The 57,468-nt window shown below is 72.3% G+C and carries 50 protein-coding genes and 1 pseudogene; 22 read left to right on the top strand and 29 right to left on the bottom strand.

Annotation, left to right across the window (positions count from 1 at the left end):
• The first annotated feature begins 158 nt into the window (after window positions 1-158).
• Together ABZ434_RS04145 and ABZ434_RS04140 are read left to right on the top strand one after the other, a co-directional pair.
• Window positions 159-1,328: an acetyl-CoA acetyltransferase gene (locus ABZ434_RS04145; protein ID WP_359132211.1), complete on the top strand. Its 1,170-nt coding sequence runs from the start codon at window positions 159-161 to the stop codon at window positions 1,326-1,328.
• Window positions 1,329-1,568: 240 nt separating this feature from the next.
• Window positions 1,569-2,249 (top strand): pyridoxal 5'-phosphate synthase, encoded by a 681-nt coding sequence (locus tag ABZ434_RS04140; protein ID WP_359131955.1) that lies wholly within the window; start codon window positions 1,569-1,571, stop codon window positions 2,247-2,249.
• A 21-nt stretch (window positions 2,250-2,270) separates the two neighbouring features.
• On the opposite strand, the pseudogene ABZ434_RS04135 reads toward ABZ434_RS04140, so the two are convergent.
• Window positions 2,271-2,443, bottom strand: a pseudogene (locus ABZ434_RS04135) (ferredoxin).
• 106 nt (window positions 2,444-2,549) lie between these two features.
• Here ABZ434_RS04135 and htpX point away from each other — a divergent pair.
• From htpX to ABZ434_RS04105, 6 genes are all read left to right on the top strand, one after another.
• Window positions 2,550-3,461, top strand: a complete 912-nt coding sequence (gene htpX, locus ABZ434_RS04130; RefSeq protein WP_359131953.1) for a zinc metalloprotease HtpX — start codon at window positions 2,550-2,552, stop codon at window positions 3,459-3,461.
• Between the two features lie 9 nt (window positions 3,462-3,470).
• Window positions 3,471-4,055 (top strand): hypothetical protein, encoded by a 585-nt coding sequence (locus ABZ434_RS04125; protein WP_359131952.1) that lies wholly within the window; start codon window positions 3,471-3,473, stop codon window positions 4,053-4,055.
• Window positions 4,056-4,532: 477 nt separating this feature from the next.
• Window positions 4,533-5,273, top strand: a complete 741-nt coding sequence (locus ABZ434_RS04120; protein ID WP_359131950.1) for a hypothetical protein — start codon at window positions 4,533-4,535, stop codon at window positions 5,271-5,273.
• A 91-nt stretch (window positions 5,274-5,364) separates the two neighbouring features.
• Window positions 5,365-5,802, top strand: a complete 438-nt coding sequence (locus ABZ434_RS04115; protein WP_359131948.1) for a hypothetical protein — start codon at window positions 5,365-5,367, stop codon at window positions 5,800-5,802.
• Between the two features lie 28 nt (window positions 5,803-5,830).
• Window positions 5,831-6,184, top strand: a complete 354-nt coding sequence (locus ABZ434_RS04110) for a hypothetical protein (protein ID WP_359131946.1) — start codon at window positions 5,831-5,833, stop codon at window positions 6,182-6,184.
• A gap of 96 nt (window positions 6,185-6,280) precedes the next feature.
• Window positions 6,281-8,662 (top strand): tetratricopeptide repeat protein, encoded by a 2,382-nt coding sequence (locus tag ABZ434_RS04105; RefSeq protein ID WP_359131945.1) that lies wholly within the window; start codon window positions 6,281-6,283, stop codon window positions 8,660-8,662.
• An 82-nt stretch (window positions 8,663-8,744) separates the two neighbouring features.
• On the opposite strand, the gene ABZ434_RS04100 is transcribed toward ABZ434_RS04105, so the two are convergent.
• Together ABZ434_RS04100 and ABZ434_RS04095 are read right to left on the bottom strand one after the other, a co-directional pair.
• Window positions 8,745-9,377 (bottom strand): hypothetical protein, encoded by a 633-nt coding sequence (locus ABZ434_RS04100; protein ID WP_359131942.1) that lies wholly within the window; start codon window positions 9,375-9,377, stop codon window positions 8,745-8,747.
• Between the two features lie 48 nt (window positions 9,378-9,425).
• The gene (locus ABZ434_RS04095; RefSeq protein ID WP_359131940.1) at window positions 9,426-10,670 is read right to left on the bottom strand and encodes a DUF4157 domain-containing protein; all 1,245 of its coding nucleotides are present in this window, start codon (window positions 10,668-10,670) and stop codon (window positions 9,426-9,428) included.
• Window positions 10,671-10,974: 304 nt separating this feature from the next.
• On the opposite strand from ABZ434_RS04095, the gene ABZ434_RS04090 reads away from it, so the two are divergent.
• A complete protein-coding gene (locus ABZ434_RS04090; protein WP_359131939.1) occupies window positions 10,975-12,228 on the top strand; it encodes a hypothetical protein in 1,254 nt (417 codons plus the stop codon).
• Between the two features lie 3 nt (window positions 12,229-12,231).
• Here the strand turns inward: ABZ434_RS04090 and ABZ434_RS04085 are convergent, their stop codons facing one another.
• The 14 genes from ABZ434_RS04085 to ABZ434_RS04020 form a co-directional block, all read right to left on the bottom strand.
• Window positions 12,232-13,005: a zinc ribbon domain-containing protein gene (locus ABZ434_RS04085; RefSeq protein WP_359131938.1), complete on the bottom strand. Its 774-nt coding sequence runs from the start codon at window positions 13,003-13,005 to the stop codon at window positions 12,232-12,234.
• Window positions 13,006-13,447: 442 nt separating this feature from the next.
• On the bottom strand, window positions 13,448-14,011 hold the full coding sequence (locus ABZ434_RS04080) for a phage tail protein (protein WP_359131936.1): 564 nt from the start codon (window positions 14,009-14,011) through the stop codon (window positions 13,448-13,450).
• Entirely contained in the window at window positions 14,008-15,969 is a 1,962-nt protein-coding gene (locus ABZ434_RS04075; RefSeq protein ID WP_359131934.1) for a putative baseplate assembly protein, read from the bottom strand. Before ABZ434_RS04075 ends, ABZ434_RS04080 begins: the two co-directional genes overlap by 4 nt.
• Window positions 15,969-16,376, bottom strand: a complete 408-nt coding sequence (locus ABZ434_RS04070) for a GPW/gp25 family protein (protein WP_359131932.1) — start codon at window positions 16,374-16,376, stop codon at window positions 15,969-15,971. Before ABZ434_RS04070 ends, ABZ434_RS04075 begins: the two co-directional genes overlap by 1 nt.
• Window positions 16,373-16,690: a PAAR domain-containing protein gene (locus ABZ434_RS04065; protein ID WP_359078091.1), complete on the bottom strand. Its 318-nt coding sequence runs from the start codon at window positions 16,688-16,690 to the stop codon at window positions 16,373-16,375. The genes ABZ434_RS04070 and ABZ434_RS04065 overlap by 4 nt, the downstream gene beginning before the upstream one ends.
• A 57-nt stretch (window positions 16,691-16,747) precedes the next feature.
• Window positions 16,748-18,517, bottom strand: coding sequence for a VgrG-related protein (locus tag ABZ434_RS04060; protein WP_359131931.1), 1,770 nt, complete (start codon window positions 18,515-18,517; stop codon window positions 16,748-16,750).
• Window positions 18,514-19,236, bottom strand: a complete 723-nt coding sequence (locus ABZ434_RS04055; RefSeq protein WP_359131930.1) for a LysM peptidoglycan-binding domain-containing protein — start codon at window positions 19,234-19,236, stop codon at window positions 18,514-18,516. Before ABZ434_RS04055 ends, ABZ434_RS04060 begins: the two co-directional genes overlap by 4 nt.
• A gap of 94 nt (window positions 19,237-19,330) precedes the next feature.
• Window positions 19,331-19,756: a phage tail protein gene (locus ABZ434_RS04050; RefSeq protein ID WP_359131928.1), complete on the bottom strand. Its 426-nt coding sequence runs from the start codon at window positions 19,754-19,756 to the stop codon at window positions 19,331-19,333.
• A gap of 55 nt (window positions 19,757-19,811) precedes the next feature.
• Window positions 19,812-20,318: a hypothetical protein gene (locus ABZ434_RS04045; protein WP_359131927.1), complete on the bottom strand. Its 507-nt coding sequence runs from the start codon at window positions 20,316-20,318 to the stop codon at window positions 19,812-19,814.
• Window positions 20,319-22,818: 2,500 nt separating this feature from the next.
• Window positions 22,819-22,977, bottom strand: a complete 159-nt coding sequence (locus ABZ434_RS04040; RefSeq protein ID WP_359131925.1) for a DUF6760 family protein — start codon at window positions 22,975-22,977, stop codon at window positions 22,819-22,821.
• Window positions 22,977-23,468 (bottom strand): hypothetical protein, encoded by a 492-nt coding sequence (locus tag ABZ434_RS04035; protein WP_359131924.1) that lies wholly within the window; start codon window positions 23,466-23,468, stop codon window positions 22,977-22,979. The genes ABZ434_RS04040 and ABZ434_RS04035 overlap by 1 nt, the downstream gene beginning before the upstream one ends.
• On the bottom strand, window positions 23,465-23,905 hold the full coding sequence (locus ABZ434_RS04030; protein WP_359131923.1) for a phage tail protein: 441 nt from the start codon (window positions 23,903-23,905) through the stop codon (window positions 23,465-23,467). The genes ABZ434_RS04035 and ABZ434_RS04030 overlap by 4 nt, the downstream gene beginning before the upstream one ends.
• A 59-nt stretch (window positions 23,906-23,964) precedes the next feature.
• On the bottom strand, window positions 23,965-25,491 hold the full coding sequence (locus ABZ434_RS04025) for a phage tail sheath family protein (RefSeq protein WP_359131922.1): 1,527 nt from the start codon (window positions 25,489-25,491) through the stop codon (window positions 23,965-23,967).
• Between the two features lie 567 nt (window positions 25,492-26,058).
• Complete coding sequence (locus ABZ434_RS04020) at window positions 26,059-27,363, bottom strand: hydrolytic protein (RefSeq protein WP_359132209.1); 1,305 nt, start codon at window positions 27,361-27,363, stop codon at window positions 26,059-26,061.
• 226 nt (window positions 27,364-27,589) lie between these two features.
• Here ABZ434_RS04020 and ABZ434_RS04015 point away from each other — a divergent pair, with 226 nt between their 5' ends.
• From ABZ434_RS04015 to ABZ434_RS03995, 5 genes are all read left to right on the top strand, one after another.
• Complete coding sequence (locus ABZ434_RS04015) at window positions 27,590-28,321, top strand: response regulator transcription factor (RefSeq protein ID WP_359131921.1); 732 nt, start codon at window positions 27,590-27,592, stop codon at window positions 28,319-28,321.
• 252 nt (window positions 28,322-28,573) lie between these two features.
• A complete protein-coding gene (locus ABZ434_RS04010; protein WP_359131920.1) occupies window positions 28,574-31,783 on the top strand; it encodes a hypothetical protein in 3,210 nt (1,069 codons plus the stop codon).
• Window positions 31,780-32,487: a DUF4255 domain-containing protein gene (locus ABZ434_RS04005; protein WP_359131919.1), complete on the top strand. Its 708-nt coding sequence runs from the start codon at window positions 31,780-31,782 to the stop codon at window positions 32,485-32,487. Before ABZ434_RS04010 ends, ABZ434_RS04005 begins: the two co-directional genes overlap by 4 nt.
• On the top strand, window positions 32,484-34,616 hold the full coding sequence (locus tag ABZ434_RS04000) for an ATP-binding protein (RefSeq protein WP_359131918.1): 2,133 nt from the start codon (window positions 32,484-32,486) through the stop codon (window positions 34,614-34,616). The genes ABZ434_RS04005 and ABZ434_RS04000 overlap by 4 nt, the downstream gene beginning before the upstream one ends.
• 185 nt (window positions 34,617-34,801) lie before the next feature.
• Complete coding sequence (locus ABZ434_RS03995) at window positions 34,802-35,392, top strand: DUF1707 domain-containing protein (RefSeq protein WP_359131916.1); 591 nt, start codon at window positions 34,802-34,804, stop codon at window positions 35,390-35,392.
• A gap of 236 nt (window positions 35,393-35,628) precedes the next feature.
• On the opposite strand, the gene ABZ434_RS03990 is transcribed toward ABZ434_RS03995, so the two are convergent.
• Both ABZ434_RS03990 and ABZ434_RS03985 read right to left on the bottom strand, forming a co-directional pair.
• A complete protein-coding gene (locus ABZ434_RS03990; protein ID WP_359131915.1) occupies window positions 35,629-36,087 on the bottom strand; it encodes a Zn-ribbon domain-containing OB-fold protein in 459 nt (152 codons plus the stop codon).
• Window positions 36,084-36,536, bottom strand: a complete 453-nt coding sequence (locus ABZ434_RS03985) for a DoxX family membrane protein (RefSeq protein ID WP_359131914.1) — start codon at window positions 36,534-36,536, stop codon at window positions 36,084-36,086. Before ABZ434_RS03985 ends, ABZ434_RS03990 begins: the two co-directional genes overlap by 4 nt.
• A gap of 147 nt (window positions 36,537-36,683) precedes the next feature.
• On the opposite strand from ABZ434_RS03985, the gene ABZ434_RS03980 reads away from it, so the two are divergent.
• The 4 genes from ABZ434_RS03980 to ABZ434_RS03965 all read left to right on the top strand — a co-directional run bounded on the left by ABZ434_RS03980 (window position 36,684) and on the right by ABZ434_RS03965 (window position 42,512).
• A complete protein-coding gene (locus ABZ434_RS03980; protein ID WP_359131913.1) occupies window positions 36,684-37,874 on the top strand; it encodes an NAD(P)/FAD-dependent oxidoreductase in 1,191 nt (396 codons plus the stop codon).
• A gap of 542 nt (window positions 37,875-38,416) precedes the next feature.
• Window positions 38,417-40,645 carry an acetate--CoA ligase family protein gene (locus tag ABZ434_RS03975; RefSeq protein WP_359131912.1) on the top strand — a complete coding sequence of 743 codons (2,229 nt, stop codon included), beginning with the start codon at window positions 38,417-38,419 and terminating at the stop codon, window positions 40,643-40,645.
• A 55-nt stretch (window positions 40,646-40,700) separates the two neighbouring features.
• On the top strand, window positions 40,701-41,540 hold the full coding sequence (locus ABZ434_RS03970; protein WP_359131911.1) for an enoyl-CoA hydratase-related protein: 840 nt from the start codon (window positions 40,701-40,703) through the stop codon (window positions 41,538-41,540).
• Window positions 41,541-41,897: 357 nt separating this feature from the next.
• The gene (locus tag ABZ434_RS03965) at window positions 41,898-42,512 is read left to right on the top strand and encodes a flavin reductase family protein (RefSeq protein WP_359132207.1); all 615 of its coding nucleotides are present in this window, start codon (window positions 41,898-41,900) and stop codon (window positions 42,510-42,512) included.
• A gap of 93 nt (window positions 42,513-42,605) precedes the next feature.
• Here ABZ434_RS03965 and ABZ434_RS03960 read toward each other — a convergent pair whose 3' ends face one another.
• The gene (locus tag ABZ434_RS03960) at window positions 42,606-43,937 is read right to left on the bottom strand and encodes an MFS transporter (protein WP_359131909.1); all 1,332 of its coding nucleotides are present in this window, start codon (window positions 43,935-43,937) and stop codon (window positions 42,606-42,608) included.
• Window positions 43,938-44,129: 192 nt separating this feature from the next.
• Between ABZ434_RS03960 and ABZ434_RS03955 the strand changes: the two genes are divergently transcribed.
• Window positions 44,130-44,462 carry a hypothetical protein gene (locus ABZ434_RS03955; RefSeq protein WP_359131908.1) on the top strand — a complete coding sequence of 111 codons (333 nt, stop codon included), beginning with the start codon at window positions 44,130-44,132 and terminating at the stop codon, window positions 44,460-44,462.
• Here the strand turns inward: ABZ434_RS03955 and ABZ434_RS03950 are convergent.
• Window positions 44,419-44,838 (bottom strand): DUF2809 domain-containing protein, encoded by a 420-nt coding sequence (locus tag ABZ434_RS03950; protein WP_359131907.1) that lies wholly within the window; start codon window positions 44,836-44,838, stop codon window positions 44,419-44,421. The two genes, ABZ434_RS03955 and ABZ434_RS03950, sit on opposite strands and share 44 nt — an antisense overlap.
• Window positions 44,835-46,076 carry an MFS transporter gene (locus ABZ434_RS03945; protein WP_359131905.1) on the bottom strand — a complete coding sequence of 414 codons (1,242 nt, stop codon included), beginning with the start codon at window positions 46,074-46,076 and terminating at the stop codon, window positions 44,835-44,837. The genes ABZ434_RS03950 and ABZ434_RS03945 overlap by 4 nt, the downstream gene beginning before the upstream one ends.
• A gap of 115 nt (window positions 46,077-46,191) precedes the next feature.
• Here ABZ434_RS03945 and ABZ434_RS03940 point away from each other — a divergent pair, with 115 nt between their 5' ends.
• On the top strand, window positions 46,192-47,184 hold the full coding sequence (locus ABZ434_RS03940; protein ID WP_359131903.1) for a helix-turn-helix domain-containing protein: 993 nt from the start codon (window positions 46,192-46,194) through the stop codon (window positions 47,182-47,184).
• Between the two features lie 10 nt (window positions 47,185-47,194).
• Here the strand turns inward: ABZ434_RS03940 and ABZ434_RS03935 are convergent, their stop codons facing one another.
• The 3 genes from ABZ434_RS03935 to ABZ434_RS03925 all read right to left on the bottom strand — a co-directional run bounded on the left by ABZ434_RS03935 (window position 47,195) and on the right by ABZ434_RS03925 (window position 50,198).
• A complete protein-coding gene (locus tag ABZ434_RS03935; RefSeq protein ID WP_359131902.1) occupies window positions 47,195-47,662 on the bottom strand; it encodes a TetR-like C-terminal domain-containing protein in 468 nt (155 codons plus the stop codon).
• A gap of 119 nt (window positions 47,663-47,781) precedes the next feature.
• Entirely contained in the window at window positions 47,782-48,831 is a 1,050-nt protein-coding gene (locus ABZ434_RS03930) for a Zn-dependent alcohol dehydrogenase (protein ID WP_359131900.1), read from the bottom strand.
• 449 nt (window positions 48,832-49,280) lie between these two features.
• Window positions 49,281-50,198, bottom strand: a complete 918-nt coding sequence (locus ABZ434_RS03925) for an SDR family oxidoreductase (RefSeq protein WP_359131898.1) — start codon at window positions 50,196-50,198, stop codon at window positions 49,281-49,283.
• An 83-nt stretch (window positions 50,199-50,281) separates the two neighbouring features.
• Here ABZ434_RS03925 and ABZ434_RS03920 point away from each other — a divergent pair, with 83 nt between their 5' ends.
• A complete protein-coding gene (locus tag ABZ434_RS03920; protein ID WP_359131897.1) occupies window positions 50,282-51,208 on the top strand; it encodes a cyclase family protein in 927 nt (308 codons plus the stop codon).
• 55 nt (window positions 51,209-51,263) lie between these two features.
• On the opposite strand, the gene ABZ434_RS03915 is transcribed toward ABZ434_RS03920, so the two are convergent.
• From ABZ434_RS03915 to ABZ434_RS03900, 4 genes are all read right to left on the bottom strand, one after another.
• Window positions 51,264-51,794 carry an ATP-binding protein gene (locus tag ABZ434_RS03915; RefSeq protein ID WP_359131896.1) on the bottom strand — a complete coding sequence of 177 codons (531 nt, stop codon included), beginning with the start codon at window positions 51,792-51,794 and terminating at the stop codon, window positions 51,264-51,266.
• 485 nt (window positions 51,795-52,279) lie between these two features.
• The gene (locus tag ABZ434_RS03910) at window positions 52,280-53,227 is read right to left on the bottom strand and encodes an acyl-CoA dehydrogenase family protein (RefSeq protein ID WP_359131895.1); all 948 of its coding nucleotides are present in this window, start codon (window positions 53,225-53,227) and stop codon (window positions 52,280-52,282) included.
• Window positions 53,228-53,234: 7 nt separating this feature from the next.
• Entirely contained in the window at window positions 53,235-54,392 is a 1,158-nt protein-coding gene (locus ABZ434_RS03905) for an acyl-CoA dehydrogenase (RefSeq protein WP_359131894.1), read from the bottom strand.
• Window positions 54,393-54,403: 11 nt separating this feature from the next.
• Entirely contained in the window at window positions 54,404-55,597 is a 1,194-nt protein-coding gene (locus ABZ434_RS03900; protein ID WP_359131893.1) for an amidohydrolase family protein, read from the bottom strand.
• A 144-nt stretch (window positions 55,598-55,741) separates the two neighbouring features.
• Between ABZ434_RS03900 and ABZ434_RS03895 the strand changes: the two genes are divergently transcribed.
• On the top strand, window positions 55,742-57,277 hold the full coding sequence (locus ABZ434_RS03895) for an AMP-binding protein (protein WP_359131892.1): 1,536 nt from the start codon (window positions 55,742-55,744) through the stop codon (window positions 57,275-57,277).
• Window positions 57,278-57,468: the final 191 nt, after the last annotated feature.

Genomic DNA, 57,468 nt, shown 5'->3' with positions numbered 1-57,468 from the left:
CTCGGAGGCCGACGGCCTCCGATCTGACGGGTCGTCATGCTAGGGGTGATGCGGCGAGATTCCCAGAGTCGCGCACGGCGACAGGGGCCACAGGATCCCCCCGGCACACGGCGATCCGTCCGCTCGATATCTGATGTAGCGTCAGATTCATGTCTGCCATGCCTTCCTCCCGCCGCAAGGTCGCTGTCGTCGGCATATCCCTCGCCGACTGCGGGCGCGTCGACACGGCCACCCCGTACGCCCTGCACGCCCAGGCCGCCCGCCGGGCGCTCGCCGACTCGGGACTGGAGCGGTCGGTCGTCGACGGCTTCGCCTCCGCCGGCCTCGGCACGCTCGCCCCGGTCGAGGTCGCCGAGTACCTGGGGCTGAAACCCACCTGGGTGGACTCCACCTCGGTCGGCGGATCGACCTGGGAGGTCATGGCGGCCCACGCGGCCGACGCCATCGCGGCGGGCCATGCCGACGCCGTACTGCTGGTGTACGGGTCCACGGCCCGATCGGACATCAAGGCGGGTCGCCGCACGTCGAACCTCTCCTTCGGGGCCCGGGGCCCGCTCCAGTTCGAGGTGCCGTACGGCCACTCACTGATCGCCAAGTACGCGATGGCCGCCCGCCGTCACATGCACGAGTACGGCACCACGCTGGAGCAGCTCGCCGAGGTGGCGGTACAGGCCCGGGCGAACGCGGCGGCCAACCCGGACGCGATGTTCCGCACCCCCGTCACGGTCGACGAGGTCCTGTCGGGCCCGATGATCGCCGACCCGTTCACCAGACTGCACTGCTGCATCCGCAGCGACGGCGGCTGCGCGGTGCTGCTGGCGGCGGAGGAGTACGTACCGGACACGGCGAAGGAACCCGTCTGGATCCTCGGCACCGGGGAGCACGTCTCGCACTCCACGATGTCGGAATGGGACGACTTCACTGTCTCGCCCGCCGCCGTGTCCGGCCGGCTCGCCTTCGAGCGGGCCGGAGTGCGGCCGGCGGACATCGACCTGGCCGAGATCTATGACGCGTTCACCTATATGACGCTGGTGACGCTGGAGGACCTGGGTTTCTGCGCGAAGGGCGAAGGCGGGTCGTTCGTGGAGAAGGGCCGCACGGGCCTCGCCGGCGAGCTCCCGGTGAACACGGACGGCGGCGGCCTGTCCGCCTGCCACCCCGGGATGCGCGGACTGTTCCTGCTGGTGGAGGCGGTGCGCCAGCTGCGCGGCGAGGCGGGGGCCCGCCAGGTCCGCAAGGCGGGCGGCCGGCTGCCGGAGCTGGCCGTGGCCTCGGGGACGGGCGGCTGGTTCTGCTCGTCGGGAACGGTGGTGCTGGGGCGGGGGTGAGGGGCGGGCCGGCTCCCCCGGTCCGGACGGCTCCCCCCGTCCGTCGGCTCCCCGGTCCGTCGGCTCCCCGGTCCGGCCGGCTCCCCCGGTCCGTCGGCTCCCCCGGCCCGTCGGCCCCCCCGGTCGGACGGCTCACCGGATCAGCCCGAGCCGGGCCGCTTCACTCCGCGACGACGGTGAGTACCCCCACTTCGCTCTCAACTCGCCCACCCGCACCGCTGGGCCAGGTCAAATGGCTGCATGAGCGACGCATCCACCTCCGGCGCGCAGCGCGCCTTCCTCGACCTGCTCCACGCCCAGCGCGTCTGGGACGTCGAGCTCCCCGCCTTCGACCCGGCCGCCGCGCCCTCCGCTCCCCTCCCCCTCTTCCACGCCTGGTTCGCCGGGGCGGTCGCCGCCGGGCAGGCCGAGCCGCACACGATGACGCTGGCCACGGTCGACGCGGAGGGGCTGCCCGACGTGCGCACCCTGATGCTGCACGACGCGGACGAGCGCGGCTGGCACCTCGCCACGCACTCCACCAGCGCGAAGGGGCGCGAGCTCGCGGCCCGTCCGTACGCCGCGCTCGGCTTCTACTGGCCGGCTCAGGGACGGCAGGTCCGGGTCCGGGGCCCCGTCACCACGTGCTCCCCCGCCGAGAGCAGCGCCGACCTGCACGCCCGCTCGACAGGGGCCCTGGCCTCGGCCCTGGTGGGGCGGCAGAGCGAGGTGCTGGGCTCGACCGGGGAACTCGACCGGGCCTCGGACGCCGCATGGCAGCGGGCCCAGGACGAGCCGGACGCGGAGGTGGCGTCCTGGACGCGGTACGTGGTCGAGCCGCGCGAGGTCGAGTTCTTCCAGGGCGACGCCCGGCGGCGGCACGTACGGCTGCGCTACCGCCGGGAGGGGGCGGACTGGACGCGGGAGCTGCTCTGGCCCTGAGCGGTCACCCCGCCTGCCGGGTCAGGTGACCGCGATCGCCTGTACGGGGCAGGCGCGGGCGGCCTCGCCGACCGTGGGACCGGGCTCGGCCTCCGCCAGGAGTACGCCGAGCCCGTCGTCGTCCTGGGTGAACACGTTCGTGAGACGAACGTGCACTGCCCGGCCCCGATGCCACCACCAGATGCCCCCGACACCTAACGGAGAGGTGCGGTTCGGGCGGACCCACCGAACGGAGCGACGGCATCCGCTTTCGGCCGCCGAGGAGCACCATGGGAGACAGGCGAGGACTGGAGGTCACCCATGACCAGGACCCGCAGCCGGTACGCCCCCGACCGCGGTCTCACCACCCGCATGGTCACCACCATGTTCCTGATCGGCCTGCTGTACGTGGTTCTGGTCGGCGTGCTGCTTGCCGTACTGCGCGGCGCCTGGCCGGTCATCCTGATCGCCACCGGGGGCATGTTCGTCGCCCAGTTCTGGTTCAGCGACCGCATCGCGGCCTTCAGCATGGGTGCCCGTGAGGTCACACCCGGCCAGGCACCGGAGCTGCACGGCGCGATCGACCGGATCTGTGCGCTCGCCGACATGGCCAAGCCCCGGGTCGCCATCGCCGAGAGCGACGTCCCGAACGCCTTCGCCACCGGCCGCAGCGAGAGGACCGCGCTCGTCTGCGCCACGACGGGACTGCTGCGAAGACTGGAACCGGAGGAACTGGAGGGCGTCCTCGCCCACGAGATGTCGCACGTGGCACACCGCGACGTGGCGGTCATGACGATCGCCTCGTTCCTCGGCGTGCTCGCCGGGATCATCACCCGCGTGGCCCTGTGGGGCGGCTTCTCCCGCAACAGCCGCAGCAACGACCCCATGGGCATCGCGATCATGCTGATCCCGCTGATCAGTGCGGTCGTCTACGCCCTGAGCTTCCTGCTCACCCGGCTGCTGTCGCGCTACCGCGAGCTCTCCGCCGACCGCACGGCCGCACTGCTCACCGGCAAGCCCTCGGCCCTCGCCTCCGCCCTCACCAAGGTCGGCGGCCAGATGGCCCGGATCCCGACGGAGGACCTGCGGAAGGCGGAGCCGTACAACGCCTTCTACTTCGTCCCCGCCTTCTCCTCCAAGGAGAGCCTGAGCCGGCTGCTCTCCTCGCACCCCACCCTGGAACAGCGACTGGACCAGCTGGCCCGCATCTCCGCCGACCTGTCCCGCCCGTAAGGAGTCCCCGTGGGCCTGCTCGACACCATCCTGGGCCGCAGCAAACCGGTCCGCCCCGATCTCGACCAGCTCTTCGCCGTCCCCTCCGCCGCCCTCACCCTCCAGGCGGCCACCGGTTTCGCCCCGACCGGTCTCGGCTCGGTGTGCTTCGCGGGCGTCGAGGGCGGCACGTTCGCCCGTATCCAGCAGGACGTACGGGAGCTGCTCGACGCGGACACCGGGCGCGGCGGCATCCCGGTGGAGTTCAGCCGGGACTCGTACGGCTACACGTGGCTGCTCGCGCGGCAGCCGGCCGAGGACGTCGCCGCACTGGTCAACGACCTGCACGCGGTCAACACGCTGCTCCAGGACGGCGGCTTCGGCCCGCAGCTGCTCTGCTCGCTGATCGCCTTCCGGGACGCGGAGGGCCGGTCGCTGGCGCTGGTCTACCTGTACAAGCGGGGCACGTTCTACCCGTTCGCCCCGGCCCCGGACGGCAGCGAGAAGCGGGACAACCCACTGGAGTTGCAGGTCCGGGCCGCCCTCGGGAACGACCTGCGGGTGGAGAAGGCCCTGGGGCGGTGGTTCCCGGTGTGGGGGGCGCCTGGGTTGTGAGGCCGCCGTCGGCCGACGGCACCGGGCCTGTCCGCCACCACCGGCGTTGAACCGGGCCGAACAGGACGGAGGTGCGGTTACCGCCCTACGTTCAGTGCGGTAACCGGCCGGCTCCAGGGTGCGTACGCACGTCGTCGAGCCGGCTCGTCGTCATATTGCCCGCGCAATCGTTCGAGCGGCGGCAAAAGCCCTGCTCATAGGGGACGTCCGGGCACGCAGTCCGTCGTCTCCGAACATCGGCAATTGTCGCCCCGCGGTCAACGGCACTCCTGCGCAACAGAGTTGCTTTCACGCCCTCCTGCAATGCGTCACCTCGGCGCTATGCTCGGCAGACTCTGAGACCCCACGCAGGAAGTTGGGCGGTCGGTATGGCTGAAACCGTGAAGTGCGGCAAGTGTTTCGCCACGAAGGTCCCTCGTACTCCATGTCAGGGCTGCGGCGACGAGGGCTGAAAGTCCCGGGAGCGGCGGCGGCCCGATGGACGCTTACGAGGAAATGCTCGACCTGGCGCGCCGGACGGTGGGCACGCTCAACGAAAAGGGCGTCAGGCCCCGCCCGTTCACGGCCGACGACGGCACCACGGTCAAAGGGTGGTGCGTCAAGCAGTTGGCGGACCACGCGAAGGACGAATACCGCGGGCTCGACAATTGGGAAGAGTTCCGCTGCACCATCGACCTGGTTCTCGGGGACGACGGGCGCTTCTTCTCGTACACCGAGACCTGGAACAACCATTCCGGCACGGGCGGGAAACCCGTGCACGAGCACTCCCGGGTGCTGCGCCACGAGTCGGCCGCCTACCTCATCGCCGTCGGTCCGGGTAAACCGTTCGCGGCGGTCTCCACGTTGCTGGAGCGACTTCCATGGACCGCCAGTTCCTACTCGCCGCCCCGGGCCCGCCCCGCGCCCGTCACACCTGCCCCATCCGTTCCATCTGTTCCGTCCACGTCAGGGCGCCGAGCCGCCCGGTCCGCGACGGCGCCGCCCGCGCGGCCGCGGAGTGCCGTCGGCGCGGTCCTCGGCTTCGGAGGCGGGCTGCTTTTCGGCTGCGCAGCGGGGGGCGCCGTCGCGATCGTCCTGGGGATCGCACTGAGCATCGGAGGGATGGACGGCGACAGGGTCGGTGTGACGACGTTCGTCACCGCGATGTTCTGCGTGGCGGCGGGTGCGGTGATCGGCGCCGTCAACGGGTGGCGCACCCCTGCCAAGTCGTCGCGTTGACCGTCCTGTGGCCAAACGCCGGGGCGGATGCCCGGACGGGTGACGCGCACCGAGAGTCTCTGCCATCGAATCGCAGTTGGGGGATCACGAAATGTTCAGCCTCGCCATCGACGCGAACGCTCACGGCACGCGCATCGAATCCCTGTACCGGCTGGTCGAATCGGTCGGACTCGTCATCACGGTCCACGGCTCCGGCGATCCGGGCGAGACGACGAGGGCGATCCACGAGGCAGCCCCGCGCCTTTCGGAGGATCACGAAGTCCGGGCCGACGGCATGATCCTGAGCACCATGGCGCAGTACCGCATGTTCTGGGGCGTCGTCGGATATCCCGGTGGCAGTCTGGCGATCCTCACGCCCATGTCCCTGTACGTGGCGCAGAACAGGCGCGACTGGATCAGCCATTTCATGCGTGAGGTCCTCGATCCCGTCAATGCTCTCGCCGGTCGGGGTTACCGCGTGGGCGGGGGCGGTAACGGGACGGTGAGCGACTCCGAGTTCGCGCAGGCTTTCGCAAGGGCGTACGTGTGACAGGTCGGGGCGACAGGAAGGGGCGGGCATGTCGCATACATGGAAGATCGCGGTCATGGCAGTGGCGCTGGCCGGAATCGTTTCGACTCCTTTGATCTGGCTGCTCGACAGTCCCGACTCCGGCCAGCTCGTCGGGGCGTCGGTCCAAGGGGCCGTCGCCATCGCGGCGTTCGTCTGGGCGCTGTTCCAGAACACCGGCGGCCAGGTCGACGACGTCGCTGCGCGAACCGGCGAATCCGTGGCCGCGGACGGGGGCACGGCGGTCACCGGCGTCAAGCGCCCCAAGGGCAGGGGAAGCGGGTCGGCGAAGGTCCGGAACACCGGGAAGGCGAAGGCCACCGGGAAGGGAAGCCGAGCGGTCAGCGGTGTCGACTACGAGTGACCCGGGCCCGGCCGACAGGACGCGGCGAGAGGCCGGCCCGTGGTGAGGCGGCGCAGGCGGGCCGGGCGGCCCCCCGATGCACAGCCCGACGTCTCCGTGACCGATACCGGCGACCCGACGGCCGGGGCCGACGGGAAAGCGGTGACCGGTTACCGCGGACCGGCACGGGCGTCCTCGGGAGCAGCCGCCGCTCCCGTACACGTGTCGGGGACCGGTGACGCGGTCGCCGCAACCGGCGGCCTGGCCAACAGCGGGTACATCCACGAGCTGAACGTCAGCACGCTCACGATGGTGGTGCAGCACGGCCCTCGTGAACCCGCCGCGTGGCCGCACCAGGTCGGCCTGGTCCCCCCGCGGGCGCTCTCCTTCCAGCCCCGGACCGAGCTGGAGCGTCTGAAGGAGGCGGTCGCGGGCGGGGGTACGGCCGTGCTCACCGGCATGGGCGGTGTGGGAAAGACCCAACTCGCCGCCGACTACGCGCACACCACCTGGACGGGCGGCCGTCTGGACGTGCTGGTGTGGATCTCGGCGAGCAGCCGTTCGGCAGTGGTGACGGGATACGCACAGGCCGGCGTCGAACTGTGCCGGGCCGACGCCTCGGACCCAGAGCAAGCCGCGAGGACGTTCCTGGCCTGGCTCAACCCCAAGGGCGGCGCTGCCCCGTGCCGATGGCTCATCGTCCTGGACGACGTGTCCGATCCCGCGGATCTGCGCGGCTTGTGGCCGCCGGCGAGCCCGTACGGCCAGGGCCTCGCCACCACCAGGCGCCGAGAGGCGGCTCTGGTGGGGCACGGCCGCCGCCGGGTCGAAGTCGGCCTGTTCACCGAGGCGGACGCGGTCGCCCACCTCGCCGCGTCACTGGCGGCACACGACCGCCATGAGCCGCCCGACCTGCTCGCCGCGCTGGCCGCGGATCTCGGGCACCTGCCTCTCGCCCTCTCCCAGGCCACGGCCTACCTGGTCGACGCAGGACTCGACTGCGGTACCTACCGCCGCCTGCTGACCGACCGGGCGCGGACACTGACCCAGTTGATGCCCGGGACGGGCGCGCTGCCCGACGACCAGGAGGTCGCACTGTCCGCGTCGTGGTCCCTGTCCATCGAGCGCGCCGACCGGCTCGAACCCGTCGGACTCGCACGCCCCATCCTCCAGCTCGCGGCCGTGCTCGACCCCAACGGCGTGCCGGACGGGGTATTCGGCAGTCTGCCCGCTCTCGCTCATCTCGCGGCACACCGCGCCGACGGGGTCGACGGGCCCGCGCCTCGGATCCGGCCGGAGGACGCGGGCCTCGCGCTCCGGGTCCTGCACAGGCTCAGCCTGATCAAGCACACCCCGGCCACCGCGAACCAAGCGGTGCGCGTCCATCAGCTCATCCAGCGGGCCACCCGCGAGAGCCTGCCCCAGGACCGGCACGACGATCTGGCCCGCACCGCGGGCGACGCCCTGGTCGCCGTCTGGCCCGACGTGGAGCGCGACAGCGCCCACGCACAGGTCCTGCGGGCCAATGCCGACGCCCTCCATGCGTACGCGCCCGACCCGCTCTGGGGGCCCAGGGCGCATCCGGTGCTCTTCCGGGCAGGAAGGAGCCTGGGCGAGGCCGGGCACCTCGACGCCGCCGACGCCCACTGGCGTGCCCTCCACGCCACCGCCCACCACTCGCTGGGACCGGATCATCCGGACACCCTCACCACCCGGCACTACCTGGCGTACTGGAGGGGAGAGGCGGGGGACGCCACCGGGGCGGCCGCCGCCTTCGCCGACCTGCTGGCAGACCGGCAGCGAGTCCTCGGCCCCGATCACCCCGACACCCTCAACGCCCGGGCCAACCTCGCCTATCAGCGCGGCGAGGCGGGGGGTGCCGCAGAGGCCGCCGCCGCCTTCGCCGAGTTGCTGGAGGACCGCCGGCGGGTCCTCGGCCCGGATCACCCCGACACCCTCGTCACGCGGGGCGACGTCGCCGGGTGGCGAGGGATGGCGGGCGATGTCGACGGGGCCGTCACCGCCTTCGCCGCGCTGCTGGACGACCGGCGGCGCGTCCTGGGCCCCGACCACCCCCACACCCTCAACACCCGCGGGAACCTGGCCTACTGGCGGGGTGAGGCGGGGGACGCCGCCGGCGCCCTGAGCGCGTACACCGAACTGCTGGAGGACCGGCTTCGCGTCCTCGGGCCCGACCACCCCCACACCCTCACCAGTCGGCACAACGTCGCCCGGTGGCACGGGGAAACGGGTGACGCCACGCGGGCCACCGAGGAATTCGCCGAGCTGTTGAAGGACCGGCTGCGGATTCTGGGCCCGGACCACCCTCGCACCTTCGGAACCAGGTCGAACCTCGCCCGATGGCAGGGCGAGGCCGGGGACGCGGAGGGCGCCGCCCATGCGTTCGCCGACCTGCTGACCGACGTGCTGCGCGTCCTGGGCTCCGAGCACCCGGAGACCCTCAGGACTCGCTCCTCGCTCGCCCGATGGCAGAGCTGACCGCAAGCCCTCTCTCGCCCGGCCCGGAATCGGGCCGGGGCCGCGCAGAAGGCCGCGCGCTCCTCCCTTCCGTCGCTGTCGCCTATTTCCCTTCCGACCGCGGCTGGAACATCGCGTCGTCGTAATCCGGGAAGATGAGAGGCATGTTCCGGCGGAAGTCGGCGACTTCGGCACTGTCCTCATATCCGGCGCACAGCGTTTTCGGCCAGTACCAGTACCCGCGTGAAGCGATCAGGAGGTCAACGTACTCACCGAAGGTGCGGTTCATGGAGGTCAGCTCTTCGCCGAAGTAGTGATAGCTGAGCTTCTCCTCGAAGACGCCACCGTCTCCCCGCTCGAATGCCACACACGCTTCCGGGGTGAAGAAATCGAAGGGCACCACAGGGCGGAATTCCTGCTCACCCGTCGGGAACCAGGTCACCCCGCTCCAGTCTCCGAGCACTCTGTCGATGGGCAGGATATCGACCACACCGTGATCCGAGCTGTCCCCTTGCTGGATTTCCGGAACGGTGCACCGCCAGTCGAGCCTGAAGGAGCCCACCTGTCGGTAGAACTCCTCCACTCCGTCGGGAAGCCGGCTCCCCGACTCCTCGATGATGCGGGAGATCCGGTCGGACGGAAGGGGCTCGGTCAGTGCGTGATCAAGTAGCTCGACCCGGGGGTTCTCGCGGAGTTCGGCGATCAGCGAGTCGAGTCGGTGCCTTGCGTTGCTCATGTGTGTGTCCTCCGTCGCGTCGCCCGTCGGATCCGCCGGTTGAAGGTGCTACATGTTGTTGTTCTCGATCTCCCACGCGTCCCCGCCCACTTCCTTTCCCTTGGCGTCGTACAAGGTGTATTCCGCCCTGATCATCCCGGGAAGGCCGAATCGATAGATGCTGTCGAACGCTATGGCTTCCGGAGATCCGGGCGTCATTTTCATGTCAGCCGATGTGGGGTGGGAACTGAAGTCCGCCGTCACGTGATAGCGGGCAGTGTAGCCCGACTGGAGAATGGCCCCCTTGAGACCTTTCTCGACCTTCGCGTGGTGCTGGCTGTTGGCCTGCCTGACGAGCGGGGTCAAATTCTCCAGATTCTTTCCTGAGCCACCCAGGTTGTGGTTCAGGAGATGCCCTTGCACCATGTAGTTCTTGAACCAGTCCCCGATCGGGGTCCCACTCGGCGGCCACCAAGCGGGTTGCACCGTGGGCGCCTGTCCCGTGCCGAGCTGGCCCGCGAAGAGCTCCCCCTTCATCTCTATCCCCACGTTGCCCGCCGTGCCGTTGACCGTCACGGAATGGGCACCCTGCGGATAGTCGACCCGCTGGTTGTAGCCCGCAAGCGGGGCACGCTGCACGACCGGCAGTCGTACACGCTGGAGGGTGGCGCCCGGGGACACGGAACGCTGGGCGGTGAGGTCCTCACGCCGGCCAGGTGCGGGTGCCCGCATGACCCGGGTCGCGTTGGCTTCCGCTTCCCGTTCGAACCGGTCGGAGGGGTCGGAGACGCTCAGTCCGGAGCCGTTGTCGGTTCCGGCGACAGGGCCTCGACGCTGCTGGATGACGTGGGTGAGCTCGTGGGCCAGCGTGTGCTTGTCCGCTCCTCCGGCGCCGATGACGACATGGTGGCCGGAGGTGTAGGCGCGGGCACCGACCTCGGCGGCCGAAGCCCTGGCGGCAGCGTCGTTGTGGATGCGGACATCGGAGAAGTCCGCCCCGAGCCGGGACTCCATGTCGGTGCGGACGGCACTGTCCAGCGGCCGGCCGGTCGAGCGCAGCACGTCCCTCACGGCCGAACGCTGCACCGACGGCCGCTCCGCCTCCTCGTGGCCGCAAGCGGCCCCGTGCCTGTGCCGGTCCTGGGCGGGCGGGTGGCCGGCAGCGCGCAGCATCTGGACGACGGCCGCGTTCCCGATCGTCCCCTGCAGGGCGAGCCGCCCGGCGACCGGCCCACCGGCCGCGGCCGCGGGCTTGCGCGCCTGAGCGGAACCGTGAGCCGCACCGGTCTTCTCAGCACCGTCCTGGCTGCGCATGGAGACCTCTTCCTGCTAGGAGAATGACCCTTCCTGCATATCCCGGTGCGCGGCTCCGTTACCAGGCCCCGCAGGGCACAGTTGGTTGGCCCGGGCGCGCGGCTCAGCCGTTCGCGGCGTGGCCCGGGAAGGCGGTCCACGCGGCGGTAAAGGCGAAGGCGCGGCCGTCGCGTGAGCCAGGACTCCGGACCGCCAGGTGCGAAGTGCTTCGGGCCGGCGGCCCGCGGCCGTCGGACGAGCTCCGGTTCCTCACCGGAGCATCCCTGCCGACTAGCCTCGGGGCGACCGAGGGTGGAGGCAGGCATTGGCGGATGACCATTTGATCGAGGCGGTGTGCGCTGGTCGCGCGACCACCGTGCAGCAAGCTCTGTGGGCGGGCGCCGACCCCGAGACGACGGACGCCGATGGCGTGCCCGCGCTGTGCCTGGCCGTCGACGCGTTCGACGAAGCCGTCGCGGTTGCCCTGCTGGACGCCGGTGCCGATCCGCTCCGGTCGCTGCCCGACGGAGGCACACCGTTGCTGCGGGCCGTCGCCTCCGGCAACGCCGAACTGACCGCCGCCATGCTCACTCCCGCCTCGAACCGGCTCACGGCGGAGGAGCGGACGGATCTCCTGGCCTGTGCTCGGCACTGGTACGAGACCGGCGCCGAAGACGGACTCCGCCTCATGACCGGTGCGACGGGTCCGGTCGACAGGCGCAGGGTCTCCGAACTGCACGGCATCAGCGAATACGACGTACTCACGCTCGGTGGGATGAGCGTCTGCGACGCCCATCCGGCCGTGCTCACCCGACTGGAAGCGGCGTTCGGATTGCGTCCGTCGGTCGACGACCTGCTCACCCGGGCACTCGCCGACACCGACGAGAACCACGCCAACTGGGCGCAGGCGACGATCGTGCTCGCCCAGCGATCCGACGCGGAGACCTGGGAGGCAGCCCTGGCGCTGCGCTCCGACCCTGACCCACGGCGCCGGCTGTTCGCTGCGGACCTCGTACGGGACTTCGTCCTCGTCGACCAACACGCCGGCGCCGACTCGGAGGCATGCCCCTGGGAGCGGCGAGCCCTGGACGTCCTCCTGTCGTGGGTCGTCGAGGAGACGGACCCGGCTGTGCTCGCGTCGGTGCTGAGCGGGCTGAACCTCCTCGACGACCCGAGGGTCGAGGAGGTGGGGCTGGCCCACCGCGCGCACCCGGATGCGAGAGTGCGCGTCCAGGTGCCCTCGACGCTGTTCAGAACGCGCAACGCCTTCACGCACCCCGAGGCTTTGCAGGTGCTCGCCGCGCTGGCCCGCGACCCCGACGCCCGCGTCCGCGGGGTCGTGTGCGAGCTCCTCCATCTGTTCGAGGGTCGCGGCCCCGCTGTCCGCGACATCCTGGCGGGATTCCTGGACGAGGACGACCAGTTGGTACGCGTCAAGGCCGTCTATGGACTCGCCGAGGCCGACGACCCCCGCTGCCTGGAGGGCGCCCGCCTGATCGGGCCGGTCGATCGGACGGACGGGGCGGACACCTGGCTACTGGAGGCGGCGTCGCGCTACGAGCAGCGCCACGCCGGCTGAACCTCACGTCCGCTTGAAGTACTCGACCTCCCCGACGGCGATCGGCCCTCCGGCCTCCTGTCCGGCTGCTTCCCGCACGACGAGCCGGACGGAGACGACATCGCTGATGCCCATCCGTACGGACTGCTCGCCGGGCTTGTCCGTGAGCGTCATCGTCTTCTCGTGCTCCGTCCCGTCCTTCGTCCTGATGACGAGGTCGGCCTTGGTCGCCCTCGCACCCGTCCGGAACACCTCGGGCTTCGTCGACACCCCGGTGTACACCGTGACGCCGACCAGCCGGAACGGCGTGTCGAATTCGGCGGTCAACGAGGCGCCGACCTTCGGGGCGCCCCAGTAGCTGTTCGTCACCCCGTCCGTGGCCGACTTCGCCGGGTGGCCGGGGGCGGAGGCGCTCGCCGTGGCGTCGGAGGGGCTGATCTCCCCCGTGCCGCCGAGCTTGTCCCGTACGTCCTCGACGACGTACCGCCCTGCCGGTACGAGCAGGAAGCCCGCGACCAGCAGGCCGGCGATCAGCAGGGCCAGCACGCTCCCCCGCAGCAGCCGCCCCGACCCTGCCCGCACCTTGCGGGCGAAGGGCCAGCGCGTACGCCACCAGGGCAGCGCCTCAGCCCGCTCACCCGGGTCCAGCGGCGCCGCGCAGCTGCGGCAGAACCTGCGGCCCGGCCGGTTGGAGGCCCCGCACTTCGGGCAGGGCGTGCCGTCCGGCTCGTCGACCGCCGCCACCGGCCTGACGACAGGGCGTGCGGCGATCGGTACGCCGGGCTGTACGGCCCCCACGGGCTCGTCCTCCACCGGCCGCACCGGCCGCACCGCGCCGGGCGGTGCCGGGCGTACGGGGGCGGGCGGCGCCGGGCGCACCGGGGCGGGCGGCGCCGGTGGTACGGGGGTGGGCTCGGGCGGGCGCGCGGGCGTGGGCTCGGGCGCGGCCGCGGGCGTCGGAGGGCTCGGCGGGTCCTCCGCGACCGGTGCGGGCGGGGGCGCGGCGACCGGGGCCGGGGGAGGCGGCGGTGTCGGAGCGGGGCGTGGGGCCGGAACCGGGGGCGCGTCGTCGCCGCCGGGCTCCCCCTCCTCCACCCTGGGCGCCGGATCCTCAACCTCCGTTAGAGGTACCGGTGTTCGGGCTCGACGGGAGGACCTGCCGAGGTACGTACCGCAGCTCCCGCAGAAGTCCTCGTCCTCTTCGTTGGCGGCTCCGCACGCCGGGCACGAGCGCGTCACGTCAGTCTCCTGTCTCGTCCGGGGCGGCCGGCAGGATCTCCACCCGGCAGGTGAGGTGTGCGGGGCACGATGCCCGGGCCACGGCCAGGACGCGGGCCGCGTCCAGCGGCCTTCCGGCCGGAGCCCGGACCCGTATCAGCAGTTCTCCGGTCTGTGCGGGAGGGAGCTGTCCTCCCGGCTCCGACGACCAGGCGGCTCCGCCGCCGTCGTGGACGTGGGCCTCCACGCCGAAGCAGAGCCGGAGGTGTTCGGTGAGGCCGCGGCGCGTTCCGCGCCACCGGTGGAGCTCGACGGCGCGGGCGACGACGGCCCGGCGCAGCTCCACCGGCCACGCCGGGTCGACGTCCGCCCCGACCCACGACGACAGCCAGGGCAGGAAGTCGTCCGGGGTCAGTGCCGGGTCGAAGTAGGCCGGGAGGTTGTCGAGGGTGGACAGGACGGGCGCCAGGACGGTGTCGAGGCCCGCGGTGAAGCGCTGGGCGAGGTCGTCGTCCGCGTACAGGGCGGGCAGCAGTCCGCCGATCGGATAGCGGCTGGGGAGCCCGGGAACCGAGGCCCTGGTCATGAGGGATCACCGGCCCCGGCCGCGGTGACGACCACCTGGTGCTGGTGCGAGAAGACGAGGGCGTTCGCGGCGACGTCGATCCGGTCCGCCGCCGCTCCCCGGCGGCCCGTGAGCGGATCGGCGGGGAACAGCCGTACCTCGTCGACCAGGCGGACTCCGCGCACGGCCTGCAGCACGGCGAAGACCTCGCCGTACTGGACCGGCCTGCCGAAGGGCCAGCCGGTCCGGTCCGCGCCGCCCCGCAAGGGGTCGATGTGGCGGAACAGCGCGTCCAGCGCCTCGGCTCGGACGCGGTCCATGTCTCCCTCGGCCGCCACCAGTTCGGCGACCACGGTGACTCCCTGGTAGGCGGGCGGTTCCACGATCAGCCGGGTGCCGACCAGTCGTCGTTCGTCGAGCCGCTCGGCGACCGTCGCCAGCACGGAGTCCGGCGGGATCAGTTGCTCGAACCGCAGCCGGCCTCCCTCGTCGGGCACCGCGTCGGGCACCACGAGGACCCGCACCGCACCGCCCTCGCCCTCGACGGCGGGCAGGCAGCGGACCCGGCGCAGCGAGCGCGCGGCCTCGCGGGCGATGACCTCGTAGTCCTCGGCCGTGACCGCCCGCTCCTGGACGCGGAGGATGTGGGGCGCGCGCACCTTGGCGTTCTCGACGCTCTCGCCGTCGACCCCTCCGCGGGCCGCCTCGCGGTTGTCGACGCCGGCGACGTACGGCACCGAGCTGCGCAGGACACGGATGGCGCCGCGCGCCACGTTCCCGGCGGCCCCGCCGCCCGTCCGGTAGCGGGGGACCCGGAGTTGGGCGCCCTTCGGGGGCACAGCCCCGTAGGCGCGCATCGTGCCGTCCGCCTCGCGTACCTCCGGCGGGAAGGCGAACTCGCCGGTGACGGCGTCGATCCGCACGTGCCGGTCGCCCGGGGACGAGGCGCCGAAGTGCTCCACGGGCGTCCAGACCTGCCAGCCCTCGGCTGAGGACACCTGGACGACGGGCGGGTCCCCGTCCAGCAGGAGCGGCACCTTGCGTACGGAGAACCGCTGTCCGGCGACCCCTTCGGAGGTGCCGAGCGGTACGTCGAGGACGGTCTCCGCGTGTTCGACGCCGGTGGTGCCGCCGACGGTGAACACCTCGGCCTCCCGGATCGTCGGGGACTCCGAGTAGAAGGGCTGTCCCGGTTCGGGTGCGGTGACCCGGCAGCGCAGCCAGCCGGCCCGCACTCCGGCGGTCACCGAGGCCGTGTGCCCGGCGGGCACGAACACGGTGATCTCGCCCGGCTTGTTGAGCCCTCCGGTGCTGTCGGTCCCCGTCAGGCAGGGCACCCAGCGGGCGCCGTCCCATGCCTCCCACACCAGCGGCGGTTGCCGGGGGTCGACGCCGACGCCCTCCACCCGGCTGTCGAGGCGTACGGCGACGATGCACCGGGGTACGGCGGTGGGCAGCCCGAACAGCAGGGCGTCGCCCGGCTCCGGCCGGGGCTGGAAGCAGGGGATGTCCTTGCCCGCGCCGAGCGGCGCGGTGCGGTCCGTCTGGTCGCCGGACATGGGGGCGGTGACCAGCCTGATCAGGGAACTCGGCACGATCGCCAGGTCCTCGGCGGTCGAGAAGACGACCGCCTCCTCCGTCTCGCCGCGTGCGGTGGCGACCTCCGTACCGGCCGGGAGCCGCACGGTGTCCGGCTGGGGGGCGGACAGCCAGAAGTCGACGTCGGCGCGGGCGACGGTCGGCGGGAACAGCCGCACGCCGAGCAGGTCGAGGAAGGCGGAGTAGTTCCGGTCGGGCACGCGGTTCAGCCGGTACAGCAACTGGTCGACCATGTACGCGAACGTCTCGATGAGCGTGACGCCGGGGTCCGACACGTTGTGGTCGGTCCACTCGGGAGAGCGCTGCTGAACGTATCGCTTGGCCTCGTCGACGAGTTGCTGGAAGCGGCGGTCGTCCAGATTGGGGGAGGGCAGGGACATCAGGCGGCCCCCGATTCCGGGATCGTGTAGAAGGGGAAGACGAGGTTGCGCAGGTCGTTGGTGGACCGCACGGTGTAGTGCACGTCGATGTACAGGGTTCCCTCGTCGACGGTGTCGAAGGCGACCACCACGTCCCTCACCTCGATGCGTGGTTCCCAGCGCTCCAGCGACGTACGCACCTCGTGCGCGATGCGGCCGGCGGTGGCGCCGTCGCCGGGCGCGAAGACGTAGTCATGGATGCCGCAGCCGAACTCGGGCCGCATCGGCCGCTCCCCCGGCGCGGTGCCGAGCACCAGGCCGATGGCCTCCTCGATCTCCTGGTCCCGTTCGACCATGCCGATGGCGCCTGTGGCGCCGACCCGCAGCGGGAAGCCCCAGCCGCGTCCGATGAATCCGCTCCCGCTCATACCGGGCCTCCGATCAGGACGTTCGGCGCACCCATGATGATCTTGGCGCCGCAGCTGGTGGTGTCCCCCATACGAGCGGCCGGCAGTCCGCCGATCAGGACCATGCCGCCGACCGCGGCGGCCGGGTTCGGCATGACGACGTTGCCCGGTCCGAGCAGGGCGTGCGGCGGCATGGCGCATACGTGCAGGCTGCCGGTGACCGCGGCCGGCCTGCCGCCGATCAGCACGGTGGCGACGGCCACAGCACCCGGTGGCGGGGTGCCGATGACGCCTCCGTGGACGGTGGGATCGCCTGTGCGGGCTGCGGGGGGCATGACTGCTGTTCTCCTTGCTGCATCGGGGCTTCGGGTGACGACGGGGCGGCGCGGGTGTCAGTTGATCCGGATGAGCCTGGCCTTGAGGACGGCGAGCAGTCCGCCGTCGACGGTGACTCCGGTCTTGCCGTTGATGGTCACCGAGGCCCCCTTCACCTCCACGTTCCCCGTACCGGCGTCGAGCGTGATCCCCGACCGTCCGAGGGAGAGGGAGCTCAGCACCCGGGAAGTGCCGCGGGCGAACACCTTCAGCACGATCTCGCCCTTCCGCTCGTCGAGGGTGACCTCCAGCTGCTTGTCGCCGGTGGCCAGCCGCACACCGGACGGGCCGCGCGGGGCGTCGAGCAGCTCGATCCGGTTGCCCGAACGGGACACGAGGGAGCGTCGGTTGACCTTGCCGCTGGTCGGGTCGACCAGCGGCACATCGTGGGGCGACGGCTTGTCGACGCCGTTGTAGAGGCCGCCCAGCACGTAGGGGCTGTCCAGCAGGCCCTGTTCGAAGCCGACCAGCACCTCGTCGTTGACCTCGGGGCTGAACACCCCGCCCCCGCCCTGGCCGCCCCACTGCACCGTACGGACCCAGTCGGAGACGTACGTGTCGTCGAGCCAGGGGAACTTCAGCCGGACCGAGCCGCGTTCGCCCTTTCCCCGGCCCTCGCGGATGTCGGTGACCACTCCGATCGCGAGGCCCGGTATGCGGGGGCCGTGCGGGGAGGTGCCGCCGCCGGTGAGACCGGAGAGCGAACGGTCGGGGGAGGTGCTGACCAGCACGGTCGTACGGTAGCCGCCGTGCGGGTCGAGGACGTGGTGGGCCGCCGTCGCCGTGTAGCGACCGGCGAACGCCGGGCCGACGTTGCCGAGGGCGACCGGTTCACCGGCCCGCAGCCGGGGATTGCCCTCGGCGACCGCCTCGATCTCCCCGAAGCCCGAGCTGACCTGTGCGGCCACCGCTCCGGCGACCGCTCCGGCCTCGGCCTGGGTCCGGTACGGGGTGTCGGCGACCGTCATCCGGGCGTTCCGGCCGAACGCCCCTGCCGCGGCGGACGGGCTCATCCCGGGGACCACCGTGGTACTGCGGATGGACTGTTCGCGTGCCACCAGCCGGGTCTTGGTCTCCACGTCCCAGCCGCGCACCTCGACGCTGTCCGCCCCGTCCGCGCCGGTCAGTACGGCTCGCAGGGCCAGCAGGTTGCGCCCGTACTCCAGCACCATGGGATGCCGGGTGGCGGAGGTGGTGGGGGCGGGCGCCGAGGCGGCGGGCTTCGGTTTCACGAACTGCAGCAGGCCCCTCTCGTCCACCCGCACGTGCGCGCCGCTCTCGCCCGCGAGGTACTGGAGGAAGTCCCAGTCCGAGATGTTGGGCTGGGTGAGCTGCTTGTACATGACGGGGGCAGCCTCGACCTTCCCGCAGGTGAGCCCGGCCCCGGCGGCGACCTTCCGGACGATGTCGGCGGCCTTCATGTTCCGGAAGGCCACCACCTTCCGCCCGCGCTGGAGCCGGTGCGCCTTGGAGAAGGCCCGGACGACGGTGAAGGACCCGGTGGTGTCGCTGTCGAGTTCGAGCGCGGTGACCTCACCGGTGAACAGCCGCTCCTTCGCCTGCTCCTGGACGGTGACCACGGAGATCTTCAGCGGGGTGCCGATGGTGATCCCGGTCGCGGTGAGCAAGGTGTGGTACGGGTCCCGGTAGGTCAGTACGGCGGTGTCCGGCAGGCCGACGTTCTCGTCGACCGCGCAGCTCACCAGCTGGGACGCCCAGGCCCGGGGGAGCTCGGCGGGGGCCTCGACGATCGGGTCGGCGGCGAAGGAACGGGCGGGCGCGGTCACCGGGCGACCTCCGAGGCGTCGTCTTCCAGCGCGGGCACGAGGAGTTCCGTGCCCGGGGCCAGTCGCATGGGGTCGTCGATGTCGTTGGCCTCGGCGATGGTCCGCCACGCCGTGGCGTCACCGTATTCGCGCCAGGCGAGCAACGGCAGGCTGTCCCCGGCGACGACCCGGTGGGTACGGCGTGCCTCCCGCGATCCGGACGTGGGGTTCTGTCCGGCCGGGTCGACGCTCGCCTCCTCGATCGAGAGGGAGCAGGTGGCACGCAGCGGTTTCCCGTCGACGTCGAAGAGCGTGTACGAGACGGAGAGGCTGGAGAGCACCCCGTCGAACGACGTCGTCTTCGACGTCCCCCAGTCGAAGCGCACCCAGGGACTCGACGGCTTCTTGCGGCCCAGGCTGCTCGGAGTGGGCACACAAGCGGTCATCAGCTGCTCCACGGCCTTCTCCACCGAGTTGTCGTGGGTGGCGGTGGCGTCGAGGAAGACGTCGAGGGACAGCGAACGGGGCCCGCTGCCGACGAATTCGGGCAGCGCGGACTCACCGGCCGTCCGGGAGGGGGTACGCCGCCACTCGGTGCTCTTGCTCAGGGAGAGCGTCGCCGGGTTGAACTGCAGGGTGAGCCGGGCGAGGGTGCCGGACGGTTTGGCGCCGACGTCGGCCGGCGGTTCCATGATGGTCAACTGGGCACGGGCACGGCTCGTGCGGGCGGTCGCTGCCATGGTGTCCCTCCTTCCTGCGCGTCGTCCCTGTCATGGGCTCGGGTACGGGTACGGGCTTGGACTCGGATACGGGCTCTGGCGTGCGGGCAGGCCATCAGGACGGCACCAGGCCTTCGTGCGCGATCTCCAGGGTCTCGATCGCCGCCTCGGAACTGGCGGGGTCGAAGGAGGGCCCCTGCCAGCGGACCGGCACGATGCCCTGGATCTGCCAGCTGATGATCCGGCTGAGGTCCGGGCGGAGCGCGACGATCTCGCCGTCCTTGCGTTCCACCCGCTGCGTCGTCTCGTTCAGCCATCGCGCGATCTTCAGGGTGTCGGCGGTGACGGGACGGGTCAGCGTGATGTTGGTCCACGTGATCCGCCCGGGCAGCTGCCAGGTGAAGCCGTTGTTGCCGCCCTCGGCGTACTGCTCCAGCTCCACCTCGGCACCCAGACCCGAGCAGGTGTGGAACTGACCCAAGTCGCTTCCTCCGATGGCGAGTTTGAAGAACACACTCGTCGCGAAGATGTTGTCCGTCATGTGCTTCTCTTCTTCTCTGCTGTCCGTGGGCGGCGGGGCGGGCGGGGAGCGGGGTTCAGCGGCGGCCGTCGTACGGCCGTCCGGAGCGTTCCCGTCCTCTGCGCAGGTCCGCCCGGATCAGCCTGCTGACCGGGTCGAGCAGGCGACGGGCCAGCTCCTCGATGTCCAGACCGTTGACCTCGTTCGCCCGCGGAGCACCGGCGGTGTCCGCTGCGGTGGGAACGGGTGCCGAGGCGGACCGGCCCGGCTGGCCGGACCGGGCGGATTTCCCGGACTTGGCGGACTTGGGCTGGACCACGCGGACGGGGACCCCGGAGAGCCCCGCCTCTTCCACGGCCCGCTGGAGTGCCTGATCGCGGGTGGCGGGGGCGGGGGTCCGGGGCGTGGGGCTTCCCGGGCCGCCGCCTTGCCGGTCGCCGCCGAGGCGTGCCGGTGCGGGGTGTGACGCGCGCACGGTGAGGGGCTGCGGTACGCCGGAGGGGGCGCCGGGCTCGGGCGCCGGTCCGGTGGCGGGTGCGCCGGTCTCGGGCACTACCGGCATCGACAGGCGCTGCACGGGCACGGCGACACCCCCGGGCCGGGGCGACCCGGGCGGGTGCGGGCGCACCACCGGGACGGGCGGGGCGGACTCCGTCACGCCGCGGGCCGGCTCGGGGGTGCGGGCGGTGGGAGCTGTGAGGGCAGGGCGAGTCGTGGGGGCGCTGGGACGCGTGGCCGGTGCCCGGCCGGACGGGGCGTTACCGGCCGCGGGTCGTGCGGAGGGGTGCGGTGCAGAGGGGTGCGGCACGGAGGGGGCGGCAGCGCGCGCCGAACGCTGGACCAGCCGTGCGAGGGAGCGGACGGAGGGCGTTCGGGTGGCCGGGGTGCCCCCGGACGCCGTGTCGGTCTGCCGGAGGCCGGGCGGAGGAGGAGGGCCGGCCGGACCGGGGCCGGGCGGGACGGAACCGGGCGTCACGGACCGTCGAACGGTGGCGTCGTACGCCGGTCGCTGCGGTCCCGCATGCGGCCGTGCTTGCGGCAGTCCTTCCGGCGCTGCTGCCGACGCCGCTTTCCGCCCTGCTCTCCGTCCCACCTTCGGGGCGACGACTGAGGTCCGGCGTGCCGGGGCCGGCGTGGCGGAGGGGTGGGCCGGGGCGTCCTGCCGCTCTGCCGGGCGCGCGTCACCGGCGTCCGGCGGGCGGACGTCCCGTCGCCAGGTCGCCGCCACGACGGGCCGTGCGGTGGTGGTCGACACCGGCGCCGAGAAGCCCTCGGCCGCCCCGGTGCGTACGGTCGGCGTCCGCCCCGCGAGCAGGCCGCGCGATCGCTGGACCGTCATCGGCGCAGGACCGGTTGCCGTTGCTCCCGTGACCGGCGCGATCGGCTGTCCGTGAAGCCCGCGCGGGGCGATCTTTCGGACGCGTACCGGAGCGGGCGGAGTGGCCGGGGCCGGAGAGGGAGCGGCAACCGTGCTCGTGGGCGGGCGGCCGGTGTCCGCGGCGCGCTGGACGGCTGCGGGCGGCGCGGCGGCGGACGTGCCCCCTGCGCCGGGCCGTTCGGCCGCCGCAGAGCGCAGCGGCATGCCGGAGGGCGCGGAGGACGAAGGGGCGGGCGCGGACGTCGACGGCTGCCCCGCAGACGGGCCGCCCGGCAGCGGGCCCGTGGTTCCGGGCCGCGTCCGACGGGAGTCGCCCAGCAGCGGGGCGTCGTGCGCGGTGCCCGCGGTCGGCGGGAGCGAGGAGAGGGGCGCGCCGAGGCCGCCCCGGGTACGGGCTTGCGAGCCCGGGCCGCCACCGGGGCCGGGGGTGGTCGGCCGGTGCGCAGACGGTGCGGCAGAAGGTGCAGGTGCCGGGGCGGGTGCGGTCGTCCGTGCCGGTGCGGTCTGCACGGGTGTCGGGGCCGCCCCGGGCGCCGGGCGCTGTCGCTCCGCCGCCTGCTGCCCCCTCGCGTGCCGTTCCGACGGCTGCCGGCTCTGCTGCCGTGCCGCCGGACCTAGCCCCGGGACCTCTTCCGGGCCGTGGCCGTGGCTTCGGGCCCCCGGTCCCTGTTCCGTCTGTCGCTGCACCACGGGCAGTGCCGGGTCCTGCGGCGCGGCCGGCCCGGAGGAAGCGCCCCCGTCCCGGCCGGACGGGCTGAAGAGAGCAGCCCCCGAGGGCAGTTCACGCAGGGGCCTGCCCAGGGCAGGACGTACGGGAGGCGCGGCGGTCGGGCCCGCGGGTCGCTCCGGCGCGACGACGGGCAGACGCTCCCCGGACGCCACACGGCCGGTGTCCACACGACCGGACTCCGCCCGGCCGGGCGCGGCCGACGGCCCGACCTGCGTGGCCGCCGCAGGCGTGCCGGTCGGCACGACAGCGGCGAGGTTCCGCAGGGGCGACACCGGCCGGCGAGCGACGATCAGGGGCGGCGCGGTGCGTCGGGGGCGGACCGGCGCGGGGCGGGCCTGCGGCGCCGCGGCCCCGGCGGGCCCGGCGTCCGCGGACGTATGGGCGGCGGACGGCCGAGGCCCGGCTGCGGGCGTGTCCGGGCGAACGGCCGCGTCGCCGGAACCGGGCTGCCGGGCCACCGGCCCACGCCCGGCGGTGCTCCGGGTCTGCGTGCTGCCGGCCGACCGCTGAACGGTGGCGGGCGCGCGGCCCGGACCGGCGGATGGCAAGGGCTGGACCGGCCCCGGCTCCTCCTGTCCCTGCGCCCCGGCGGCGCGCAGGAGAAGAGGGGCGCCGGCCGCCATGGGGCGCGCGACGCCCGGCCGCGCGACGCCGTGGATGAGGCCCGCGGGCGCGGAGGGCAGCACCGCGTGGCCGAGCTCGCCTCCGTACGCGACGTTCTGCCACGAGGCGAGCCGGGACCGGAAGCGCAGCCCGTCGCTCACCCCGATCGAGGACCGGGCGACGGTCACGGCAGGAGGCGCGACCCGCCGCCAGCCGCCGTCCCAGTCCGCGTCCGGACGCGCCGGAGGCACGGCCCCCGGTCCGGCCACAGCTTCCGTACCGTCTCCGGTTCCGCCCTCCACCGGCGCCGGGCCGGGCGTGCCGGCCTGCCGCCGGCTCCCCCTGCCGAACCAGTCCCTGAACTCCACGCCCTCACCCGCTCTCGTTGACGCGGGTGTTGATCCGCGCTATCTCCCTCACCCACTCCTGCCGCTCACCATGGGTGAGGTCGAGGATGTCCTCACGCTGCCAGTGGAAGTGGTAGGCGATGTACGCGAGCTCCTCCCGCAGCCGGGCAGGCGCGTACGTCACTATTCCCCCAGGCGTTCACCCGAGAGGTCCACCTCGAACGACCCGTGGCACAGCGGGCAGGTCACCGCGGCGTGGGTGTGGCCCTCGCTGTTGATGCGGCGGTAGAAGTCCTGGAGGAACGCCACGTCGGTGGCGTACATCCGCTCGACGACCCCGGCGTGCACATCGGTGACGGTGCCGAGCCGGGTGATCACCTGGCTGAGCAGCACCACGCTCAGGTACGCGGGGTTCTCCTTGACCCGCAGGTCGATCTGCGGGCGCAACTCGTCCCGCGCCGTGGCGAGCCGCATCGACCCGCTCCGGTGGACCTGGCCCTCGTCGTCGACGTAACCGCGCGGCAGCTCGAACTCGAACTCCGTACGCAGGTCCTGGCGGTCCCGCTCCCGGGCGGGAGGAGGCGTCGCGGCTTCCTCGCGCGGGGCGGGCGCGGCGGCGGCGAGGCTGTCGAGAACCTCGTCGAGGCCGCCGCCGGAAACGGTCCTGCGCCTCATTCGACGACTATCTCCTCGAAGGTGATGGTGACCGTCTCCGTCGCCGCACTGGACTCACCGGCCTTCAGCGAGGGGCCCTCCCACTTGCTGGCCCAGCCCTGCATCAGCTGGATACGGCGGACGGTCTCACCCTTCGAGTCCTTGATCTCGATGGTGAGGTTCTGGCGTGCGGTGTCGACGGCGCCGTTGTTCAGCGTTTCCTTGATCCACTTGGTGAACTCGCTGCTCTTGTCGAGCCCGCGGGTGATCGACACCTCACCGGCCTGGCGCGCGCCGGGCTGCTTGCGGATGATCTGCTTGCCCTCGGCGGTCACCTGGCGGACCTCGACGACTTCCTCCTCGACGGTCAGGCCGCTGATCTCCTGGATCGACTCCACGAGATAGCCACCGAGCTGCACGCCGAAGACGTGGGTGGAAAGAGCATCGCCCTCTGCCATGACTGTGTGTCACCTGTTCCGTTCGTTTGCCTGCTGGGACGCTCCTCGACGAGGACGGGTCACTCGTCGACGAGGCTGGTGCTGTCGGAGAACTGCGACAGGCGGAAGATGACGAACTCCGCGGGCTTCACCGGGGAGACGCCTATCTCGCACACGACCTGGCCGAGGTCGATGGACTCCTGCGGGTTGTTGTCACGGTCGCACTTGACGTAGAACGCCTCCTCCGCCGTCCGGCCGAAGAGCGCGCCCCGGCGCCATTCCTCGGTGAGGAAGGCGGTGACGTTGCGCCGGATGCTCGACCAGAGGCGGTCGTCGTTCGGCTCGAAGACCACCCACTGGGTGCCCAGGAGGATGGACTCCTCCAGGTAGTTGAAGAGGCGGCGCACGTTGAGGTAGCGCCAGGCCGGGTCGGACGAGAGCGTCCGTGCGCCCCAGATGCGGATCCCCCGGCCGGGGAAGGCGCGCACGCAGTTGACGCCGATCGGGTTGAGCAGGTCCTGCTCGCCCTTGCTCAGGCGGAGTTCCAGGTCGAGCGCCCCGCGGATGACCTCGTTGGCCGGAGCCTTGTGCACTCCACGCTCGCCGTCGCTGCGGGCCCAGACGCCGGCGACGTGGCCGCTCGGCGGGATCAGGGCCTGCCGGCCGGTCGCCGGGTCGAGGACCTTGAGCCACGGGTAGTACACGGTCGCGTAGCGCGAGTCGTAGCCGGCGTCGTCGTTGCGCCAGGCGCGGACCCGCTGGGCGTTCATCCCCGGCGGGGTGTCCAGGACGGCGACCCGGTCGCCCATCTGCTCGCAGTGCGCGATGACGGCCAGCTGAACGGCCCTGACGCCCTCGTCGTCGATGTCTCCGCGCCGGTGGGCACTCATCAGGTCCGGGACGGCCACCATGGTGATCTCGTCGATCGCCTCGAGGGCCGCTATGCCCGTACGGGCCGACGCGTCACCCACGTACTCGCTCGGACCCGACCGGGCGGCGCCGCCCGGGTCCGGGGCGGCGGGCGCGAGGGAGAGGCTCTGCTTCTCGGGGCGGATCTGCGCCGCTCCGGGCTGTTCGGTGACCTCGATGAGCTTGGACTGACGGGCCTGGGTGACCAGATAGCCCTTGACGTTCTTGCGTACGGAGGTGTCGTACGTCTCCACCACCTTGCCGCCCTGCCGCACCAGCAGCCGGAACCGGTCCTCCGGCGGGTTCTCGCCCTCGGGGTCGGCGACTTCGACGGAGAGGCCCTCACCGGCGCCCGGCCGGGCGGAGACCAGGAAGCCGCCGATGGCGACGGCCGGGGCCGCCGCGGGCGCGGAGCCCTGCGCCGCGTCCTCGGCCGGGCCGCCGATCCGCACGATGTACGCCGCACCGCCGCCGTTGCTGAAGTACCCGTGGACGGCGAGCGTCAGGTAGGTGTCGGGGGTGAACGTGCCGAAGGCCGATACGTACTGGTCCCAGCTCGTCACCAGCGTCGGCCGGTGGAAGGGCCCGGTCTCCGCGAACCCGACGAAGGCTGCGACCGCGGTGCCGACTCCCTCGATGGGCCGTGCTCCGGACTGCACCTCCTCCACGTATACACCTGGGGTGAGGTACGACGGCATGCTCGCTCCTTCGGGTGGTCAGTCGTTCGCCTGTCCAGTCTTGCCCGGGGATGTCTGCGGACAGTAGGCCTCGGAGTCCCGGCCACGGGGCAGGGCGACTGCCTTCCCGGGCACCCTGGGCGCCCGGCGGGGCCCTTCTCGCCGCCCCGGCCGCCGAACTGACGCCGTGAACCCCGCGGACGTGTTTCCTCGATCGAAATATTTCGACCGGGAATCCCTGAGCCGCACACGTGACGCGAGGGTTGCTTTCAGCCAGAAACTACTGGGCTCACCGGGCCGGCCCGGCCGGATCCATACGGTCGGGCCAGGGCCTCGGGATCACGGTCTGCTCCGACGAGCAGAGCGTTCGCGGTCCGAGCGGTTCCTGCCACCGGCAAAAGGTCGAGAATCACCCGCGAAAGCCCTGTATTCACCAACCGGACACGCTACTTGGATTCGGTTCCCCGACCCGGCCCGGTGTGTGAAGAACCACATCCCGGCGAGCCGCCGTGTAGGGGTCTTCGCAGGCAGGGACGCTGTTTGTTCACGTTCCCGGAACGGAGCGGCAGGAATCCGGCGCTATCGTTCCTACGGCGCGAAATCGCTCAGCACACCGCTGACATTGAGGACTTGGTGGCATCCGGACGCCTGCGTTCCTGTCGCCGGCGTCCCGGGCTTGGAACAGGTCACGGAAACAGTGACCTTGTCGTTCTGCTGGATACGAATGGGGGTGACCCAGTGATAGTCCTGATTGCGGAAAGTCTCCAGCGCAATGGTGGTGATCTTCCTCTCCCCGAAGGAGATGGTCAACACCCCTTCGTCGCCCTGGAAGTTCGCCACCACGATGTCGGTGACGCCGAATACCTTTCCGGCCGGAACCTGATAGGTCCCGTCCTTCTTGGCGCCCGCGCCCGTCTCCACGTCGATGGTCTCGGAGCTCTGCTGGGCGTTCGCCTCGCCTACGCCCCCGGTCGCTCCGGAGCCGCCGGTGCCACCACCACCGGTCCCGCCCTTGCCCGTTCCGGTGCCCTGGCCCTGCTCCTGGCCCTGACCGCCGGTGGGGTCGCCGCCCGTGGTGCCGCCGGTCGACGCACCGCCCTGCGGCTGCTCCCGGTTCTCCTGCTGCGCCGCCTTCGCCCCTGCCTCCTTCGCCGTGCTGCGGACGGCGGGCCGCACCAGTGCGAACCACGCCACCAGCAGCGCGAGCAGTGCCGCCAGGACGATCAGCAGCCACTTCGGCAGCAGGGGAAGCTGAGCGAACTCTCCGGCCAACGGTTCCGGCCGGCCGGGCTGTTCGCCCGGGGCGTCGGCCCCCTCGCTCTCCACGACCCCGACGTCGAACGGCCAGGTGGCCGGTGCGCCGAACCAGATCAGCTTCCGGGCACGCACCCGCAGAGCCACCTCGGCGGACTCGCCCGGTTGCAGGCTCCGGCGTTCGGGTGTGAAGGCGAGGCGGAGTTCCTCGCCCTCCTGCTTCCCGCTGAACACGACGTCGACGGGGGTGTTTCCCCGGTTCTGCACCGCGGTCCGGAACCGGGCGCCCAGCCAGCCCCTGCGCCGGCCCGGCTCCAGCTTCGCCCGGAGTTCGTGGAAGGGCTCGACCACCACCGTCCCCTCGGGGACGGCCACCGACTCGGGGCGCTCCGTGGGCAGGACCCGTACGCCCAGGGGGACTTCTCCGGCCTTGATCTCGTGGGACCGGGGCGGCGCGAGCCGCACCGTCACGGTCTCGGAGGTGCCGGGGTAGAGGGAGACCCGCTCCGGTTCCACCGTCGCCCATGCCGCACAGTCGCCGACCACCTCGAGGGTGTACGCCTCGACGATGTCCCCGTCGTTGCGCACGGTCAGCGTGGTCGTCGCTTCGGCGCCCGGGGACACCGTCACCGTGGGTATGTCGAGTTCGGCAGATGTGGTCACGCTGCGACGTTAGGCCGCGCCCCGGTCCCGGCAGCAGAGGCGGGAGGGCAACGTGTGGGCAGGGCCGCTGCCCTGGCGGCACACCCGCGCCGTCTCCTCACACCCGGCCCCCGGGCCAGGTCCCCCTGCGTGCCACAGGACGGGCGAACGGCAGATCTCACGTGAACGGGCATCGGCGGAAGCGGCTGAGAAGGACGAGCACATGACCATGACCACGACGGATACGACGAAGACAGGGCCGCCGGGCGGCCACGGCTACGGGCCCCCCGCGCCCGAGCGCCCCGCGGAGGGCATGCCACCGGTGTCCCCGGGAGGCAGGACCTCCGTGGCCGTGTACGCGGAGGACCTGATCCTGCAGACCGGCGTGGTGCACCAGCTGCGCCTGCGTCCGGAGATAGAGCTCATACCGGAAGGGGAGGCCGACCGGGCCCAGGTCTCGTTAGTAGTGGTGGACATGGTGAACGAGCCCACCGTCCAGCTCCTGCACCGCCTCCAGCGCAACACCTCCACCCGCATCGGCCTCGTCGTCGGCTTCTTCGAGGCGGGCGCGCTCCAGACGCTGATCGAGTACGGCGTCGCCGCCGTGCTGAGGCGTGGGGAGGCCGACCAGGACCGTCTCGTCCATCTCGTCACGGCGATCGCGAAGGGCGAAGGGGTGTTGCCGGGCGACCTCCTGGGCAAGCTCCTCGACCATGTCAGCAGCCTTCACCGCACGGTGCTGGACCCTCGCGGACTCTCCCTCTCCACCCTCACGGCGCGGGAGTCGGAGATGATCAGGCTGGTGTCGGAGGGCTACGGCACGGCGGAGATAGCGCAGAAGACGTCGTACTCCGAACGGACCGTCAAGAACGTGCTCCACGAGGTGACCACGCGGCTGGACCTGCGCAACCGGGCGCACGCGGTGGGCTACGCCATGCGGCACGGCCTCATCTGAGGTGTGCCGCGGCGGTGGCCTCCCCCGGCAGCCCGGGGCGACGGGCCCCGGGGGCAATGGAGGTTGCCCCCGCGGTGTCCCATGGCTCCGGGACAGCCGCACCGGGCCCCATGAGGGCAGGCCGGGCGGTGCCGCCCAGCCGCAAAGGGCAGCAGGTCTTCCCCCGCCGCGGGTACTCCGGGCCCTGTCCACGGCCCCGCGCGCGCCCGATGCTTGACGTGGAGAACCATCGAGCAGACTGTGAGGTGGACCGTGGGCGGTCCTGCTGGCCCGGCACGCCGTAGTCGGTTGCGTCGGCTGAGCGGTGTCGTGGTGCTGCTGACCCCGTTGCTGGTGGCGGGTTCCGTATCCGCCCCGCTGGGTGCGACGGAAGCGGTCGCCGCCTCGGAGGCGGCGCCGCCGGACACGGGGCGGATCGCCTTCGCCGGAACCGGGCATCGCAGCCTCGCGCAGGTCCCCTACGGAACGGGGGCCGCGCAGGACCTGTTCGGATCCGGCCCGGCGCACTACGACCAGGACGCCTTCGGCCGCGGTGACACGGTGGTCTTCACGAGCCTCCGCGACGAGGTGAAGCCCGAGGTGTACGTACGCGAAGCCGACGGCTCCGTGCGCAGACTCACCTTCGGCCGGGACGCGGCGCACCCCGAACTCTCCGCCGACGGGCGGACCGTCGTGTTCGACTCCGCAGATCCGGGAGCCGGGGCATCCGCCCAGCGGGACCTCTGGTCGATCGGGGTCGACGGATCCGGTCTGCGCCGGCTGACGAACACACCCGCCGACGAGACCCACCCGACGCTCTCCCCGGACGGCACCCGGATCGCGTACGCGAGCGACGGCGGCCCCGAACCGGGCACGCAGATCTACGAACGGCTCCTGTCCGGTGGGGCGGTGACCTGCATCAGCGACGCCGCCGAGGGCGACGCGACGGAGCCGGAGTGGAACCCGGTGAAAGACGACGCCCACCGGAAGCTCGTCGTGTACACCCTGAAGGTCGAACCGGAATCGGACACGGACACCGGGGACCGGCTTCGGGTCACCGAAGGCCCGGGAACCGGCCGCCCCCTGCTGACCGGCAGCGTCGCCGGCTGGGGAACCCGCTCGGCCGCCTGGCTCCCGAGCGGCGGCGGTCTGGTCTTCCTCAGCCCCAACACGGACTGCGGATGCTCCGTCTACGACCATGTGTACCGGGTCGACTCCCTCGAGGGCCCCGTACCGGCGATGGTGCTGTCCGAGGACCGTCAGGTGGAGTCACCGGCCGTCTTCGGACCGGCGGACCGCTGGACGGTGGTCGTCACCCGCAGAACGACCAAGGACGCCGCTCTCGTCACGCTCCAGGACATGCGGCAGAACGGTTCGGACCCCCGGGACCTCAGGTTCGACGTGCTGCGTGAGGACCCGAGGGCCCTGTCCAACACCAGTGACGACCCCGCCGACGATCCGCTGTTCCACCCGGCGGCCGGCTTCGACCCCTGGACCGAGCGGCAGACGTACACGCCCAACGGCCGACGCATCGCCGTGACGCGCTTCGAGACCGTGGACGGCCTGCGCGTCCAGCGGATCTGGCTCACCGACGCCGACGGGACGAACGAGGCGCCGATGGAGCTGGACGGGCGGAGCTCCCAGGACTGGGACACCGACCCCTCCTTCTCCCCGGACGGCACGAAGATGGCCTTCACCCGGACCTCTCCGGGAGGCGTCGGTGAGGCGGCGGGGCCGAGCCGGGTGCTCATCGCCGATGTCGCCACGGAGAAGATCATCGGCGAAGTGGTCCCGCCGCAGGGTGAGGCGGTGGGCGGCGACGCCCAGCCCTCCTGGTCGTCGGACGGCACCATGCTCGCCTTCACCCGCAACCACGTGATCCGGGGCCTCGGCGGGATCAAGCACGTCTGGACCGCGCGGGTCGGCGCGCTCGGCCAGCAGCGGGACCTCAGCGTCACCGGCTGCCCCGGTGAGTGCAAGGTGATCGACGACAGTCCCGCGTTCTCCCCCGACGGCACGGCGATCGCCTTCAACCGCAAGGACCGCGCCGACCAGATCAACCACCGGGCGAGCGTCGTCGTCACCTCCCCGGACGGCGAGGGCTGCCGGGTCGTACTGCCGTCCGACCGCCGCGACGACCCGTCCGCGTGCGGCGAACAGATCCCGGACGTCTCGGCGACCGGGCCCTACCAGCCGCGCGACGTGGCATGGTCGCCGGACGCCCGGCGACTGGTACTGAGCTCCCGCCGGGACATCGCGCCCAACTCCCCCGAGCAGCTGTCCGAACTCGACCTGGCCACGGGCACCCTGACCGCGCGGACCGCGACGCTGCCGGGCCGCCAGAAGGAGCCCGCCTTCCAGCAGTCCGTCGACCTGGCGCTCACCGCGCCGCCCACCGGGCCTTCGGTGGAGCCGGGTTCGTCGGTGACGGTGACCGTCACCGTCACCAACCGTGGTCCGGCCCCTTCCCCCGGCACCACGTTCGTCGCCGACACCCCGCCGGGCGTACGCCTGGAGGAGCTCACCACCCCCGCCGGTGCGTGCGGCGCCGGTTCGCCGAGCTGTGCCCTGGGCATTCTCCGCCCCGGCGCCGAGGTCGAGGTCACCGCACGGCTGACCGGTGTGACGACAGGGCCCTGGCGGATGGGCTGGTCGGTCACCGGAGCCGTCGTCGACCCGAACCCCACGGACAACGCCACCGGAACGGACGTCCGGGTCCGCGACGTCCCCCAACTGCCCGATCCCTCTCCGTCGGCGCCCACCCCGGCCCCGCCGCACACCGCTCCGCCCGCCCCCCTGCCCCCCGCACAGCCGCCCGCCCCGCTGCCGCCGGCGCCCGAGGCGGGCCCCGGGGTCGTCGTGCGCGCCCAGCCCAGCCCCGGGTACGTCGGCGGACGGGTCGTGGTGACGTACACGGTGCGCAACGGGGAGAACGCGTTCGCCACCGGACTGCGGCTGCGCCTCGGCCTGCCCGCCGGGGTTCCGGTGGCCACCCTGCCCGCAGGCTGCGCGGCCGGAGTGTGCGCCCTCCCCGACCTGGCGCCGGGTGCCTCCTCGGTCCTGCGGGTGGTCCTCGCCCCCGACCGGGCGCTGCGCACTCGCGTCACCGGGACACTGACCACGACCGGTACCGACGCCGACCGCGGTGACAACGTCTCCCGGATCCCTCTGCGCATCCTCCAGCCGCGCATCGTCTCGGTGCCCGCGGTCGGCAAACCGGGGTTCGTCACCTCCGTACGCGGCAAGGACTTCCCGCCCGGTGCTCCGGTGAAGCTCACCTGGACGCCCGGGATCACGGCGGTCGCACCGGCGGCCCGGCCGGGCGGTGACGGCACCTTCATCGCCCAGTTGCTCATCCTGGTGAAGGACCGGACGGGGCCGCGCACCATCACGGCATCGGGACCGGGGTTCAGCCCGGCCACCACTCCGTTCCTGGTGGTCGGTGGCACCATCGTCCCGCCGGACGAGGTGGGACGCAGGTGATCCACGAAGTCGACGAAGGGCTGCGGCTGTTGCTGGTCGACGCCGGCCTCGAGGAAAGTGGGGTGGACCTGGTCTTCGACGCCCCGACGAGCGACTGGGCCGCGCGGCGCAACGCACCCACGGTCAGCGTCTTCCTCTACGGCATCCGCGAGGACGCCACCCGCCGCCGTACCGGCACGACCGAGGAGTACGACGCCGAGGGCGTGGTCACGGGACGGCGGACGCCTCCGCGCTGGTTCGAGCTGACCTATCTGCTGACCGCGTGGACCAACCGCCCGCAGGACGAACATCGCCTGCTCTCCGAGGTGTTGCGCTGCGTGATACACACGGACGCCCTGCCCGACCGGGTACTGACCGGCAGCCTCGCCACCCTCGGGCTCACGGTGGAGATGGAGGCGGCGTCGGGGGGTTCGGGTGAGCGGCCGTCCACCGTGGACGTGTGGTCCGCGCTCGGCGGCGAGCTGAAGGCCGCGATCGACCTGCGGGTGTGGGCACCGCTGGCCGGCGAGGTGACGGCCGCCGGGCCTCCGGTCACCGAGGGCCTGCTGGTGCGGACGGCGCCCGAACGGAACGGCGAGGCCACGGAGCCGGGGCGCCGGCTGCGCTACGACGGGGCATCGGAGCCTCGCGGGCAGGGCTTCGCGGCGGAACGTGAACGACAGCTGCCGCCGGGCCGGCGCAGGCGCGGAGGACCGGCCAGGTGACCACGGCGTATCAGGCCCCGGCAGGTCTCCGGGAGCCGGGCGGCACCCCGCCGACGGACATCGAGGACCTCTGGCGACGGCTGGGCGACATCGAGCGCCGGGTACGGCACGCCGTCGCCCTGCGCCAGGACACCGACCCGGAACCGGGCGATCCGTACCGGGGGCAGTACCTGACCCCCGAGGCGGCCGAGCGGATCCTGGACTCCCGCGACGCGTTCCTGCCCGTCCCGGCCCACGGCCCCGACGCCCCGGGCTCCCCGGCGCCGGGCCGGATCGCCGGCCTCGCGGAGAACTTCGGCCTGGTCGCCCGGGACATCGATCTCCTGCTGGTCGCCATGGCCCCGGACATCGACGCACGGTTCGAGCAGCTGTACGGCTATCTCAACGACGACCTCACCCGGCGGAGAGCGACGGTCGGTCTGGCCCTGGAACTCTGCGGGCTGCCCGCAGCGGGACCCGGCCGCTTCCGCTTCGCACCGTCCGCCCCGCTCGTGGCGGCCGGGCTCGTGGAGGTGCTGGACACCGAGCGCCCGCTCCTGTCACGGGTGCTGCGCGTCCCGGACCGGGTCACCGCCCATCTGCTCGGCGACGACGGCGTGGACGGAAGGCTGCACGGAATCGTCCGGACGGCCGGGCCGCAGGAGGAACCGGACCGGTGTCCGACGACCCTGCGGGTCACGGCGGCTCTGGGCACCGGCAGCGGACTGGTACATCTGCTGGACCACGGCGGCGATCCCGGCCGGCTCGCGGCCGACGCGCTCCTCGCGGCCGGGCTCCGCCCGCTGGTGGTGGACGTCGCGGCGCTGGCCGCCGCCCCGGAACCGGCGCACACCGCACGGATCCTGGCGACCGAGGCACGGCTCACGGGCGGCGGGCTGGTCCTCGGTCCGCTGGAGACGCTCGCCCCCGAACAGCCCAGGGGCGCCGGGCTGATCGGAGGCCTCTGCGAGGTGGTCGGCGGCCGCGCACCCCTGATCATGTACGGGAAGAAGCACTGGGACCCGTTGTGGGCCGGGGAGAGCCCGGTGACGGTCCACGTCCCGCCTCCGGACCCGGCGGACGCGGCACAGCGGTGGCGGCGGGCACTCACCGAGGCCGGCGCCCCGGCGGGCCTGGCCGCCGGTACCGCGACGGCTGACGCGCGCCTCGTCGACGCCACCCGCGCCTACCGGCTCGACTCCGGCCAGATCCGCAGGGCCGCCGCCGTCGCGTCCCGGCTGGCGGCTCTGGCGGGGCGGCCGGTGGAGGCACAGGACCTGCGTACCGCCGTCCGGGCCCAGAACGGCGCGGGCCTGGCACGGCTCGCCCGCCGCATCGAACCCACGGTCGGCTGGGACGACCTCGTGCTGCCCCCGTCGACCCACCGCCAGCTGTCCGACCTGGCCCTGCGCGCTCGCCACCGTGAACAGGTGCTCGGCCGGTGGCGCATGCGTCCGGGCGGTGGCCGGGGCCGGGGCATCGTCGCGCTGTTCGCCGGGGAGTCCGGCACCGGCAAGACCATGTCGGCGGAGGTGGTCGCGGCCGATCTGGGCATGGAGCTCTACGTCGTGGACCTGTCCTCCGTGGTGGACAAGTACATCGGTGAGACCGAGAAGAATCTGGAGCGGATCTTCGTCGAGGCGTCCGACGTCAACGCGGTCCTGCTGTTCGACGAGGCGGACGCCGTCTTCGGGAAGCGCTCACAGGTCAAGGACGCGCAGGACCGGCACGCCAACGTGGAGTCGGCGTACCTCCTCCAGCGGATCGAGTCCTTCGACGGCATCGCCGTACTCACCACCAACCTGCGGGCCAACCTCGACGAGGCCTTCACCCGCCGCCTCGACGTGGTCGCCGACTTCCCCGTACCGGACAAGGAGCAGCGGCTGGCCCTGTGGGAACGGTGCCTGGGCACGGAGATCCCCCGCGCTCCCGGCCTCGACCTGCGGACCTGCGCGGAGCGCTTCGAGCTGACGGGCGGATCCATCCGCGCCTGCGCGGTCACCGCCGCCTACCAGGCGGCGGATTCCGGCCGCCCCCTGGACACGGAACAACTCGTCGCGGCCGTCCTCGCCGAGTACCGCAAACTCGGACGACTGGTCCTGGACAGTGAGTTCGGCCCGTGGCTGGAGCGCACTCGGCGCGGAGACTGACAGGGGGACCGGAAGGCGGGGGTGGACCGGCGGGACGGTCGAGGACGACCGCTGTCCCTTACGCATCGGCAGGGCGGGGACCCGGTGTCCTGCGGACCCCCGCCCTGAGCGCGGTTACGGGGCCGGACAGAACCCGCACGGCACAAGCACTCGCCGCCCGCGACGGCATCCGTATCATCAGGCGCATGACTGCAGAGCCCTCGCGATCCGCCGGCCGTATGCGCGCCTCCGACGCCGACCGTGAAGCGGTCGTGGAACAGCTGCGGGAGGCGGCGGCCGAGGGGCGCATCGATCTCGAGGAGCTCGACGAGCGCCTGGGCCTGGCGCTCACGGCCAAGACGCACGCCGAACTCGTGCCGCTCACCGACGACCTGGGGCCGGTCGTGGTCGACTCGGGAGAGCCGCTGACCCTGAAGGGCGGCATCCACGGCGCACAGCGCAGGGGCATCTGGAAGGTGCCGCCGCGCATCCTCGCGTACGGGGGCATGGGCGGCGTACTCCTCGACTTCACACAGGCGGAGTGCCGGCTGCGCGAGATCGAGGTCGAGGTGGACGCGCAGATGGCCGGGGTGGTGTTCGTGGTCCCGGAGGGCTGGAAGGCGGATACGGACGCGCTGGATCTCGGCTTCGGCGGCCTGAAGGACAAGACCTCGGGCGAGCGGCTGCCCGGCACACCGGTGCTCCGGGTCACGGGCACGTGCGGCGCGGGCGGCGTCGTCGTCCGCCACCCGAACCTCCGGGAACGCCGCAAGCGTCGCAAGGAGCTGTCGCGCTGAGCGTCCCCGGTGGGGCGGTGCGTGGTGTGCCGGGCGCAGAGGGCTGCCGGTGAACCGGCTCCGGCGGGGCCGGGCGGGGCTGGGTCCTAAGCGCCGGGCCTGACGGGGGACGGTCCTACGCGAGGGGCCGGACGGGGGTCGGTCCTACGCGCCGGGCCAGAGGGGGGTCGGTCCTACGCGAGGGGCCGGACAGGGCTCGGCCCCGGTGGGCGGGACCCGCTTCACGCACGCCGAGTTCAGGGTCCGAACACGGCCACGGCCTCGCCGCCCTCCTCCTGCCGGAACATCACCCGCAGCTCCATCCCGATGGTGAGCGCGCTCTCCTCGCACTCCACCACCTCTGTCATCATCCGCGGCCCCTCCGCCAGATCGACGACCGCGGCGACGTACGGAACGCGGGTGCCGAACGGCGGCAGGTCGTTGCGGTGGACGACGGACCAGGTGTAGAGCGTGGCCCGGCCGCTTGCCCGGACCCAGCCACACTCGGCGGGCCCGCTCCAGCAGTGGGGGCAGAACTCGCGCGGGTAGTGGTGCACCCGGTCGCAGGCGCGGCAGTGGCGCAGCAGCAGATGCCCCTCGGCGGCGGCGTCCCAGTAGGGGCGGGTGAACGCGTCGGGCTCCGGCAGGTCGTAGCGGGGGGACAGGGCCGGAGCGGGGCGGCTCTCGCGGCCGGGCCCCGGGTCCGGGCCCGTCACAGGAAGAGCCCGATCGCGTGGTCCAGGGACCAGGTCTGCCAGGACATGGCGAACAGGGCGACGAGGGAGATCAGGGCCATCATCGCGTTCTGCCCCTGCTCGGCCCAGTCATGGATCATCAGCACCAGGTAGAGCAGGTTGAGCAGGAGCCCCGCCACGAGGGCGACCGGAGTGAGGAAGCCGGCCACCAGGCCCAGACCCAGAGCCAGTTCCGCGTACACGACGAGGTACGCCATGACCTTCGGACGCGGTGCGACGATCTTCTCGAAGCCGCTCCGGACCACGGCCCAGCGGTGTTTGCCCGCGACGTCCGCCGCCCATGCGATGCCGGTGCCGCGCTCGAACCAGCCCTTCTTGTCCTTGTGACGCCAGCTCTCCAGCCACCACAGGCCGAGGCCTGTCCGGAGCACGGCGAGCCACTCGGCTCCGTCGAGCCAGATCGTCCGCATGGGGTCTCCCGTTCACTAGATCTGACGGTACGTCAGTTCACCCGATGGCGGCGGACTGCGCAAGGGCCGCGCACCCGTGATCAATTCGCAATCGATTCCGGTCTTGACCGAGACCCATCAAGGGGGCGCGCGATTACGCTCCGAACCATGTCCGACAGCACACCCACCCCCGGTGGCGGCAGCACCCCGGCCCCCACCGACATCACCGAGGGCCGCCCCGTCTACGTCATCGGCGGCGGGCCCGGCGGCCTCGCCGCCGCCGCGGCCCTGCGCGAGCAGGGGGTCCGCGCCGTCGTCCTGGAGAAGTCCGGGGACGTCGGCGCGTCCTGGCGGCGCCACTACGACCGGCTGCACCTGCACACCACCCGGCGCTGGTCCGCCCTCCCCGGGCTGCCCATGCCCCGCAGATTCGGCCGCTGGGTCTCCCGCGACGACGTGGTGCGCTACCTGGAGAAGTACGTCGAGCACCACGAGCTGGAAGTGGTCACGGGCGTCGAGGTCTCCCGCATCGACCCGTCGCCGGACGGCGCCGGGTGGCGCCTGACAGCCACCGGCGGGCGTGAACTGACCGGCCGGGCCGTGGTCGTGGCGACCGGTTTCAACCACACGCCGCGGCTCCCCGACTGGTCGGGGCGCGACACCTTCACCGGGGAGCTGCTCCACGCCTCCGAGTACCGCAACCCGGCCCCGTACGCGGGCAAGGACGTCCTCGTGGTGGGCGTCGGCAACACGGGGGCCGAGATCGCCGTGGACCTGATGGAGGGCGGCGCGTCACGCGTACGGCTCGCGGTGCGCACCGTTCCGCACATCGTGCGCCGCTCCACGGCGGGCTGGCCCGCACAGGCGACCGGCATCCTGGTGCGCCGGCTGCCCGTCGCGCTCGTCGACCGGGCCGGCGGCCTGATGGCCCGCGTCGCCGTGCCGGACCTCGCCGAACAGGGCCTGCCCCGCCCGGACACGGGCCTGTACTCCCGGGTCAAGGACGGCGCGATCCCGGTCCAGGACGTGGGGCTGATCGACGCGGTGAAGAGCGGCCGGGTGGCGCCGGTGGCGGCCGTCGAGTCGTTCGACAAGGACACGGTGGTTCTGGCCGACGGGACCCGGATCACCCCGGATGCCGTGATCGCCGCCACCGGTTACCTCCGGGCCCTGGAGCCGCTGGTCGGCCATCTCGGGGTGCTGGACGCCCGGGGCCGACCGGTGGTGCACGGTGGGCGTACCCCGAAGCAGGCGCCCGGGCTGTACTTCACCGGGTTCACCAACCCCATCAGCGGCATGTTCCGCGAGATGGCACTGGACGCGCGGAAGATCGCGAAGCGGGTCGCCGGGGCAGCGTGAGCTGTGGCCCACCCCAGGCGGGCCCCCGGCACGGGCCACCCCGGGGCGGGCTTGAAGGGACGGCCCGGGCCCACCACGGGCGGGCCACCACCGGCACGGGCCCACCCCGGTGCGGGCCACCCCGGGCGGGCCGCCCTCGATCGCCGGGCGCGCTTGAAGCGGCGCGGTCCGGTCCGTCTGCGCACCCGTGATGGATGACCCGGGGTCCCTCCGGAACGCCTCCTCGGTCGCCGAACGTTCCGCCGGTACGCGGCGGTCCCGGGTATCCGTTCGGCACCCCGCGGGCACTCCCCTGCACACCCCCGGGTCGGCCCCGCTGTGCCGTGTGGGCCTGCTGTGCCGTGCGGGCCCGCTCCGGTGCGGGACCGACCCGGTTCGGGTCCGCCCACCCCTGGGCGCACGGGGCGGGGGCGATTCCTTTGCATGCACGGTTATTCCTGACGGAGCGTCAGTTCAGTAACCTGACAGAGCGTCAGGTCTCTGCGGGCGCCGGCCGGGCACCCCGCGTGCCGACGGACTTTCGAGCAGGAGTGGGCGGAACGATGCTTGGATCGACTCACGGCACCCTCACCACCGACTTCCGCGCCCGGGTGGTGGCCTGCGGCGAGGAACCTCATGCCGCCGTCCACAGCATGGCGGCCGCCGCCGCGGAGGGCGACCTCGATGTCAGCGGACGGCCGCTGCACGCGCCCGTGCCGGATCTGGACCGGTTCTTCCGGCCGGAGTCCGTCGCCGTCATCGGCGCGTCCGACACCGAGGGACGGCCCAACACGGGGATCACCCGTCAGCTGATCGCCTGGGCCGAACGGGTCGGGGCGCGGCTGTATCCGGTGCACCCCACGCGGGAATCCGTCTTCGGGCGGCCGTGCTCTCCTTCCGTCGCTGCGCTGCCGGAGCAGGTGGACCTGGCGGTGCTGCTGGTCGGCGACCCGCTCCCCGTCATCGAGGAGCTCGCGCAGGCCAAGGTGAAGTTCGCGGTCGCGTTCGCCTCCGGCTTCGCGGAGACCGGTGCGGAGGGCGCAGCCGCTCAGGCCCGGCTGGCCGCCGCCGTGGAGCGGTCGGGGCTGCGGTTACTGGGTCCGAACACCAACCTCAACGCCTTCGAGGAGTTCCGCGACGACCTGGACGGTCCGGCGATCGCGCTGATCACCCAGTCAGGCCACCAGGGGCGCCCCGTCTACACCCTCCAGGAGCTGGGAGTGCGGCTCTCGCACTGGGCCCCCACGGGCAATGAGGCGGACCTGGAGACCGCCGACTTCATCGCGTACTTCTCCCAGCGCCCCGAGGTCGGAGCCATCGCCTGCTACGTCGAAGGGCTCAAGGACGGGCGCTCCTTCCTGCTCGCCGCGGACCGCGCGGCACGGGCGGGTGTCCCGGTGGTGGCCGTGAAGGTGGGACGTACGGAGACTGGGGCCAGGATGGCCGCCTCACACACCGGCAAGCTGACCGGAGCCGACCAGGTCGTCGACGCGGCGATGCGGCAGTTCGGCGTGATCCGGGTCGACGGCCTCGACGAACTCCAGGACACCGCCGCCCTCCTGGCCCGGGCACGCAAGCCACTGGCCGACGGCGTCGTGGTCTATTCGATCTCGGGCGGCACGGGCGCGCACTTCTCGGACCTGGCGACGGGCGCGGGTCTGAAGCTCCCGGTGCTGTCCGAGGAGAAGCAGGCCGAGCTGCACACCTGGATACCCGGCTACCTGAACGTCGCCAACCCGGTCGACAACGGCGGTCACCCGGTCGGCGACTGGCGCGGCCGCAAGATCATCGACGCGATCCTCGCCGACCCCGGGGTGGGGGTGCTGATCTGCCCGATCACCGGCCCCTTCCCGCCGATGAGCGACAGGCTCGCGCAGGACCTGGTGGATGCTGCGGAGGCCACGGACAAGCTGGTGTGCGTGGTGTGGGGGTCGCCGGTCGGTACCGAGGCCGCCTACCGCACGACGCTGCTCGGCTCCTCCCGCGTCGCCACCTTCCGTACCTTCGGCAACTGCATCACCGCGGTGAAGGCCTATCTGGAACACCACCGGTTCGCCGCCTCCTACCGCTCCCCGTTCGACGAGGCACCCCGCACGCCGTCCCCCTCCTTCCGCAAGGCGCAGGCCCTGATGCGCCCGGGCCACCAGCTGAGCGAGCACGCGGCGAAGCAACTGCTGCGCGCGTACGGGATCCGGGTGCCCCGCGAGCAGTTGGTGACCAGCGCCGCGGCGGCCGTGCGGGCGGCAGGCCTGGTCGGCTACCCCGTCGTCATGAAGGCGTCCGGCGCGCAGCTGGCCCACAAGACCGAACTCGGCCTGGTCAAGGTCGGTCTCACCTCCGCCAGCCAGGTGCGCGATGCCTACCGCGAGCTCACGGACATCGCCCGCTACGAGGACGTCGAGCTGGACGGCATCCTGGTCTGCCAGATGATCGAGCGAGGCGTCGAGATGATGGTCGGCGTCACCCAGGACGCCCTGTTCGGGCCGACGGTGACGGTCGGTCTCGGTGGCGTACTCGTCGAGGTGCTGCACGACGCGGCGGTGCGGGTGCCGCCGTTCGGCGAGGACCAGGCGCGGGCGATGCTCGGCGAACTGCGCGGCCGGGCGCTCCTGGAGGGCGTGCGGGGCGGCCCGCCGGTGGATGTGGACAGCCTCGTCGAAGTCGTCCTGCGCGTGCAGCGGATGGCCCTGGAACTCGGCGACGACCTCTGCGAACTCGATATCAACCCGCTGATGGTGCTCGGCCGCGGCCAGGGCGCGGTGGCCCTGGACGCGCTCGCCGTCTGCCGCTGACCGGCCCCGTCGCCGCGCCCGCCACCGAGCACGCCACCCGCCCAGGAGCTGCCTCATGCCGTCCTCCCCCGAAGACACCACCGACCACGCCGACCCGTCCGGATCGCCTGGATCATTGATACTCCACGCCACTGACAACGGCGTCTCCCGGATCACGCTCAACCGCCCGGAAGCGATGAACGCCGTCACCTGGGACCAGCGCGAACGCATCATCGCCCTGCTCTCCGAGGCCTCCGCCGACCCCGGGATCCGGGCCGTCGTCCTCACCGCCACCGGTCGCGGCTTCTGCGCCGGAGCCGACCTGCGCGGCGCCCCCGCATCCGGCGACCGGGTGCCGGGTGACGTGGCCCGTACGATCCGGCTCGGTGCGCAGCGCCTGATCGCCGCGGTCCTGGACTGCGAGAAGCCCGTCATCGCTGCCGTCAACGGCGCGGCGGCCGGCATCGGCGCCCATCTCGCCTTCGCCTGCGACCTGGTGCTGGCGGCGGAGTCGGCCAAGTTCATCGAGGTGTTCGTGCGCCGCGGACTCGTACCGGACGGCGGCGGGGCGTACCTGCTGCCGCGCCTGATCGGCCCGCAGCGCGCCAAGGAGCTGATGTTCTTCGGTGACTCGCTCCCGGCGGCGGAGGCGGAACGCCTCGGCCTGGTCAACCGCACGGTCCCGGACCAGGAGCTGGCGGCGACCGCACAGGCCTGGTCCCAGCGCCTGGCCGAGGGGCCGACCCGCGCGATCGCCCTCACGAAGCAGCTGGTCAACGCGTCGCTGGAAGCGGACCGGGCCACGGCGTTCGCGGCCGAGGCGATGGCTCAGGAGATCAACATGACGACACAGGACGCCACCGAGGGCGTGGCGAGCTTCGTGGAGCGGCGGGTGCCGAAGTACCGGGGGGTGTGAGGCGCCCGCTCCCCAGGAGGGCGCATCCGTACCGCTCCGGTCACCGCGCGGTACGCCGACGCCGAGGCTCCGCCCGTCACCTCGACGGCCCGTTCCGTCCCCGCTCCCCCCGGGGCGAGGGCCGTCACGGCGGCCGCCCCCGCACCCAGGACGACGCAGGCGAGGAGCGGCCGGGCGGGCCGGTTTCTGCTTCCGGTTTCTCGTCTCATGGAAGCCGAACCCAGGAGCGCCGCAGGCGGGACACCCGGGCCGAACGGCAGGGGCACCCCCTGACGAACGTCGGGGGTGGGGCCCGTCCACACCCTTCCCATCTGACGCTCCGTCAGTTCTAATCGAGGAGTGATGGGACACGCAGGTATGGCCGCAACCGCCGTCCGCTACCTCCGGTCCGTCGGCGCTCCGACGGCCACCGGTCCGGAGCGGGTCGATCCACTGCCGCGCCCGGCCCTGCGGGCCGTCGCCGACGACGAGCGGCTGCCGCTCGACCGGGGCGAGTTCCGCCGCGTGCTGGGCCACTTCGCGAGCGGTGTCACTGTCGTCACGGCGCACGCTCCGGACGATCCGGACGGTCCGGCGGGCTTCGCCTGCCAGTCGTTCGCCTCGCTCTCACTCGATCCCCCGCTGGTCACGTTCATGGTCGCCCGTACGTCGACGACCTGGCCGCGCATCGCCCGCGCGGGGGCCTTCTGCGTCAACATCCTGGGCGCGGACCAGGGGGCGCTCTGCCGGGGGTTCGCGGTCAGCGGGGCCGACAAGTTCGCCGGGGTGGCGCACTCCCCCACCCCCGTGACCGGTTCGCCGCTCCTGGACTCCGTGCCCGCCTGGATCGACTGCCGCATCCAGGCCGTCCACACCGGCGGAGACCATCTGATCGTGGTCGGCCGGGTGGAGGCGCTGGGGGCGACGGCGGACGAGGGCGGAGAGGGCCCGCTGCTGTTCCACCGCGGAGTGTTCGGGCACTTCAGCGGCTGATCGTCTCAGGTCAGCCGCGCCGTGTTCGGGCACTTCAACGGCTGATCGTCTCAGGAGCCGCGCAGGGTCCGGGCATCTCGGCGGCTGATCGTCTCAGGTCAGGACGGTGTCCTCGGGCTGCGCCGTGAACCGTCGGATCATCAGTGCCATCAGCGCCGCCATCGCGCACAGCGCCCCCGCCGCGTACCAGACCACGTTGTACGAGCCGAAGTGGTCGCGCGCCACTCCGCCGAGGAACGCCACCAGCGCCGCGCCCACCTGGTGGGAGGCCAGGACCCAGCCGAAGACGATCGCGCTGTCCTCGCCGTACTGCTCCCTGCACAGGGCCAGGGTCGGCGGGACGGTGGCGACCCAGTCGAGTCCGTAGAACACGATGAAGAAGACCATCGGCGGCTCCACGGTGGCCTGCATCAGGACCGGCAGGAACAGCAGCGACACCCCGCGCAGCGCGTAGTAGACGGCCAGCAGCCGACGGGCGTCGAAGCGGTCGGTGAGCCATCCCGAGAAGACCGTTCCGATGATGTCGAAGACCCCGATGACGGCGAGCAGTGAGGCCGCGGCGGTGACGGGCATGTGGTGGTCGTGCGCCGAGGGCACGAAGTGGGTGCGGATCAGGCCGTTGGTCGAGGCGCCGCAGATCGCGAACGACCCGGCCAGCAGCCAGAACGGGCCGGTGCGCGCAGCGTCGAACAGCACGCGTACGGTGCGCCTCGCCGCCCCGGGCGCGGGCACCGGCTTGGCCGCGTACTCACCGCCGTACGGGGCGAGGCCCACGTCCGCCGGGTGGTCGCGCATCAGGAGCATGACGAACGGGACGACGGCAAGGGCGGCCAGGGCCACCGTCACCGAGGCGGGACGCCAGCCGTGCCGGTCGACGATCCACGCGCAGAGCGGCAGGAACACCAACTGCCCCGAGGCGCCCGCTGCGGTGAGGATGCCCGTCACGAGGCCCCGGCGGGCGACGAACCAGCGGTTGGTGACCGTCGCCGAGAACGACATCGCCATCGCGCCGGTGCCGAGTCCGACGAGCAGCCCCCAATAGATCATCAACTGCCAGGCCGCGGTCATCCAGACGCTGGCCAGCGCACCCGCCGCGACGGCGCTGAGGGCGACGACCACCACCCGCCGGATGCCGAACCGGTCCATCAGCGCCGCGGCGAACGGCGCGGTGAGCCCGTACAGCGCCATGTCGAAGGAGACGGCCAGGCCGATCTCTCCGCGGGACCACCGGAACTCCTCGTGGAGAGGGTCGATCAGCAGCCCCGGCAGGGCGTTGAAGGCGGCACCGCCGATGATCGTCACGAACGCGACGGCGGCGACGATCCAGGCGCGGTGGACGCTCCGGCGCCGGGGCGCCTCGTGGCCGGTCCGCGGAGCGTGGTCGCGGGCGGCGGGTTCGGTTGTCTGGGTCACGGTGGTCAGCATCCGGCCCCCGCGACCCCTTCCACGAGTGGCCCGGCGGACACGGTTCGCAAGGATCGGGCCACGCCCATCGTCCGCCCCGCGGCGTGCGAACCGGATGCGCGTACGATCTGCGTCGACCGGCGGCCGGGCACACCGCACACGATGCGTGCGTACGTGTCCACGCCGCTTCGTCCACGTCCCGGGGGGAATCCCATGCAGTGGGTCGAGCGCCAGCACTTCCATCACAGGTCCGCACTGATGCAGGGCTGGGGTGCCGTCCTGCTGCTCGTCGCCTGCGTGTTGTGGGTGTGGCTGGGCTACCTGCTGTGGGACCAGGACGACTCCTTGTACTGCTTCCGCGCGTCGTCCATCTGCGAGCTGGACAGCACCATGCCCAAGCAGCTGGTCCTCCTGTCCCTCTCCGCGCCGCTGTCGGTGGCCGGATCGGCACTGCTCGTCGCGGGCAGCGTGCGCCGGCAGACCAGCGCACACGTCCTCCGCGTCATCGAGATGCAGCAGTCCGAGGAGCGGGCGCGCCGCAAGTGACCGCCCGGTGAGCCGCCCACGCGGCCGCCGCCCCCACCGCGTACCAGAGCAGGTCGGGCGCGTTGAACGTCGAGCCGAGCACCAGCCGCGCGACCGCGCTGCGCCCGGACAGTTCGGCGGGTACGCCGGTGAGCTGGAACAGCTCCACCGCCCAGCTGAGCCCCAGCCCGGCCACAGCCACGGCGAGCGGCCGGGCGCGGGGTGCGCACAGCGCGACGAGGGCGCAGACCAGAACCGTGTAGAGCGCGTCACCCGCGTACTTGGCGACAGCACCGTCCGCCGCGGTACGCACCCCGAGCCCGGCCACTACGGTCAGTACGGCCGCCCCCGCCGCAACGCCCCGGGGCCGGAGGCCACTTCGCGCAGGACCGGTCACCCGATCCGCTCCAGCCGCCGGATCGGCCGGGCCGCCAGCAGTACACCCACCGCCAGCATGTTGATCACCGCACCGGCGAGCAGCACCTCCGGGGCACCCAGCCGGTCCGCGACCGGCCCCGCCAGCGCGCGTCCCGCTGCCAGCATGAGGAGCGAGCCGGCCACGTCGTACGCGTGCAGCCGGTTCAGCGCCTCCGGCGGCACGTGCGTCTGTACGGTCGTCGACCACATCACCAGCCAGAACGCGAACGCCGCGCCCGCCACGGCCTGCCCGGCCCCCAGCGCGAACACCGGGAGGCCCAGGCCCAGTACCACCAGGTTCACGCACACCCCGGTCAGGGCGAAGGCCCCCGCCGTCAACGGGCGACGCGGCCGCAGCCGAAGGGCAAGCAGCCCACCGACGACACTCCCCGCGCCGTTCACCGCCATCATCGCGCCGTACGTCCCCGAACCGTGCGCCTCGGTGACCTCGACGGCGGTCAGCGGCAGCATCGGGCCGAGCACGGCGAAGCCGTACACCGTCCAGATCGCGATCACCCCCCACAACCAGCTGCGCGCCTTGAACTCGCGCCAACCGTCAACGAGTTCAGCCACGAACGTCCCCCGTGGCGCCTCGTCCGAGGGAGCCGGGGCGAGCCTCAGCAGGAACAGGCAGATGCCGGAGACCAGGAACGTGGACGCGTTCGCCGCGTAGACCGCCCCGGCGCTCGCCAGTCCGACGAGCACACCCGCGAACGCGGGGCCCGCCATGGTCATCAGCGCCTCGGACACCCGCAGCACCGCGTTGGCGCGCTGCACGTCCGTGGCCACCCGCGGGGTGGTCGACGCGACCCCCGGCTGGAAGAGCGCCGCTCCCACACCGGCCACCGCGCTCAGCGCGTACACCGCCCACAGCGGCGGGTTGCCGGTCGCGAAGGAGACCGCGAGCACCGAGGCGCCGATCAGCCGCAGCGCGTCGGCGATGATCATCATCCGGCGGGGGGTGAAACGATCCGCCAGGACGCCGCCGAAGAGAACGAACAGGGCCAGCGGCCCCATCCACGCCGCCAGCGCGAACCCCACGGAGGAGTGCGGCCGTCCCGCTCCCAGCAGCCCCGCGGTGAGCGCGACGGGGATCATTCCGTCGCCGAAGAGCGCCGCGGTCCGTGCGACGAAGAAGAGCCGGAAGTTACGGTTCCAGAGCCGGTCCGGTCCGAGGGGCACACACGGCAACGGCGGCAGCGGCGGCGCTTCACGCAACAGGGCATCGTGGTCCACGGCGGGAATGCCCGCGAGGTCTGCTGACTTTTCCTTCACACCGAGGACATGTATCAGCTTATGGTCTAAACCAGCTAGTGCGAAGGGAGCCCGTACCGTGCCGCACCGGGTCGTCGTTCTCGCCCTCGACGGGCTCCTCCCCTTCGAACTGGGCATCCCCCAGAGGATCTTCGGCCGCTCGCTCGGTTCCGAGCCGCTGAACCGTGGCCGCAAACTGTACGAAGTCGTGACCTGCTCGATCCGTCCACCGGGCCCGGTCAGCACCGACGCGGACTTCACGATCACCGTCGAGAACGGCCCGGAGGCCCTCGCCACGGCCGACACGGTGGTGATCCCGGCCAGCTACGAACTCGGCCCCGTGTACACCGAGGGCCGGCTGACCGATGAACTCGCCACCGCGTTCGCCCACATCAGGCCGGGCACCCGAATGGTCTCCATCTGCACCGGCAGCTACGTCCTCGCCGCGGCCGGATACCTCGACGGACGCCCCGCCACCACCCACTGGTCCTCCGCCGACCACTTCCAGAAGCTGTTCCCCGCCGTCCGGGTCGACCCCGACGTCCTGTTCATCGACGACGGCGACGTCCTCACCTCCGCCGGGGTCGCCGCCGGCATCGACCTCTGCCTCCACATCGTGCGCCGCGACCACGGCACCGCCGTCGCCAACGACGTCGCCCGGCGCACGGTCGTACCGCCCCACCGCGACGGCGGCCAGGCGCAGTACATCCAGCGCCCGGTGCCCGACCCGGGGGTCTCGGCGACGACCACCGCCCGCGCCTGGGCACTCGGGCGGCTGGAGTCTCCGATCCTGCTGCGCGACATGGCTCAGCAGGAGTCGATGAGCGTACGGACGTTCACCCGCCGGTTCCGCGAGGAGGTCGGGATCAGCCCGGTCCAGTGGCTGACCCAGCAGCGGGTGGAGCTGGCCCGCCGGCTGCTGGAGTCCACCGATCTGTCGGTCGACCGGATCGCGCGGGACGCCGGCTTCGGCACCCCCACGTCGCTCCGGCAGCATCTGCAGGCGGCTCTGGGGGTGTCACCGACGATGTACCGGCGGACGTTCCGTTCGACGGCGGCGGACCGGGTCTGAGGCGAGCGCCCTACGCCGGCGCCGCGAAGCCCAACGAGGCTAGCAGATCGAGCATCTCGGCGCGGTAGACCTTCGCCGGCTCGAGCATCTGATGGCGCAGGTGGCCGTACACCTCCAGGGACACCAGCCCGTGGAGGCGCCCCCAGACGCGCAGGGCCAACGCGACCGCGGCCGGAGGGAGTCCGGGGAACCGCTCTCGGACCATGGCGGCCAGGTGCGGGTCGAAGTCGGACCACTCGTAGTCGCCCTGCGGCTGGCGGAGCTCGGCTTCCGGCCAGGCGTCGGCGACCAGTCCGGTGAGCCCGGCGCACGTACGCAGCTCCGCCTCGGGCGCCGCACCTCCGTCAGGAACCGCGTATCCGGGCACGGGGTCACCGTAGATGAGCCTGAACCCCTCGGGGTTGGCCAGCGCCCACTCCCTGAAGGCTCCGGCCCAGGCGAGCATGCGGCCGGCCGCGTCATCACGGGGTACCGCCACCGACGGGCAGGCGAGGGTGGAGGCAGGGGGAGACGCCCGGAGCATCTCCCCCTGAACTCCGGCTCCGGCTCCGTGGCCCGGCCGGACACCCCGGCCGGGCCACCTGTCCCACCGACCCCTCAGAAGACCAGCACCCCCCGGGCCACCCGCCCGTGATGCGCGTCGTCCGCCGCCTTGGCGAAGTCCTCCACCGGGTAGGTCTCGGTGACCAGTTCGTCCAGCAGCAGGCGCCCCTCGCGGTACAGGTCCGCGTACAGCGCGATGTCACGCTGTGGGCGCGAGGAGCCGTAGCGGCAGCCCAGGATCGACTTGTCCAGGTACATCGACGAGACGAGGAACGAGGCCTCGGCGGTCGCCGCCGGCACACCCAGCAGGATCGCCTGGCCGTGCCGGTCCAGCAGGTCGATCGCGGTACGGATCAGCTCGGTGCGGCCGACGCACTCGAAGGCGTGGTCGGCGCCGTGCGGCAGGATCTCCCTGACGCCGTCGGCCGAGGTGAGGAAGTGCGTGGCACCGAACTGCCGGGCCACCGCCTCCTTGCCGGGGTTGGAGTCGACCGCGACGATCGTCAGCGCGCCGGCGATCCGCGCGCCCTGGATCACGTTGAGCCCGATGCCGCCGGTGCCGATCACGACGACGCTCTCGCCGCGGTCGACCCTGGCCCGGTTCAGTACGGCTCCGACTCCCGTCAGCACCCCGCAGCCGATCAGGGCCGCGGAGGTCAGGGGCAGGTCGTCGGGGATCCTCACCGCCTGCACGGCCTTGACCAGGGTCCGTTCGGCGAAGGCCGAGTTGGACGCGAACTGGTACAGCGGTTCGCCGCCGCGCGAGAACGGCTGCGCCGGCATCCCGATCGCCTTGCGGCACATCGTCGGCCGGCCCCGGTCGCACTGTGCGCACGCACCGCAGCTGGCGAGGGTGGAAAGGGCCACGTGGTCGCCGGGCGCCACATGGCTCACGCCCGCGCCGACCGCCTCGACCACCCCCGCGCCCTCATGCCCGAGCACCACCGGCAGCGGGAACGGAATCGTCCCGTCGATCACCGACAGATCGCTGTGACAGAGCCCGGCCGCGGCCACCGCCACCAGCACCTCGCCGGGGCCCGGGTCGCGTATCTCCAGGTCATCGACGACCTCGGTCCGCTTGCCGTCGAAGACGACGCCTCTCATCTCGGCTCCCTCGCTAGGCCGGGCAGCTGCCCGGCGGTCGTGTTCCCCTGTCCCCGGGGCCCGGGCCCCGCCGCGCTGATCCCCTCCGGGGCGGGCGCCCACATCAAGCCCGTCTCCCCGACGGCTCCTTCCGGCCCGCCCGTCTCCCCGACGGCTCCTTCCGGCCGCCCGTCTCCAGGGGCGGGCGCCCACATCAAGCCCGTCCGGCGATTGAGGACCGGGGCCCGGGGCAGCGCCCCGGCAACGCGCCCGCGCGCCTGGCAACCGGGGCCCGGCCCCCACCGAGGGCTCCGCCCCCGCGCCCCCGCTCCTCAATCGCCGGAGGGGCTGAATGTGCACACCGCCCCCCGCAGGCCCGAGAGGCTGAATGTGCACACCGCCCCCCGCAGGCCCGAGAGGCTGAAGAGGCGCACCACGCCCCCGCAGGCGCGCCCCAGACACCCACCCCGCTACGCGTTCGGCCGCGCCGCCGCCTTCGCCGCCGCCGCCATCTCCTCCAGCTGCGCCAGCATCGGCATCGGGTCCGTGCCCACCGTCCCCGGCAGGAAGTCCGCGATCCGTTCCGGTGTCCACGGCGCCCCCTCCGCGTACCCCGCGCGCAGCTCCCTCGGCTGGGCCCAGACCGCGATCTTCGGACCCGCGATCGTGTACACCTGGCCGGTGATCTTCTCCGCGCGGGCGCGCTCGCTGAGCAGGTAGACGACGAGCGCCGCCACGTCCTCCGGCTCCCCGATCTCCTTGAGCTCCATGGGGACGTTCGCGGACATCCGGGTACGCGCCACAGGTGCGACCGCGTTCGCCGTGACGCCGTACTTGTGGAGACCGAGAGCGGCGCTGCGGACCAGCGAGATGATGCCGCCCTTGGCCGCGCTGTAGTTCGCCTGGGCCACGCTGCCCTGGTGGTTGCCGCTGGTGAAGCCGATCAGCGTGCCCGCACCCTCCTGCTTCCGCATGACCGCGGAGGCCGCCCGGAAGACGGTGAACGTGCCCTTGAGGTGGGTGGCCACCACGGGGTCCCACTCCGCCTCGGACATGTTGAAGAGCATGCGTTCCCGCAGGATCCCCGCCACGCAGACGACCCCGTCGATCCGGCCGAACTCCGCGAGCGCGGTGTCCACGACCCGCTGCCCTCCGGCCATCGTGGAGATGTCGTCCGCCACCGCGACCGCCTCGCCGCCCGCCGCCACGATCTCCTTGACGACGGACTCGGCTATCTCACTGGCGGGTTTACCCCCCTCGACGGAGACGCCGTAGTCGTTGACCACGACCCGCGCCCCCTCGGCCGCCGCTGCGAGCGCGACGGCCCTCCCGATGCCGCGCCCGGCACCCGTCACGGCGACGACCTTGCCTGCCAAGAAGTTCCCCATGCCCGGCCCCTTCCCGCGGTTTCTGACGGACCGTTAGATTCTATGGGCCATCAGGTCCACCGGCACAAGCCCCAGGAGGCGCCATGTCTTTGCCGGACGAGTTCCACGACCTCGCCAAGCGCGTGAACAACTGGGGACGCTGGGGCGCCGACGACGAGATCGGCACACTCAACCTCATCACCGACGAGGTCGTACGGGAGGCGGCGGCCACCGTCCGAAGCGGCCGGCGCATCCCCCTGGCCCTCCCGCTCCAGCAGGACGGCGTCCAGAACGGGCTCATCCCGGGACGGGTCAATCCGCTGCACACCATGGTCCAGATCAACCAGGAGCTCTTCGGCCCCGGCACGGTCGCCACCAGCGACGACAGTGTCGTACTGAGCCTTCAGACCGCCACCCACTGGGACGCGCTCACCCACGCCTCGCACTCGGGGAAGATCTACAACGGCCGGCCCGCCGCCACCATCACCGCCCACGGCGGCGCGCAGTTCAGCGGCATCGACAAGGCGCCGCACATCGTCTCGCGCGGAGTCCTCCTGGACGTGGCCCGCGCCCACGGAGTCGACCGGCTGCCGGGCAGCCACGCGGTCACCCCCGAGGACCTGGAGGCGGCCGAGGAACTGGCCGGGGTCCGGGTGCGGTCCGGGGACATCGTTCTCGTACGGACGGGTCAGGTGCAGGTGTACCTCTCCGGGGACAAGAACGCCTACGGGTATCCGTCACCGGGCCTGTCGATCCGCACGCCGGAGTGGTTCCGGGCCCGCGACGTGGCCGCGGTCGCCAATGACACGCTGACCTTCGAAATCTTCCCGCCGGAGATCGAGGACCTGTGGCTGGGGGTGCACGCGCTGGATCTGGTCGAGATGGGCATGCTCCAGGGCCAGAACTGGAATCTGGAGGACTTGTCCACAGCCTGTGCGGACGCGGCGCGCTACGCGTTCCTGCTCTCCGCCATGCCGGAGCCCTTCGTCGGCGCCACCGGCACACCGGTCGCCCCGGTCGCGATCCTCTGAGTCACCGCCGCGCGCACGGGAGCCCGTTGCGGGTCTCCCTGTGCGCGGGGCGGCATCAGGCGCGGTGGGTACCGGCGTGCGAGGCCTCGTACGCCACGGAGCCCGCCTCGTACGCCGCGCCTCCGCCCGCGATGTCGCACTCGGGGGGGCCGGGCTGCAGCTGCACCTGGATCAGCGGGATGGACCGGTCGACCTCGCACCAGATGCGCTTGCCCGCACCCTCCGGCTGCCAGCCCCAGCGGTCGGCCAGGCCGTCGACCAGTTCAAGACCGCGGCCGCCGGTGTCCTCACCCGCCGCGTGCCGCTGCTGCGGCGGGCGGCAGCTGGTGTCGGCCACCTCGACCCGGACGGTCCCGGCGTTGCCCGGGGCTCCCGTGGAGCCGAACAGCATGCGCAGCACGGCCGGACAGCCGGTGTGCACGACCGCGTTGGTGACGAGCTCCGAGATGAGCAGGATGAGCGTCTCGGCCAGCGGCTCGTCGTCTCCTATACCGGACCCGACGAGCCTCGAACGCGCCCATCTGCGGGCCCGTCCGACCTCCGCGGGGTCGGGCCCGACCTCCAACTGAACCTGAAGCACCTGCACCGCTCACACCATCCGAACCGGCGGACACATCGCCTCGCGCCTCCTCAGGGTCACGGAACGTGATTCCCTTACGAGACAGCATGGTTGACGTACAGTCACCGCAACAAGCGCTTCGGGCATATTCCAACGCGAAGGAGTACGCGTGGTGCATACTGTGCGACGCACGCTGCGGGGAGTCGAACAGAGGCGCGTCGCAGTGCCGGGAATCGCTTCCCCGGCAGGCCCGGCGCTTCTGCGTGGATCACGAGCAGGGCACCTCTCGCGGACCGGAGTCGCCACACAGGCCACATCCGGATCGCCAGGTTCCAGAACCACTCGCATCCAACGGAGCGTACCCGAGCCCGGCACCGACTCCGGCCCGTGACGAATTACGCAAAGGACACAAGGCGGTCTCAGCACGTACCGACTGCGCTGCGTCACTCCGCAGCGTGAACCTCAGGGGTCCGTCGCGTGACATGCGTGCACCTGACACCCACTGCCCCGGCTCAGCCCAGATCGGCCGCCAGCACCTCCTCCGCGTCCGCAGCCGTCAGCCACTCCCCGGCCCGCAGCCAGGCCCGCTTGAGACGCAGATGGACATCCGCCTCCCAGGTGAAGCCCATGCCGCCGCACACCTGGAGGCAGTCGCGGGCATTGCCGACGGCGGCACCGTCGGCGAGGAGCTTGGCGCCGGCCGCCTCCACCGGGTCCGCCGTCACGGCTGCCGCATAGACGGCGCTGCGGGCGGTTTCGGCCCGCACCAGCATGTCGGCACACAGATGCTTGACCGCCTGGAACGTCCCGATCGGCACTCCGAACTGTTGCCGCGCACCGGCGTGTTGGACCGCTGCCTCCAGGCCGCGGGTGGCGCTGCCGAGCTGCTCGGCCGCGGCCAGCAGGGCACCTTCGCACCGCAGCCGCGCCCCGTCGGCCAGCACCTCGCCCTCGCACCCTGACAGGTCCGGAACCCGCCACAGAGGCGTCCCCGGATCGAGGGACCGCACGGGGCGGGCCTCGCGCACCAGCCGCCGCAGCGTCCCGCCGCTCACCACCCTCGTCCGGTCATCGTCCAGGACCAGCAGCGCATCGGCCTCCTCCAGGTGCCCCACGGGCCGCCCCGCCTCCGCCAGGGCCACCACGGCCCCGCCCTCGGCCGCCCCCTTCACCACGCCCGCGGCGAGCTGGGTGGCGGCCAGTGGCCCGGGCAGCAACGCCCACCCGATCTGTTCGAACAGAAGTACGGATTCGGGCAGGCCCAGTCCGACCCCGCCGGCCGCCTCCGGCAGCCGGAGCGCGAAGAACCCGGCCGTGCCGAGCTCCCGCCACAGCGCCCGGTCCACGCCACCTCCGGGCTCGTGCGCCGCCCGCATCCGGTCCCTGTCGAACCTTCCGGAGAGCAGGTCCCGTATCCCCGACCGCAGGGCCCGCTGGTCCTGTGAGAGCTGGAAGTCCACCCTCCGCTCACCGCCCCTTCGGCAGGCCGAGAATCCGCTCGGCGACGATGTTCCGCTGAATCTGCGAGGTGCCGGCCGCGATCGTGTACGAGAGCGAGGAGAGCCGGTCCAGCACCCACTCCCGGTCCAGATCCAGGGCGTCCCCCGCACCGAGCACCTCGGCCGCCGCCTCGTACAGTTCCTGCCGGGCGTGCGAGTACCGCAGCTTGAAGACCGAACCGCCGACCCCCGGCACTCCCCCACCTGCCTGCGCCTCGCTGACGTTCCACTGGGTGAGCCGCCACAGCGCCCGGAACTCGGCGTTCAGCCGCCCCAGCCTCCGGCGCAGCACCGCGTCGTCCCAGCGCCCGTTCCCGCGGGCCTCGGCAGCCAGCGCCTCCAGCGTCCGCCGGCAGGCGACGACCTCCCCCACGAACGCCGTCCCGCGCTCGAAGGAGAGCGTGACCATGGTGACCCGCCAGCCGTCGTTCTCCGCCCCGACGCGATGCGATACGGGCACCCGCACCTCGTCCAGGAACATCTCGGCGAATTCCGTGGACCCGGCGAGCGTGCGCAGCGGCCGGACGGTGACGCCGGGGGCGTCCATCCGCATCGCGAGCCAGCTGATCCCGCGGTGCTTGGGCGCGGCCGGGTCCGTCCGTACGAGGAGCTCGCACCAGTCGGCGACCTCCGCGTGCGAGGTCCAGATCTTCTGCCCGCTCACCACGTAGTCGTCGCCGTCGCGCACCGCCCGGGTCCGCAGCGACGCGAGGTCGGAGCCCGCGTCCGGTTCGCTGAACCCCTGGCACCACATCTCCTCGCCGCGCAGCACCGGCGGCAGCCAGCGCGCCCGCTGCTCACCCGTCCCCTCGGCGGCGATCGTGGGCCCCGCGTGCAGCAGCCCGACGAAGTTCGCCCCGACGTAGGGCGCCCCGGCCCGCTCCGTCTCCTCCAGGAAGATCAGGTGCTGGGTGGGGGTGGCGCCCCGCCCTCCGGCGTCGGCGGGCCAGTGCAGGCCCGCGTACCCGGCGTCGTACAACAGCTTCTGCCAGCCGGCGTCGTACGTCCGCCGCCCCGGCCAGTCACCGGGGTCCGGCTTGCCGGGCAGCCCCGGGAGCACCGAACCCAGCCACTCCCGCAGCCGCGCGCGAAAGGCTTCCTCTTCCTCCGTGTACGCAAGGTCCATGACGCACGCGCCTACTTGTCGAGGTCGAGACCAAGCATCCGGATCGCGTTCCCGCGCATCAGTTTGTAGACGGTCTCGTCGTCCAGTCCCTTGACGTGGTCGAGCGCGACCTCCTTGGTGTGCGGGAAGGTCGAGTCGACGTGCGGGTAGTCCGTCTCGAACGTCGCGTTGTCCCGCCCCACCACATCGAGCGAGGCGACGCCGTGCTTGTCGCGGAAGAAGCAGCAGAACATCTGCCGGTAGTAGTACGTGGACGGCGGCTCGGGGATCAGATCGCGCACCCCGCCCCAGGCCCGGTGCTCCTCCCAGACGTCGTCGGCCCGCTCCAGGGCATACGGGATCCACCCCATCTGCCCCTCGCTGTAGGCGAGCTTGAGCTGCGGGAACTTCACCAGCACCCCGCTGAACAGGAAGTCCATCATCGAGGCCATCGCGTTGTTGAACGAGAGCGAGGCCTGGACGGCGGGCGGGGCGTCCGGCGAGGCGGCGGGCATCTGCGAGCTGGATCCGATGTGCATGTTCACGACCGTGCCGGTCTCCTGGCAGACGGCGAAGAACGGGTCCCAGTAGCCGGTGTGGATCGACGGCAGCCCCAGGTAGGTCGGGATCTCCGAGAAGGTCACCGCCCGCACCCCGCGCGCCGCGTTCCGCCTGATCTCGGCGACGGCCAGACCGATGTCCCAGAGCGGGATGATGCACAGCGGGATCAGCCGGCCGCCGCTGTCCCCGCACCACTCCTCGACCATCCAGTCGTTGTACGCGCGCACACAGGCGAGGGCGACCTCCTTGTCGTGGGCCTCGGCGAAGGTCTGCCCGCAAAAGCGCGGGAAGGTGGGGAAGCAGAGGCTCGCCTCGACGTGGTTGAGGTCCATGTCCTTCAGCCGCTCGACGGGGTCCCAGCACCCGCGCCGCATCTCGGCCCGGGTGATGCCCTCCAGCGTCATGTCGTCGCGGTCGAACCCCACCGCGGCGATGTTCCGCTTGTACGGGAACTTGAGGTCCTCGTAGATCCACCAGTCGGTCGGCGGCCCGTCCGGGTCCATCGTGATGACGTACTTGCCGCCCGTGTACGCGAGCTCACCGATGCCCGCGGTCAGGGGCTGCGGTCCACGCTCGCGGTACTTGGCGGGCAGCCAGGCCGAGAAGAGGTGCGGCGGCTCGATCACATGGTCGTCGACGCTGACGATCCGAGGCAGTTCCGTCATGGTGTCCCCTTCGGCGCACGCTTTCCTGATGGCCCGTCAGATTGACGTCGCCCACAGGCTAGCCCCGCACCCCTGGACCGACAAGGCGCAGCGCTCTACGCTCTCCGCACGATCTGACTACCCGTCAGCTGTGAGGGGTTCGCCGTGAACGAGACCGCACACGCCCTGGGTGCATCGGGCACCTTCTGGGAGCTCATCGCACGCCGGGCCGCCCTGACACCGGAGAGGCCCTTCCTGATCCAGGACGACCGCACGCTCACCTTCGGCGGCCTGCGCGCCCGGGCCGAGCGCGTGGCAGCGGGCCTGTACGCCATGGGCGTGCGCCCCGGCACCGTCGTCGCCTGGCAACTGCCGACCCGGGTGGAGACGGTGCTGCTGTCCTTCGCCCTGACCCGGATCGGGGCAGTGCAGACTCCCGTGATCCCCTTCTACCGCGACCGCGAGGTCGGCTTCGCCCTGCGCGAGTCGAAGGCGGAGTTCTTCGCGGTGCCGGGCACCTGGCGCGACTTCGACCACACGGCGATGGCCGCCGGTCTCTCAGCGGACCTCGCGCACCCGCCCCAGGTCTTCGAGGCGTACGACACCCTCCCGGACGGCGACCCCTCGACCCTGCCCCCGCCTCCCTCCGACGGCACGACGGTGCGCTGGATCTACTGGACCTCGGGCACCACGTCGGACCCCAAGGGCGTGCTGCACACCGACCGCAGCCTGATCGCGGGCGGCTCCTGCCTCGCCCACGCGCTGCACCTGTCCGCGGACGACATCGGCTCGGTGGCCTTCCCCTTCGCCCACGTCGGCGGCCCGGACTACGCGGTGATGCTCCTCCTCTACGGCTTCCCGGCGGTGCTGTTCGAACACTTCGCGATGCCGGAGGCCCTCGCGGGCTACCGGCGCCACGGGGTGACCGTGGCGGGTGGCTCCACGGCCTTCTACTCCATGTTCCTCACGGAGCAGCGCAAGGACCCGTCCACCCCCCTCATCCCCACGCTCCGCCTCCTCGCGGGCGGCGGAGCGCCGAAGCCACCGGAGATCTACCACGCGGTGGTACGCGAGATGGGCATCCAGCTCACCCACGGCTACGGGATGACCGAGGTCCCGATGATCACGATGGGTGCCCCCGACGACACGGTGGAACAGCTCGCCGAGACGGAGGGCCGCCCACCCGAGGGCATGGAGATCCTGATCACCGACGAGGACGGCAAACCGCTGCCGTACGGCACGGACGGCGAGGTCCGCCTCCGGGGCGAGGCGGTCTGCAAGGGCTACCTGGCCGCCGCCACGCCCTTCGACGCCGAGGGCTTCCTGATCACGGGCGACGTCGGGCACGTCAGACCGAGCGGGCACCTGGTGCTCACGGGCCGGCTCAAGGACATCATCATCCGCAAGGGCGAGAACATCTCGGCGAAGGAGATAGAGGACCTCCTGGCCCGCCACCCCGCCGTGGGCGACGCCGCGGTGATCGGCCTCCCCGACCCGGAGCGGGGCGAACGCGTCTGCGCGGTGGTGGAACAGCCCCCGGACGCCGCCCCCCTCACCCTCCCCGAGCTGACGGCGTACCTGCGCGGCGAGGGCCTGTCGGTCCACAAGCTCCCGGAACAACTGGAACTGGTGGACGCACTGCCCCGCAACGAGGCGCTCCGCAAGGTCCTCAAGTACCAACTGCGTGCCCGCTTCACGTGACCTCCCGCCTTTCGGTCCGGGCCCCCTTGGTGCGGGGTTCCGTGGTGCGGGGTTCCGTGGTGCGGGGTTCCGTCCTCAATCGCCGGACGGGCTTTGGTGCGGGTGCCCCGCGGGGCGCTGTGTCCGGTGGGTGGGGGTGGTGCCCCTCCGGGCAGACTCCTCAAAAATGGCGTGTGCACCCGACGACGCAC

The sequence above is a fragment of the Streptomyces sp. NPDC005761 genome (assembly GCF_040630635.1).
In the GTDB taxonomy this organism is placed as follows: Bacteria; Actinomycetota; Actinomycetes; order Streptomycetales; family Streptomycetaceae; genus Streptomyces.
This window is presented reverse-complemented; position numbering and strand designations above follow the sequence as displayed.

Bases quoted from the DNA above. Each gene is read 5' to 3' on its own strand.
- ABZ434_RS04145 (WP_359132211.1), top strand. From the start codon at position 159: ATGCCTTCCTCCCGCCGCAAGGTCGCTGTCGTCGGCATATCCCTCGCC.
- ABZ434_RS04140 (WP_359131955.1), top strand. From the start codon at position 1,569: ATGAGCGACGCATCCACCTCCGGCGCGCAGCGCGCCTTCCTCGACCTG.
- htpX (WP_359131953.1), top strand. From the start codon at position 2,550: ATGACCAGGACCCGCAGCCGGTACGCCCCCGACCGCGGTCTCACCACC.
- ABZ434_RS04120 (WP_359131950.1), top strand. From the start codon at position 4,533: ATGGACGCTTACGAGGAAATGCTCGACCTGGCGCGCCGGACGGTGGGC.
- ABZ434_RS04115 (WP_359131948.1), top strand. From the start codon at position 5,365: ATGTTCAGCCTCGCCATCGACGCGAACGCTCACGGCACGCGCATCGAA.
- ABZ434_RS04110 (WP_359131946.1), top strand. From the start codon at position 5,831: ATGTCGCATACATGGAAGATCGCGGTCATGGCAGTGGCGCTGGCCGGA.
- ABZ434_RS04100 (WP_359131942.1), bottom strand. From the start codon at position 9,377: ATGAGCAACGCAAGGCACCGACTCGACTCGCTGATCGCCGAACTCCGC.
- ABZ434_RS04095 (WP_359131940.1), bottom strand. From the start codon at position 10,670: ATGCGCAGCCAGGACGGTGCTGAGAAGACCGGTGCGGCTCACGGTTCC.
- ABZ434_RS04080 (WP_359131936.1), bottom strand. From the start codon at position 14,011: ATGACCAGGGCCTCGGTTCCCGGGCTCCCCAGCCGCTATCCGATCGGC.
- ABZ434_RS04075 (WP_359131934.1), bottom strand. From the start codon at position 15,969: ATGTCCCTGCCCTCCCCCAATCTGGACGACCGCCGCTTCCAGCAACTC.
- ABZ434_RS04070 (WP_359131932.1), bottom strand. From the start codon at position 16,376: ATGAGCGGGAGCGGATTCATCGGACGCGGCTGGGGCTTCCCGCTGCGG.
- ABZ434_RS04065 (WP_359078091.1), bottom strand. From the start codon at position 16,690: ATGCCCCCCGCAGCCCGCACAGGCGATCCCACCGTCCACGGAGGCGTC.
- ABZ434_RS04055 (WP_359131930.1), bottom strand. From the start codon at position 19,236: ATGGCAGCGACCGCCCGCACGAGCCGTGCCCGTGCCCAGTTGACCATC.
- ABZ434_RS04050 (WP_359131928.1), bottom strand. From the start codon at position 19,756: ATGACGGACAACATCTTCGCGACGAGTGTGTTCTTCAAACTCGCCATC.
- ABZ434_RS04035 (WP_359131924.1), bottom strand. From the start codon at position 23,468: ATGAGGCGCAGGACCGTTTCCGGCGGCGGCCTCGACGAGGTTCTCGAC.
- ABZ434_RS04030 (WP_359131923.1), bottom strand. From the start codon at position 23,905: ATGGCAGAGGGCGATGCTCTTTCCACCCACGTCTTCGGCGTGCAGCTC.
- ABZ434_RS04025 (WP_359131922.1), bottom strand. From the start codon at position 25,491: ATGCCGTCGTACCTCACCCCAGGTGTATACGTGGAGGAGGTGCAGTCC.
- ABZ434_RS04015 (WP_359131921.1), top strand. From the start codon at position 27,590: ATGACCATGACCACGACGGATACGACGAAGACAGGGCCGCCGGGCGGC.
- ABZ434_RS03995 (WP_359131916.1), top strand. From the start codon at position 34,802: ATGACTGCAGAGCCCTCGCGATCCGCCGGCCGTATGCGCGCCTCCGAC.
- ABZ434_RS03985 (WP_359131914.1), bottom strand. From the start codon at position 36,536: ATGCGGACGATCTGGCTCGACGGAGCCGAGTGGCTCGCCGTGCTCCGG.
- ABZ434_RS03980 (WP_359131913.1), top strand. From the start codon at position 36,684: ATGTCCGACAGCACACCCACCCCCGGTGGCGGCAGCACCCCGGCCCCC.
- ABZ434_RS03975 (WP_359131912.1), top strand. From the start codon at position 38,417: ATGCTTGGATCGACTCACGGCACCCTCACCACCGACTTCCGCGCCCGG.
- ABZ434_RS03970 (WP_359131911.1), top strand. From the start codon at position 40,701: ATGCCGTCCTCCCCCGAAGACACCACCGACCACGCCGACCCGTCCGGA.
- ABZ434_RS03965 (WP_359132207.1), top strand. From the start codon at position 41,898: ATGGCCGCAACCGCCGTCCGCTACCTCCGGTCCGTCGGCGCTCCGACG.
- ABZ434_RS03960 (WP_359131909.1), bottom strand. From the start codon at position 43,937: ATGCTGACCACCGTGACCCAGACAACCGAACCCGCCGCCCGCGACCAC.
- ABZ434_RS03955 (WP_359131908.1), top strand. From the start codon at position 44,130: ATGCAGTGGGTCGAGCGCCAGCACTTCCATCACAGGTCCGCACTGATG.
- ABZ434_RS03930 (WP_359131900.1), bottom strand. From the start codon at position 48,831: ATGAGAGGCGTCGTCTTCGACGGCAAGCGGACCGAGGTCGTCGATGAC.
- ABZ434_RS03925 (WP_359131898.1), bottom strand. From the start codon at position 50,198: ATGGGGAACTTCTTGGCAGGCAAGGTCGTCGCCGTGACGGGTGCCGGG.
- ABZ434_RS03920 (WP_359131897.1), top strand. From the start codon at position 50,282: ATGTCTTTGCCGGACGAGTTCCACGACCTCGCCAAGCGCGTGAACAAC.
- ABZ434_RS03905 (WP_359131894.1), bottom strand. From the start codon at position 54,392: ATGGACCTTGCGTACACGGAGGAAGAGGAAGCCTTTCGCGCGCGGCTG.
- ABZ434_RS03900 (WP_359131893.1), bottom strand. From the start codon at position 55,597: ATGACGGAACTGCCTCGGATCGTCAGCGTCGACGACCATGTGATCGAG.